The sequence below is a fragment of the Enterobacter sp. Ap-1006 genome (genome assembly GCF_011752835.1).
Lineage (GTDB): Bacteria > Pseudomonadota > Gammaproteobacteria > Enterobacterales > Enterobacteriaceae > Cedecea.
Window position 1 is genome coordinate 223,273 of record NZ_VWWU01000003.1, and the last position, 56,088, is coordinate 279,360.

A 56,088-nucleotide genomic window follows, 5' to 3' on the forward strand; every position below is an offset into this window, starting at 1 on the left:
TCACCTCGACGCGTTCCGCAATAGCCGTGCTGGTGATCTGCCGCGGCAATACGCCATACAGACCGCCGTAAGAAATATCATCCCCGTCTAACAGGAAACCGCGCACGCGGTAAGACTCGCCAAAGTTACCGTAGCTGCGCACGGGCTGAATAGTCGCGTCGTTACGGATAATGTCACTGAGGGTATTGGCCTGCTTATCCTCAATCATTTTGGAGGTATAGCCGATGACGTTAAACGGCACGTTGCGCGCATCCTGTTCACCGAGCATGCCCAGGCGACCGCCATTGGCCACCTGCCCGTCCAGGTAAGCAGGCACCAGCTCGTTACCGCCTTCGCGGAACTGCGTATCCGGGGTCGCCGTGACGGTAATGGTCTCTTCTTTGACTAAAGCTTTTTGCTGAGGATTTTCCTGTGGCGCAGCGGCAACAGGCATGCAGGCGGCAGCGATCAACGCTGCGATCAGGCGCGGTTTAAACCCGGCCTGGCGAGGTGGTTGGTGAGGCATTGAAATTTCCTGGTAAAATAAAAACAATTAATGAGAACGATTATGATTTTGATCGTGATTATCGTTTCATCATTAGAAATTGCAAGAAAAATGCCCAGAGGGAGGTTGACCAGTAAAAACGCCTGGCCACGTAAATAGAGAGGAACTCAAACAGCAGGCACGCCCGGAACGAGCCTGCTTTTAAGGCCTGTCACGCTTTGCGTAACAGCCAGATAAAGTACGGCGCCCCGCAGAGCGTGGCTAACAATCCTGCCGGGATCTGGAACGGGAAGATAAGGCTTCGGCCCAGCCAGTCGGCCAGCAGCATCAGCCCGGCCCCGATAGCAATAGCCACGATAAGCTGGGGCATCGCGCGGCGGAAGCCGAGCATTCTTGCCATGTGCGGTGCCATCAACCCAACAAAACTTAGTGGCCCCACGCAGAGCGTTGCGGCAGCAACTAATCCGGCTGCCAGCACCAGAATGCTGATGCGCGATTGACTCAGGGCAATGCCCAGTGCCTGAGCCGTCTCACCGCCCAGCGGGAGTATAGCGAGCCAGCGGCGCACCAGAGGCGTAAGCCCAATCAGCGCCAGCGCCATGCCCCCGCTCACCAGCGCCTGCTGCCCGGTTACTTTCCAGGTGGAACCGGACAGCCACGTCAGCACCGACCCGCTGCGCGGATCTCCGCTGGCCAGATAAAGCGTGAGCAGCGTGGCGAAGACGGTACTCAGCGCCACACCGGTCAGTAAAAGCCTTCCCGGAGCCAGCCCGGAGCGGGCTAAAACGAGCATCGCCAGCAGCGTGAGCGCCGCGCCGGCAAAGCCCACCGGCAGTTGCCAGGCGCTGACGTCGCCGGGGACGAGAAATATCAATAACACGATGGCGCAGGCCGCGCCGGAACTCACGCCCAGCACCTCGGGGCTGGCCATCGGATTGCCGGTCATTTTTTGTACCAGCGTACCGGCCGCCGCCAGCATTGCGCCCGCGGCAAGCGCCGACAGCACCCTCGGCCAGCGCCACTGCCACATTTCTTGTATGCCGATAAACCAGCCTGCGCTTTCCCGCCCAACGCCCAGCGCGAGCAAGGCAACCAGCGCCAAAACAGCAATAATCAGCAATACCGTAGCGGGGGAAAGTCGGCGTTCCGCAATCGCGCTGGCATCATCAGAAGCCGCCAGACGCTGGTGGCGCAGGCGTGGCAATAACCACAGCATTAACGGTGCCCCCACCAGCGCCGTCACGGCGCCAGTCGGCAGTTCTTGCCAATAGCGTCCAACCCACAGAACCAGTTGATCGCTCAGTAACAGCAGCAATGCCCCCGTTGCCATCGAAGCCAGGAGTTTAGGCAGCAGACGTCTCACGCCAAACATGCCGGCCAGGACCGGAGCAAACAGGCCAATAAATCCGATCACGCCCACCACGCTGACCAGCATCGAACTCAGCAGCAGCGCCAAAAATAGCCCGCCCACGCGCACTAAAGCCAGCTTCATCCCCAGCCCACGTAATACGGTGTCATCCAGGGCCAGCATACCCAGCGGGCGAATCATCAGTACGATGAGTACCAGCACGGCCAGAAGCCTCGGCCAAAGAAACTCCACGCCAGCCCAGTCGTACTGGTTCAACATCCCGCTGCTCCAGATAAACAGATTTTGCAGGCGTTCATGGTTGAACAATACGAGGAAGCTTTTTACGGCCCCGCAATAAAGTCCCAATACCAGGCCGGCAAGGATTAGCGTAACCGGCGACATTCGTTTACCCCAGGCAGCCCCGAGCACAATACTGCCTACGGCCATTGCGCCAGCCAGCGCCGCAAGCTGTTTGCCGGTTTCCCCTGCCCCCGCCAAAAACAGCGTTGCAAGGGTTAGCCCCAGCTGTGCCCCAGCCGCAACGCCAAGGGTGGCCGGTTCGGCCAGAGGATTACGCAGAATATGCTGAAACAGGCAACCGGCCAGAGCCAGCCCGGCGCCGGTAAGCAGCGCAAGCGCGGTTCGCGGCAGCAGGCTGTAGTGAAACAGCATCTGCGAAACATCGGTCACCTGAGGCAGCGTTATCGCTTGCCACCAGAGCCCGGCAGGCAGCATTTGCTGAAAGTTGTAGCCGGTCAAAAACAGCGTGAAGGCACAGAGTATAAGCAGGATTATGCGCACAGTGCCTCCGGCAGGAGCTGGCAAAAACGCAGCGCCGAGAAGCTGCCGCCGTAAAACCATACCGCTGGCAGCAGGTGTAACTGGCCCTCGCGCACGAAAGGCATAACCTGCCATAGCGCAGATTTCGCCACCGTTTTGACCGGATCGTCATCGCCGTGCATAAAGCAAATTGCCGTGACGTTTTCCAGCCTGACCAGCGTTTCAATGCCCACAATGGCGCTTCCCCAGGCATTGGTTTTCCCGTCCCAGGCGTTACGCATCCCCAGCCGTTCCAGCAGGTCGTTAAACAGGCTGTTTCGGCCAAAGATCATCACCCGGCGGCTATCAAGAAATGAAAACATCACCAGCGGGTTCGCATTACCCGGCAATTTTGCGCGGGTGGCGGCCATCTGCTGGTGAAAATGGGCCAGATGTTCGGTGGCCTGCTGCTCCCGCCCTAAAAACTGCCCGAGCCTCAAAAGATCTTTTTCCAACAGCGCCAGCGGGCGGCCAGAGGCATCATTAAAGGCCGTCGACCAACAGGGAGCGATAGGTGTTAAATCTGACTCAGCCGGCCCGAAGCCTTTGGAAATGAGAAAGAGAGAAGGAGTGAGACGCTGCATCAGCTCGCGGTTAGGCTCGTTTCTCAGCCCAACGTCAACGACGGTTTCAGGCAACGTTGGCTCCCCTACCCAGCGGTGATAATTACGTTTATCGGCAATCGCCATCGGCATAATCCCGAGCGCTAGCAGCATTTCAACCGGTCGCCATTCCAGGGCAATAATACGTGCGACATCAAAGCGGCGGGCATCAGCCTGGCAGGGAAGAATGGCCGCCAGGGGCAGCAGGGAGGCTAGCGCCAGCAGGCGTCGGCGGCTTAAAGAAACGTCCATATAAATAGCAATAGTTATCGTTCTAATTAAGTTTTACACATTATGCCGCTCGCCGCCGCCAACGCAATCAAAAACTCGGCCAGCGAACGAGGCATTATTTAGAAGCTAAGGTGTTTGCGCTCTTCCTGACTAAGTCTGCGGGGTTCAAACTGATGGTGCGTGAACGTTATCTCCGTGGCGTCATCCTCCACGTCATTCAGCTCAATCCGGTCCAGCGATTTCTCGCCGTAAAGCGTAATGGAACGGAACAGGCCGCTGAGCGTTTCCTCATAGGGAATCAACACCAGCCGCCATTTTCCCTCCCCCAGGTCTGAAAATTCGCTGATGAAGTCTTTCTCAAGCACTTTTCGGTCGGGATAAAATAGCGTGCGCAGCAGCTGGTTGAACTGAAACATCTCCGGGTTGCTCTCCGCGGTGATCGCCTGCGGCGGCTGGTGCCCCATCACCTGAACCATCCGATTGTCCCCAACAACAAGTCCCATTGGGAAAGGCTGGCGCTGCTGCCACCAAAGCCCTTTATGCTTCGTCACCACGATCCGCCCGCTGGAATGCAGCGGCTGCGCCATGCCTTTTATCTGGCGTTCCTGCTCAAACTGCGCCCGCATAACCTGCACGGCGGCAAATCGCTTTTGGATGTCATCCAGCGTTATCGCCCCGGTCGCCTGCGCCACCAGCAAAAGAGAAAGGAGCAAACTTTTTTTCACAGCAGTAACCCTATACGTTCAACTGAAATCGATCCGCGTTAGTTTACTCTGCTATGTGAGCCTAAACCAAAAATACGCGGCCCGCTTTATACGGGCCGTAAAGTTATTGATAGGTAACGTGCAGCACCGCTGTTTTGTGCTGTGGGTCGAGGTATTGCACACGGGTTTGTATCGTGCTGTCATTGTGAAGAGTGACACCATCAAGCGAGCTGAGGGCCATGGTCTGAGTGACGGGTTTGCCTTTTTCGGTGCAGGTCATGGCGACACTGGAACTGGCAGACGTCCACTGACAGCCGCCTTCTACTATTTCACCTCGAAAATGGATTATGCCAGAGGATGCAGCCTGAGAAAGCGGTGAAACCACGATGCCCAGCGCCAGACAAAGCAAATACTGCTTAAAACTTGCTTTCACGTTCATTACTCCTCGATTGCTGTCGTCCCTGAGGTTATCGGCAGAAAATCAAAGATAATTAAACAGTGATCCATGTTTTTTGTTCTTGCAATACTTCCGTCACATATATTTGTTTTCGGTCAAGACTTCCCCGGGTTTTGCCACTGTTGCTCAAGGTGAAAGGCCTTTCCGTCGCTCAGAATAACCGTGACCGTCACGCTGTCGCCTGGGTCAATATTCAAACTTAGCTGCGAGAGATCAACCGTTTGATGCGCTTTTATAAACAGCTCGCTGCTTTGGTGGCTGGAACTTTTCCCCGACGGGCCGGTTTTGGTTGCTACCAGCGTCAAGGTGCACTGGCAATCCGCCGCCAGCGTCGCGACAGGCGTTATTGTGTAGATGTTTTCCTGCTGCCGGGTATTAAACGTCAGCTGACTTGAGAGTGCGGCAAGCAATACCAGGGTATGCATACAACCTCCAAAGAAAAACAGGGCCTTTGGCCCTGTTTACGCGATAGCCAGGTCGCTTTAGTACTGAGAAGCCGTGGCGTGGTTACCGTTGCCGAACTGGGTGACCGACACCAGAGAGCTGGATGCCGTCTGATTAACCACTGCTCCGTTGTTGGTCCCGAACTGCTGAACATCAATCTGCGCGTTTTTCCCGTTCCACTGGCTGAGAGTGGCATTGTTACCGTAGCCATCCTGCAGCAATTTAATATCGCTGCTGTCAGAGCCCTGGCCAACTTTTGCACCATTCACCGTGCCCAGCTGTTTAATTTCAGTCTTCGAATAGAACGCATTCGACTGCAGCGCTGTGGCATTATTTCCGTTACCCTGCTGATATATTTTCAAGGTCGAGTGCTGAGCCTGCTGCGGATAGGTCGCCATTGCACCTGCGGAAACAACCAGTGCTGCTAATGCTGCCACTTTGAAAAGATTCATACTAAAACCCCCATCGGATTGATAGTTTCAGCCCAAATATTTTGCTTATCGCTGAATAATGCGAATCGCCATTTGTGACTGGTTTTGCACAACAACTGCTGACTTCTGGGTACCGTACTGGGTAATGTTTGCTTTATTACCAGAACCTCGTTGGATAATAAGTGCCGCATTACCAAATGAATCCTGCTTAATACCCGCCTCGTTGGCGTTACCCTCTTGCGAGATATAAGCCAGGTTATAACTACCTGATTGTTCAATGTTTGCCCGGTTGCCTGCTCCGCTTTGCGTAACCTCAGAAAGTTGCTTCTGCCCCCGCTGAACTACTGCAGCATTATTATTGCTACCAGACTGGCCAATAATGGCCGTTTGATTAAATTGAGGATTACTCAATTCATTGACAGCAAAATTGTACTCAGCAGTGGCGAGATCGTTACTCGCCGCAAAACAATGACTCGCCAGGCCAGCGAACATTATAGAAATAAAATATTTTTTCATTCTGTCACCCTGAACCAGATAATGCCGGAACAATATGACGCGTAACATTCAGGTCAAGCATAACGGACCAACAATAATGTGTTATTGCATCGTTACGCAAATGAGTATGTTACGGCAACAATTAAAAATATCTCATGCCGGGGTGGTATTTTGCATTATGAAATTCACACCAAAGTATTAATACGAAATAAAAACAGACAATCGTCACTATTACAACCACCTGATCCAGGGATCGGATAATCATTAGCACACTTATTTAAAGTCACCTTAACTCTCACTGACTTAGCACAACTTAAGCGATGCTTAGTCAGTTTATGAAAAAACTTCGTCATCATGACAAGTTTTCTTAAGCGAAGCGGATGAGTGCTGGGAACGCAGTTTTTAAAATTATGAACAGGGTGAACAATACAAAAAAATAAAAAATAAAGATTATAAAATACAATTAGTTAAAATTAATAATCAAAATTAATTTTCTATACAGAAAGCAAAAAACGTACAACTTTCTGCTTAAAATTAAATAGCAAACACTATTAATTGAAACATTTTAATATCCACAGAAACATTTAGTTACATAGTTAACACTTGCGTTAAAATATCCAATCGCTAAATTGGAAACAGTTACCACTTCTTTAGTTAATTTTCTTTTGCTGACCGAAATAAAATCATTTCGGCGATTAAAAATATTTAACATACAGCACCGTCGCGGCACTCGTCACGTTATAGAGAATTAATTCTTATTAATTCAAAAGGTAGCGACATAAACCAGGTGGAGTTTCATCATGTATAATGAAGTCCATGCCCTTCAGGGCCCTACGTTATTGTTAATGACAAAACCCTCTCTCCAGGCTTCAGCCTTATTACAGCACCTGCGCGCCTCGTTAGAAATAAATGGCCGTATTCATAATATCCAACGCCCACTGGATGAGTTTCCCGGTAATGTTCTGATTTTATTTGATATGGCGGAAACAGATAAAAAGACCATTCTGTTCTGGCAGGATAAACTAAGTCGTAAAAACAGTCAGATAAAATTGTTGTTACTCAATACGCCGGAGGAGTATCCCTTCCGGGAGATTGAAAACTGGCCGCACATCAATGGCGTTTTTTATCTTGCTGCAGAAGAGCCCAAAGTCATCGAGGGACTACGCGGGGTACTGGCTGGCGAATGTTACTTCTCGCAGAAACTGGCCAGTTATCTGATCAGCCACTCCGGCAACTACCGGTTTAACAACTCCGAGTCATCCCGCCTGACGCAGCGCGAAAAGGAAATACTGAATAAGCTGCGCGTTGGCTCTTCCAATGTTGAAATCGCGCGTTCGCTGTTTATCAGCGAGAACACGGTCAAAACGCACCTGTATAACCTGTTCAGAAAGATAGCCGTCAAGAACCGAACTCAGGCGGTTTCCTGGGCCAACGATAATCTTCGGCGATAGCCTCATGAAACGTTCAGCTGCATTTACGCTGGCAGCTTGCTGCTGCCTGATAAGCAGTGTCCTGGCCGAAGAAGTCGAGATCCCTGGACTGCTGACAGACCATACCGTCACCTCCGTTGGCCACAGCTTTTATCGCGCCTTCAGCGATAAATGGGAAAGCAACTATACCGGTAATTTAACCATCAACGAGCGCCCCAGCGCCCGCTGGGGGAGCTGGATAACGATTACCGCAGGCCAGGATGTTGTTTATCAGGCTTTTCTTTTTCCCACAAAACGCGACTTTGACAAAAACGTTGACGTTGCACTGATCCATACCGATGAGGCGCTTAAACGCAGGCTGATCGATAAGCAACTCTTGAGCACCAGCGATTTAACCCACGATGAATTCTAGGAGACGATGATGCGTATTTATCATGCCGTACTGCCCGTGCTGTTATTTACGCCGCTGGCCTGGGGCGGGAATATGGTTTTCCAGTTTGTGAACCCCAATTTTGGCGGTAACCCTAATAACGGCGCCTATTTGTTAAATTCGGCCCAGGCGCAAAACTCTTATAAAGATCCCAGCTACAGCAGCGATCTAGGCATTCAAATGCCCAGCGCGCTGGATAACTTCACCCAGGCGCTGCAGTCGCAGGTGCTGGGGGGGCTACTGACCAATATTAATACCGGTAAACCAGGGCGCATGGTCACCAATGATTTTATCGTCGATATTGCCAACACTGACGGCCAGCTTCAGCTCAACGTCACCGACCGCAAAACCGGCAAAACGTCAACCATTCAGGTATCCGGCCTGCAGGCAAATTCCACGAATTTTTAGTGGCTTAAGATCATAATACCTCTGAAAGGATCACTATCATGCAGCGCATACTTCTGATTATGGCGGTGTTTTTATTAAGTGGTTGTTTGATGGCGCCGCCGAAAGAAGCTGCCAGGCCAACGTTATTACCGCGCGCGCAAAGCTACCTCGACCTGACGCATTTGCCGGAAGCAAAAGGTAAGCTCTATGTTTCGGTGTATAACATTCAGGACGAAACGGGCCAGTTCAAGCCCTATCCTGCCAGCAACTTTTCTACCGCCGTACCGCAGAGCGCGACGTCTATGTTGGTCACGGCATTGAAGGATTCCCGCTGGTTTATCCCCCTAGAACGCCAGGGGCTGCAAAACCTGCTGAACGAACGCAAAATTATTCGTGCCGCCCAGGAAAATGGCACCGTGGCCGATAATAACCGCGCCCCGCTGCACTCTCTGATGGCGGCCAATGTGATGATTGAAGGCTCGATCATTGGCTACGAGAGTAACGTGAAGTCGGGTGGCGCGGGCGCTCGCTATTTTGGCATTGGGGCCGACACGCAGTACCAGCTTGATCAAATTGCCGTTAATTTAAGGGTGGTGGACGTCAGCACCGGCGAAGTTATGTCGTCCGTCAACACCAGCAAAACGATCCTGTCCTACGAGGTGCAAGCCGGCGTTTTCCGGTTTATTGATTATCAGCGTCTGCTGGAAGGTGAAGTGGGCTATACCAGCAACGAGCCGGTCATGCTGTGCCTGATGTCCGCCATTGAAACGGGGGTCATCTATCTGGTCAACGACGGTATCGACCGGGGACTCTGGGATCTGCAGAATCCGGCCGATGTTAACAATCCGGTGCTGGTGAAGTACAAACAGCTCTCAACGCCGCCCGCTTCCTGAGACTCTCTGCCTCGATAAAAAAACCAGCTTTCGCTGGTTTTTTTATTCGCTTAACAATGAGCTGGCTTTCGGTTTTGGCTTGTCCCGCCGCGCAGCAAGCCACAACCCGCTGTTTTTCATGGCAAAGCCAAACACCAGACCTAAAAGCAACGAAGGTACAACGTTGTGCCACTCACCCTGATTGGCAAAGGTTGCACAGGCGCCGATAAACGTCCCGGGGACAAACGAGAGCAAAATATGGCGCGCCTGAATACACATCAGGAAGGCGACTACGCCGGTCATGATATAGCCCAGGATTTCCGCCTGCGGCGCCAGCGCGCTGCCGTGAATAATCACCAACGCCCACAGCACGCCGCTGCACAGCGTACACAGGGAAATAAAAAGCCCCTTCATACCGCCCTGCGGACAGGCAAAATAAGCGGTACAGCCGAGGAAACCGGCCCAGCCCAGAAGGCCGAGGCTCACCGCCACCCAGCCCCAAAGGCCGGAGAGAATACCGGTGGTGATTGCTAATGGAATAAGTGTCTTCATGGCGCCGTATCATAGCAGAGGCCGGGCTAACCACTACGATCTGGCGCACGTTTTTTGTAAATAAGAAATCAGCGTTACATTTTAATTGTGATTAACATCACAATTACTCATCCTCTGATTCCTGCAGCTCATCGCGCATGGCCTGCAGCGCCTCACGGCTGATTGCCGCCAGCGTGCGGTAGAATGGCGTTGTGGCATGGGCTTCAACTTTGCCCAGGAAAGTCCCGCACCACGGCATCAGGTAGTCATCAAACAGCGTCACCTGCGCTTCAAACTCATCTTCCTGAGACTGGTCTTCAAGCCACGAGGCCGCCAGCAATAGCGTCCCAAAATGATCGGCCGGGGACTCACCCAGCGGCATGCCACGCTGCTTCAGGAACTGGCGCACTTCGCCTTCATCGCTCCCCTCTTCCCAGGCGGAACGGAATGGCGGCACGCTGCATTTTTCGCCGACAAACAAAGCGTTAAAGTCGGCCGCCAGCAGCTGCGGATCGCAGCTATTTTGCAGCCGGCCCAACAGCTCATCCTGCTCCAGTGGCCAGCTTGCCGCCAGCTTCCCTTCACGGATCAGCGTAAAAAGAGGCACCAACAGGGGATCCTGCGGCTGGCGATAAAAAAGCGATCCGAGTACGCGGCAAATAATTGAAAATTCATTCATGACTGGCTCTATCCATTACGGGTGTTAATTACAGTGTGGCAAATTCAGCAATTGGCGCCATGCCACGGGCTTCCAGGAAGCCCAGCAGGCGCTGCGGAGAGACGTTAAGGATCCGCTCTTCCGGGAAATTGATTTCGTCGAGGATTTTACGGCATTCGGTGAAATCCCCCAGCGTAAAGGCAGTGTGAGAGTCAGATCCTAACGCCAGCCAGCCACCTGCATCGCGCACGGCTTCGGCAATAGCGCGGCAGTTTGGGCCGCTGCCAATGCGCGAATGGGTAAACGAAGAATTATTCAGCTCCAGCGCGACGTTATATTTCGCCGCCGCCGCCGCAACAGCTGGGATATCAATCTCAAACTTAGGATTCCCCGGATGGCTGATGATATGTACGTCGCCGTTCGCCATCGTCGCGATCATCGCTTCGGTGTGGGTGGCTTTATCTTTGGGCGGGAACACCGGCTCATGGAAGCCCGCGATAATTAAATCCAGCGCGTCCAGCATCGGGCCGGTGCAGTCTATTTCCCCGGCAGTATTTTTAATGTTCGACTCAATACCGCGCAAAATGCCGACGCCATCGACCAGTCGTGGCCAGATACGCATATTAATAAAGTGCCAGTAATGCGGCGCATCCGCCATATCCGGGCCGTGGTCGGTAATGGCGAACAGCTTGATACCTTTGGCTTTCGCAACGGCAATATAATCGTGGAGGGTACTGTAGGCGTGGGTGCTGGCAACGGTATGCATATGCAGGTCAACGGGATACATGGCTTTCTCCTTTTCTATTTTGAAGTAAGGATACCAGCAATCCATGACAATTTTTAGCCTGCTTCTGGAACGTTATCAGCCCGGCCAGGGCCGGGCTTGATGCTTAATAGCCGTGCTGAAGTGAGACCTCACCGGAAACGGCTTCACCGTTTTCCAGTTGAGTAATCGTTTTTGCTATATAGGCAATCGCCTCATCAGGACGAGTTACCGCTGCAACATGCGGCGTAATTGCCACGCGAGGATGCGCCCATAGCGGATTATTTTCCGGCAGCGGCTCTTTAGAGAAGACGTCCAGCATTGCGCCCTTGAGCTGCCCGGCATCCAGCGCCGCAAGCAGATCGGCCTCGACAAGGTGAACGCCGCGCGCGAGATTTATCACGTAGGACTCTTTAGCCAATTGACTCAACAATTCACGATTGATGATGCCGACGGTTTGCGGCGTATTAGGCAGCAAGTTGATCAACACGCGGGTGCCGCTTAAAAAGGCAGGTAGCGCTTCGCCACCGGCAAAACTTTCTACGCCAGGGAAATCTTTCTTACTGCGGCTCCAGCAGCGAACCGGGAAGCCCCAGGCCACAAGACTTTCAGCGACTTTACCGCCCAGCACGCCTGCACCGAGGATCCCAATGGTGAAATCCTCGCGACGATAATCGTCCAACGGCTGCCATTGCCCCTGCTGTTTTTGCCTTTGGTAATCGTCAAAACGACGGAACCAGTGCAGCACCTGACTGACCGCATACTCCTGCATCTGCAGCCCCATGCCGGTGTCTTCGAGACGGAACAGCGGCACGCCGTCAGGCAGCATGTCAGGATGAGCCTGAAGTTTACTGAGGATAGCGTCAACGCCCGCACCAAGCGCAAATACGCCTTTTAGCCCTTTACGGCCGCTAAGCATTTCCACCGGAGGATGCCAGACAAGGGCATAGTCTGCGGGTTGCTGGTCGCCCTGCTTCCACTGACGAACGCGAGCGCCAGGCAAAGCCAGCTGAAGGCGATTCAGCCAGTACTCGGTGTCAAAAGTGGGGTGATGAAAAATAATGTCCATACTGCCTCCTTTTTTCTTAGGCTTGCGCGAATCGACTCGCCATGCAAGCCCCAAAGTAATAAAAAGCAGCATCTTGTGGTGGTTTAAGAATCAAGTTGGACGAAGTTTGGCTAAACGCACCAAAAACATGAAATTAGCATTGACGGCGAAGCCCATTTTCCCTAAATTAGCGCCCGTTCCAGCAGCGCTGGAGCGACAATATGGTGAGGTGTCCGAGTGGCTGAAGGAGCACGCCTGGAAAGTGTGTATACGGCAACGTATCGAGGGTTCGAATCCCTCCCTCACCGCCATATTCGATAAGAGAGCCTGAACTCACGTTCAGGCTTTTTTATTGCCCGTAACCCCTTGAGGGACGGGTGAGAACCCTCGACAAGGGTTCGACAAAACGGCAGGACAGCCGTTTTGCATTGCCCCCGGCAACCCGCAGGGCGAGCGCCATGGACGGCGCGAGTGATATCCCTCCCTCACCGCCATATTTAAAGAAGAGCTCGCATGCAAATGCGGGCTTTTTTTTCGCATATTGCACCACGAGGGACGGATGAGAACCCTCGACCAGGGTTCGACAAAACGGCAGGATGGCCGTTTTGCATTGCCTCCGGCAACCCGCAGGGCGAGCGCCATGGACGGCGCGAGTGATATCCCTCCCTCACCCCATATACCCTTCACAACTCACCCAATATTTGTACGTCGATCTTGATTTGATTCCGACAAGAAAACCTTAGCAGGTTAAAAACCAGCAGCCTTGAGCTGGCACAGCAGACGATTTCCAATGCGGAAGCCTCGCTGAAGGCAGTGCAAAAACAGCAGCAGATTGGCATCGGCGATTATCTGACAGCCTTAACGACGCAGCGCACGCTATGGAGCGCTCGCCACTCGCTTATTTCACTGCAGCAAATGGCGCTGGAGAACCGCATTACGCTCTGGCAATCGCTGGGAGGTAATGCCAGCTAGCGCGATGATAACCTTCTCACGCCCACAGGAATTAGCCGGGCGGGGCTTTTTTCGACGAATTTGCCTTAAAACCGCCTCAACCGCTCACACCTTAACCGAACGCGGCATAATCCATAAATTAGGCTTGACCGAAGAGGGCTGACTCCCTATAGTAGCGCCCCGTTGCCCACCTAAGGTGTGCAGCAAAAAATATGGTGAGGTGTCCGAGTGGCTGAAGGAGCACGCCTGGAAAGTGTGTATACGGCAACGTATCGAGGGTTCGAATCCCTCCCTCACCGCCATATTCGATAAGAGAGCCTGAACTCACGTTCAGGCTTTTTTATTGCCCGTAACCCCTTGAGGGACGAATGAGAACCCTCGACCAGGGTTCGACAAAACGGCAGGATGGCCGTTTTGCATTGCCTCCGGCAACCCGCAGGGCGAGCGCCATGGACGGCGCGAGTGATATCCTTCCCTCACCGCCATATTTAAAGAAGTGCTCGCATGCAAATGCGGGCTTTTTTTCGCATGTTTCACTATGAGGGATGGGTTCGAATTTAACCTGCAGTTACTTCTTAGCAACTCTTTGCGCCAGGTAGTAGTTTATATAATCCCTGTATTCATCCTTTGTTTCTGCCGGGATCTCGCTTTCCGCAAAGAAGGTGAGCGCCAGACCTTCTGTAGGATCATTAATCATGCGGCCTGACCAGCTTGTCACTTCGAACAGTGCAGTAATGACGTTAATCCTGTCTTTATTCTCGAGCGTAAACGTATAGTCCGAACCCGAAAAAGTGCCGAGTAAAGTCAGGTCGTGAACATCAAGATTCGTCTCTTCTTTCACTTCACGAATAGCCGTTTCTTCAAAACTTTCACCGGGCTCAAGCAAACCGCCGGGCAATCCCCAACCGCCATCGCGCCTCAGCTGCAACAAAATGCGCTGCTGATCATCGGTAATGATGACATTCGCCCCGGCCAGTAATAAAAGCCGGTGGCCTACCAGCGCCCTCATTTCTTCCACGTATCCCATCGCCTAGCCTCCGGGCATAACGCCGCGTTATTGTCAGCGTTTATACACGATTCAGATGAAACCGGCATGACTGACTCCGTCACTCTTTCTTACGCTGGTATTTCTCCGGCAGCGGCGGAACCGGACGGCGATCGTCCATCAAATGAAGCACGGTCAGAACCGGATGGTGAAACAACATTCGGGGACCACTCCAGCGCATCACCTGCTTCATTTCTTCACGTTTTGCGGGCTGATAGCAGTGGATGGGACATTGCTTGCAGGCGGGCTTTTCTTCGCCAAAAGCGCAGCGATCCAACCTTTTGGCAGCGTAGTCGTATAGCCGTGAGTAGTGGTCTGGATCGGGGCTGGCAGCTGGGTTTTTGCGCTCGTACAGGGCGAGCATTTTAGCGATGGTTTGCTTTTCGCGTTGGATGCGTTTTCCGGACATAGCTGCACCTGGTTAACCGGTACAAATGTCCGGTCAATGATTGTCGATAAGATGCAGCAATAATACACCTTATCGACAGCAGGCCGAAGTACGAATAGGGGTCAGAGATCGCGGAACGTGCCCAGACGGTAGCCTCGCTCGGCAATCGCGTACTTCAACGCGGCGGAGGTAAGCACTTCCAGCTCCGCAAGGCGCGGGTAGCAGTAGTTGCTTTTCAGCAGCGTGTTATCCACAAATGACGGGTGGCACATCACTTCCAGCGAGGCTTCCTCTCGCTTAGCCGAAGCATCCACGCACTCCAGAAGCAGGCTTTCAGAAATCGAATCGCCGTAAAACTCGCTGCTAAACCCTTGCGTAGTCCGCACGCCATCCAGGGAAATGTTGTCCCGGGCTGCGGCATCACGATCGACGCGCAGCGGGATCCCTTTCGCGCTGGCAAACGCCGCAACGATGGGGAAAATTTCCGGGATCATATGCACGTGATGGTGGCTATCAAGATGGGTTGGTTCAATACCAAAAATCTCGATAAAGCGCTGATACTGGCTTTCCAGTTCGCGTTTGATCTCGTCCAGGTCCAACTGCCCCTGCTCGGCCATCTCCCAAATCCATTTACCCAGTACGCCCGTTTCGCGAGTCAGCACCGGCATGTTGGTCAGCGGCTGTCCCAGCGTCAGCACGAAGTGCATGCCGACCCCCAACCCCGGATAGCGTGCGCACAGCCCGGCAGCGTGTTTAATGGCTTCAGCGTTAACCATCGCGGTGGTTGAAGTCACCACACCGTGGTGAAACGCTTCGATGATGCCGTAGTTTTGCGCCTTACTCAGGCCAAAGTCATCGGCGTTGATAATCAGTAAGCGGTCCATAGCATCCCTCTTGAGTGGCCCTCCCCGTCCGGGGAGGGCAAGGCATTAAGCCAGTTTTTCGATAGCTTTCGCAAAGTTTGGCAGATGGGCTTTATGGGCAAGCAGCATCTCTTTGGCAATCACTTCTGCATCCTTGTCAGAGTGGATAAGCGGGCTCAGGTTCAGCGCCAGCAGCACATCGTTGAATTCACCGCTCAGCGCCGCCTGGCTCGCCGCCACTTCGAAGCCTTTGATGGTATGAATCAGGCCCATCACTTTTTCGTCGAAGTGAGTCACGCGCGGGTGCGGTCTTGCACCATCACGGCCAATGATACTGGTCGTTTCGATAGCCCAGTCCGCCGGGATATTGTCCACGTGCCCATGGTGCGGGATGTTCACGTAGTGCTCGGTCTGCTTATCATTGTAGATAGCGCTGATCACTTCGCATGCGGCGTCAGAGTAGTAAGCCCCGCCGCGCAGCTCCAGCTCTTTCGGTTTCACATCCAGGTTAGGATCTTTATACAGTTCGAACAGCTGTTTCTCGACCTTCTGCACCACGGAAGCGCGCGCGCCACCTTTGTAGAACTCGCCCATTTCGATGGCCAGCATCTCTTTCTGCTTGAAGTAGTACAACAGGTAAGAGCACGGCAGCAGGTTCAGAGAACGGATCAGCCCTTCGCTAAACGGCATATCGAAGATGTTTTTCACCGAGTTAGCGCTCAGTTTACCGCTGGCTACGCCGTCCAGCAGTTCAGCAAAGCGGGATTCGCCGTTCACCAGCACATCTTTAATGAACACCATGTGATTCAGGCCGAAGAGATCGATCCCCAGGTCATCTTCCGGGGTCAACTTCAGCACGTCGGTAATAAACATCTTCATGCCAACAGGAATGTTGCACACGCCGATGAATTTTTTGAAGTTAGTGTGGCGGAATACCGCCTCAGTCACCATCCCGGCCGGGTTAGTGAAGTTGATAACCCACGCATCCGGGCAGATTTCCTGCACGTCTTTGATGATGTCGAAAATCACTGGAATGGTGCGCAGACCTTTGAACAGGCCACCCGCGCCGTTGGTTTCCTGGCCAAGATAACCGTGGCTCAGCGGAATACGCTCATCCAGCTCGCGCGCTTTCAGCTGGCCCACGCGCAGCTGGGTGGTCACGAAGTCCGCGTCTTTCAGCGCTTCACGGCGGTCGAGGCTCTTGTGTACCGTCATCGGCACACCGGCGTGCTCAATCATGCGCTGGCAAAGATTGAAAATAATATCCTGCTTTTCTTTACCGGCTTCGACATCCACCAGCCAAAGTTCAGTAATCGGTAATTCATGATAGCGCTTAATAAAACCTTCAAGTAATTCTGGGGTATAGCTGCTGCCGCCACCGATAGTAACAACTTTTAATTTCTTAGTCATACAGGCTCCCGTACAGCGCCACGCGCCGTATTTAGAAAATTGAATAAGTTAATAAAAACGCAATATTGACCGTGGTAATTAACCAGCACCTTAATTAATGCTGTACAATTTCTTCCGATAACTATTTGGCGTAAAAGAGGTGACCTTTTTAAAGTTCTTAATAAACATACTGGGACTGCTGTAGCCGGACTCAAAGGCAATATCGGTCACCGACGAGTTAGTAATCTCCAGCTGCTTCTTGGCAAAATTAATGCGGATTTCGTTAATAATCTGCATCGGCGTCTTGCCATAATAGCGCTGAGTGGCGCGCGTTAAATATTCCTGCGACTTACCCGAAAGCGCGACCATGTTTAATAAGGCTTTGTCACCAAAACGCATTTTGTCGTGCATCCCTTCAACGGTGGATTTTAACCACAATGGAATATCATCCTGATTTTCCGACTCCCGATAATGGCGCAGTCGATTGACGACATAAAAACTCACCATTTCGAGGAACTCGTTAAATTCCCCTTCGCGGAAATTAAACGAGGCAATCACCGATTCCATAAACGCCAGGAATTCATCCTTAATCTGGTAAACCTGTGAGGCCACCAAATGGGACGGCAGCAGCGGCATATAATGCTGTTCAAAGAACTGCTGACTGATCCCCACGTTAAATAACCGGGTCGCACCAAACTCGTAGAAACTCTGATGATGGGAACCGACCGGAATAAAGACAAAATCGCCTCGCTCCATCAGTACGCGCTTACCGTTAATTTCCTGGTAGTAGCGCCCGGTCAACACGATAGTGAATTCGTAGTAGTCATGCTGGTGCAGCCCGCTCACGCTCTCTTCTTTGGTGTAGATAAACGCATGGAAACACTTGCCGTTAAACAGCTGGCTTTCACGAACAATGTTAATTTCCATATTGTCTATCTCTGGCTGCATATGCTGACCTTCTACTTGTCCATTTTCTCGTGCAATTCAATCAACTCGGTGACCAGCTCACGCGCCAGCATCGAAGTCATCAGGTGGTCCTGCGCGTGTACCAGCACCAGGCTCACTTTGGTTTTGCCTTCGCCCTGGTCGCCTTCAATCAGCTTAGTCTGCACCAGGTGCGCTTCGTTCAGAGCAGTGCGGGACTGGTCCATCATCTCTTTGGCCCCGGCGAAGTCACCCTGCTTGGCCTTTTTGAGCGCGCCGTAGGCCAGGCTGCGGGCCTGGCCTGAATTGATGATTAAGCCCATCACCACTTCTTCGAGATCGTCCACTTCTACTTCAGTTTCAATAACATTATCTAAATCAAACATAAGCGTGCTCCCCGGATTCTGAAAACGGGGGAGGCATGCCCTCCCCCGGCTGAACTTAGAATTTCAGTGCGTTAGCGATATCTTCTTCGCTTTCTTCTTCTTCAATAACCGCCTGTGCCTTGTTGGACAGGATAACGAACGGCATGTACACCAGCGTTGCAACACCCAGGTTGAACAGCGCCACCAGCAGCGCAGCGACGCTGCCGTTACTGTTAAAGAAGGCGCCCAGGCCGGTAGGCATGGTCCACGGTGCCAGGTTGGTGACCGGCGGGATAATGCCCATGGAGTACGCAATCAGGGTGATCGCGGCCAGAATCGGCTGTACCGCCACGAACGGGATGAACATGACCGGGTTCATGATGATCGGCAGACCAAACAGAATCGGTTCGTTAATCTGGAAGATGCCTGACGGCAGGGCCAGCTTAGCCACCTGACGGTGATCGGCGCGGCGAGAGGCGATGAAGATGGCGATAATCAGACCCAGCGTCGCACCGGAACCACCCAGCAGGATGTAGGAGTCGAGCATTGGTTTGGCCCAGAAGTGGAACTGTTTGCCCGCTTCGATAGCGGCTTCAACAGAACCGTACTGCTGGTACAGCGCCACGTTTTCCAGCGCCCATGGGGTCATGATGCCGTTATCCAGAGCGGTAAGCGCCAGGGAACCGTGAACACCGAAGAACCACAGCAGGGAGTTGAAAATCACGTATGCCCAGCCAACCACGCTACCCATTGACGCCAGCGGAGTCGAAATGGAGTCCATGATGATCTGGTGGAAGTTGCTGCCATAGTGAGACAGCGCCCAGGAGATGATCCCGAAGATAGACAGAATCAGGAAACCTGGGATTAACGCCGAGAACGAGCGGGATACTGAAGCCGGTACGCTGTCCGGCAGGGTAATTACCCAGTTCCGGCGCACAACAAAGGTAAACAGCTCCGCGACAACCAGACCGATAATCATACCGGAAATAATATTCTGGCCGCCTAACCAGTTAGCGCCCACGGCATAGGCTTCGCCTACGCTATATGGCGTAACGGTCATAAAGGCCGCGACGGATAATAAGCCCGCTGCCAAAGGATCGACCTTTCTTTCTTCAGCTAATGCCATGCCAATGAAAAAAGGCGCCATCAGCGACATTATGCCCAACGTACCGTTGTACACATTGCCGCCGATAGCTTTAAACCCATTCAGGGTTTCAATGGTCTCGGGGTCTAAACGGATGCCTAACGAGTAGAAGAATGACCCTGCGCCGAAGCTCAGGAATACGTTGTTGATCAGAACAAACATTGCACCCGTTAGGGTTAATGGCATTAATTTAATAAAACCATTTTTAATGGCATTAACGTGAGGCTGCTTTCCTATTTTTACAGCAAAAGGCAGGAGAACCTTCTCAAGTGAATCAATGACTTTACTCATATTATAAATATCCTTGAAAGCCGTAATTACTTACGGCTGTAGGTGTAAGTCGCTCTTTGACGGAAAATTAAACAAAACAAGAATAAAAAATTAACTCTCGGCCGCTGCTTTCTTAATTGCTGCCACAGCCGCTTTCAACACACCCAGCCCATCGACTTTACCGTACAGAGCAGAATCGATAACTTCTACAGGCTTGGTGGGCAACAATTTCTTGATATCTGCCTGCATGTAGGCAATTTGTGGCCCGAGTAATACCAGGTCCGCATGTTTCCCTTTCTCGCTGGCCAAAGACTCAGAGAAAGCTTCAATTTCTACCGGCACTTCATACTTTTCGGCCTGCGCTCGCATTTTGGTCACTAACAGCGAGGTTGACATCCCAGCGGAGCAGAACAGGTAAATTTTTTTCTTTTGCATAAGTTGTTCCTCAAGTCTCAATACGCTGTAACGGACTTCCGGGGCGTATTGTTGCTGTTCCAAAGCGGGTTTGTGGAGAGAGACTATTGTCTCTGCTTGAGGAAAGTATACGGCATGCATTCTGAAGAGAGATAATTCTCATGCCTCATAAATTGTCTCTCCTTGACCTGGCGTTATGACCCCCTTCACAGTTTGGCCAAATAATTCGCGCAAATAAAAAAGCCCAAACCGAAGTTTGGGCTTTTGTCTAAATCGTTGAAGACCGTCAGTCGTAGGCGTTCAGCGTGCGCTGGCAGAGGGCCGAGCGCACACAATCCTGCTTACCAAAGCGAACAACGCCGACCATGTCATCCTCTTCAAAACGGTTCAGCGCATCGCTTAAACCGGACGGTACGCCCGCAGGTAAATCGCACTGCGTGATATCGCCATTGACGATAACCGTCACGTTTTCCCCGAGGCGGGTGAGGAACATCTTCATTTGCGCTGCTGTGACATTCTGCGCCTCATCCAGAATAACCACGGCATTTTCAAAAGTGCGTCCGCGCATATAGGCGAACGGCGCAATCTCAACCTTACCAATTTCAGGCCGCAGGCAATACTGCATAAAAGACGACCCTAAACGTCGCACCAGGATGTCATACACCGGGCGGAAATACGGGGCGAACTTTTCTGAGATATCACCGGGGAGGAAGCCGAGATCTTCATCGGCCTGCAGCACCGGACGGGTAACAATAATCCTGTCGACATCCTTATGTATCAGGGCCTCAGCGGCTTTTGCCGCGCTGATGAACGTCTTGCCACAGCCGGCTTCGCCGGTAGCAAATATCAGCTGCTTTTTCTCGATGGCATTAAGATAGTGCGCCTGAGCTTCATTCCGCGCTTCGATAGGTGAATGGTCGCGGCTGTCGCGCGCCATGCCTATAGATTCTACGCCGCTCATCTGCACAAGCGTGGTGACCGATTCCTCTTCACGCTGCCGGTGGCTACGCGAATCCCGTCTCAGCACACGTTTTGCTTCGCGACGAGCTTTGATCACAGCTTTCTGTCTTCCCATGGATGGCACCTTACAGTTGGTTTCATTTCCCGCGCCGTCTGGACAGGCGCGATTATGGCCACTAACGGATGAGGTTTGGCTTCCTTGTAAGCCATTAACTGCCGGTTGAGAGGGTGCGTTAAGCGAACGCGAAACGTTGCCTGACGCACCGTTAGGACGCTGATTTGACTCTGAATGGGGAAATTTAGCGGTGAAGATAGCGAAGCCGGAGGAGAGGCCTCCGCGCTGGGTAGTGCGGGTAAAGTGTTTAAGTAACCGTCCAGTACAGGACCCAACCATTCGCGATCTCCGTAGTGATTAAACGTCACAGCAGGGAACTACCGCTCATGCTTTAAGTACAACAAACATCACCCAAAATGCAACATAAATTTCACTTTTAAGTAACGTTTAATCGCAATCCGCTGCTGTGTACCGTTTTCGCACATCAATATTACAGAAATATATCAGCGGGATAGTCATAGGGAATTGCAATGAATAATAGGGGCAGCGAATTGTTAGCAAATGAAAAATGGGTGGTCTCAATGTGGGGCGTTCTCCTCGCATTTGGACATACCTGCTTAAATCTTCTCTGAGGGAGCGGCTAAGGTTCCGTTCACTTCCAGCCCCGTTTTATATGCAGCCACTGCACCGGTGAACGTCTTAGGGGAGCCACCGTCACTCCCCTAAGAACCCGGACTCCCGGCCAAATAAATCGACCGCGTGAGCGGCAGACCTCCGTTTTATCTCCCAGTCCTGGGTCGGCTGAGATGCGTTCCCGACGCTCTCAGCCTCCGGCCGTTCCCGACGTCCGGACACTGGCCAGTCGGAGAGAAAACGGAGGCGATTTAAGCCGGAACCGTGCCTCGCTGTTCGACCAGCGTTTCATTCAGCCACAGCGTTGCTTCTGTTTCTTTACCATCACCCTGGAAGAGAGAGGGAATAAACCGTGTTCTCTGTAACTTGTTTTCTCCCTCGCCCCCTTGGGGAGAGAGCCGGGGTGAGGGGGATCGCCGACGGTTTTACCGATTCAGCGGCGATAAGCTCGCCGGGCGCCAGACTTGTCAGGGAGATGGCGCGATCTCCCTGACACGTTCATCGGGCTGGAAACTTATAGGGAAAACAGATTTACGGGTGAAAGGAACAATTAAGAAGCAACACTACGCCTCAATCATCCCCTGCCCCAGATAATGCTGTTTATCCGGCACGCCCGGCAGCGCGAAGAAATACCCACCGCCGATCGGCTTGATGTACTCTTCCAGCGCCTCGCCGTTCAGCCTGCCCTGCACCGTCAGGAAACCTTTTTCAAGGTCATGCTGGTAGCAGACGAACAGCAGCCCCATGTCGAGCTGGCCAGATTTGGTGGCGCCCAGCGAATAGCTGTAGCCCCGCCGCATCATCAGCCCCGACTGCGTCTCTTTGGTCCTTGGATTTGCAAGGCGGATATGGGCATCCAGCGCAATCACATCGCCGTCAGGATCGGCGGCGTAGTCCGGCACATCATGCTCATTTGTCATACCCAGCGGCGCACCGCTGTGTTTCTCTCGCCCGAAGATAGTCTGCTGCTCTTTCAGCGGCGTACGGTCCCAGGACTCAACGTGGAACTGAATAATGCGCACGGCCTGATAGCTCCCGCCGGTGGCCCAGGCTGGCTCCGGCTGTTGCTTCGTTACCCACACCACGTCGTCCATCAGTGGCTTATCATGGCTGTCAGGGTTGGCCGTGCCGTCTTTGAAGCCTAACAGGTTGATGGGCGTCTCTTTCCCTCGGCTGCGCGCCGCATGGTTGGAGATGAACCCTTCCCGCTTCCAGCGCACGCTGAGGAGATCTGGCGTGTGCTTGATAATATCGCGCAACGCGTGGATCACAGTGTCGTTGGTGTTGGCACAAATCTGCAGCAGCAAATCGCCGTGACACAGGCTGGCATCCAGCGAATCATTCGGGAAACTGGTCATTGGCTGTAGCTTTTTCGGCATCTGCTTTTGCAGGCCAAAACGCTCGTCAAACAGCGAGCTGCCGGCAGACACCGTGATCGTCAGGTTATCCGGGTAAATTTCCGCCCCAAGAATGCCAGAGTCCATCGGCGGTAACCGTGGATTTGGCGTTGCCGGTGCCGGGCCGCCGCTGGTCAGAAAGTCAAAGCGGGCGGTCAGCAGACGGAAAAGACGTTCGAGGTCGGCTTTGTCGCTGGCCAGCACGTCAAACGCCACGAGCATCATGGCGGCCTGCTGGGGTGTCAGAATCCCGGCCTGGTGTTCGCCATACAGCGGTTGGCTTTCAAGGCGACCATCCGGCGGCAGCGTGCCCGGCGAAGAGGCCGGATTCGCCGCATGGGCCGCCATCGGGCACCCGCCGCCCACGGCAAAAGCGCCCCCAAGGGCGCCCAGTGTTTTCAGCAGCTGGCGGCGCGCCGGTTGGTGCGCGCCGGTGTTATCTTTATTGCTCATGATGCTTAGTCCAGGCCCATCACGCCACGCAGCTGAGACAGGTCTTCCGCCAGCGTCGTGATTGGCCCTTTCAGCGCTTTACGATCGTTATCCGTCAGCTTGTCGTAGGTTTCAAACCCGTCTTTGGTGCGGTACTTCGCCAGAATGGCGTCAACTTTCTTGAAGTTGGCATCCACTTTCGCCAGCAGCGCCGGGTTCTCTTTGGTCAGTTGAGGACGCAGCAGGTTAACGATTTTCTGCGCGCCGTCGACGTTCGCCTGGAAGTCCCACAGGTCAGTGTGGCTGTAGCGGTCTTCTTCCCCGCTGATTTTGGTCGCAGCGACTTCTTCAATCAGGCCAGCTGCACCGCCAACTACTTTGCTCGGCGGGAAGGCCAGCTCGGAAACACGAGTCTGCAGATCCAGCACGTCGGCGTTCAGCTTATCGGCAAACTGCGCGGCGTCTTTGGTGGTGTTGTCGCCAAAGAGAATTTTCTCCAGACGGTGGAAACCGGTGAATTTCGGGTCATCCGCTTTTTTCTCGAAATCGTCTTCACGGGCATCAATGCTGCTGTCGAGGTCTGAGAACAGCTCGGCAATCGGCTCAATACGCTCGTAATGCTGACGAGTTGGCGCATACAGGGCTTTGGCTTTCTCTAAATCGCCGGCTTTCACCGCGTCGGTAAAGGCTTTGGTGCCTTTCACCAGTTCCGCCACTTCAGCGGTCACATAGGCTTTGTATTCGGTGATTGGGCCGGTCAGCGCCAGCAGATCGGATTTAGGTGCTTCCTGTTTGCCGGTCGCTTTCACCACCAGCTTGCCTTTCGGGTTGGTCAGCAGACCGCAGGTCATGTCGTATTCACCGGGCTGCAGGTTAGCGGTCAGCTTCTGGGAGAAGCCCGGCGCGATGTTTTCACGCTCTTCCACTACCATCACCCCTTTCAGGATCTCCCACTCCAGCGCTTTCTGGCTGTTATTCTGGATAATGAACTGGGTTTTCCCGGCGTTCACGGTCACATTCATCGGCTCACATTGTTTATCCGTGACGGTGACTTTTACCTGGGGAATGTCCGCCGCCTGCGCGGCAAACGTGGAAGAGACAAGCGCGAGCAGCGCAACGTGCAGTGCCTTCAGACGAAAATGTTTGGTCATGACCTATCCCTATTAAGCAATGAGTAGTTATCACTGAACGGCAAGTCGCCCCGCCGGAAATCAATTAACGAGCCGTATTGGTCGCCTGGTTGTTCACGCGCGGCGGCATAAAGAACAACACCAGCGCCGGAATCAGATAAATGAAGTACATCGCCACTTCGCTCACGGTTGGGGTTTCCTGATAACCAAAAATCCCCTCCAGCAAGGTGCCGGTCAGCGAATGGGTGGAGAGCGTGTTGCTCATATCAAACGCGATATCCTGGAAGTGGTTCCACAGCCCGGCTTCGTGGAATGCGCGCACGGCACCGGCTGCAAGGCCTGCGGCCACCAGCAGAATAAACAGACTGGTCCATTTAAAGAACGCGCCCAAATTGAGACGAATCCCGCCCCAGTAAATAAGGAAGCCTAAAACGATGGCGGTGGCCAGGCCCAGCATAGCCCCCAGCGGAGGCCAAATGCCCACGTCCTGTTGGAAGGCCGCCAGCAGGAAGAACACCGACTCCAGACCTTCGCGCGCGACGGCGAAAAAGACCATCATGATCAGCGCCCAGCCGTGGTTGCCTTTGCTGTGCAGCGCGTTATCCACCGCCTGCTCCAGCTGCACCTTGACGTTACGGGACACTTTACGCATCCAGAACACCATCCAGGTCAGAATAAACACGGCAATAACCGCCACGATTCCCTCAAACAGCTCCTGCTCTTTTTGCGGGAACTCACCGGTGGTTTCATTGATGAAGATACCGAGGCCCAGGCAAAGTGCAGCGGCGGCAAAAACGCCTATCCACATCACGGCTATCCACTGGCCGCGCTGGGTACGCTTCAGATAGCTGGCAATCAGGCTAACGATGAGCGCTGCCTCCAGCCCTTCGCGTAACATGATGAGAAACGGAACAAACATGCCTGACACCTCAGATGTGAATACAAGTCAATTGACGTAAAGAAAAGTAAACCATAACGATTGTGATTATCATTAGCGCTGAAAAGAAAAACAAGAGACGGGGATTACATATTTATGACCAGATGTAAAAAGGGCCGGATTAACCGACCCTTCAGACTGATGACAACCTTCTGACGAGAGAAAAAATATCAGACGGCTCGTTAAAAAAAACAGGAAAATCAATTCATTGATTTTCGGCTGATAATCACAAAGAGGGAAAAACCACGCTTTTTTCCTCTTTGTCAGCAACCTATAAAGGGCCGGATTAACCGGCCCTTCAGACTGATGACAACCCTCTGACGAGAGAAGAAATATCAGACAGCTCGTTAAAAAAAACAGGAAAATCAATTCATTGATTTTCGGCTGATAATCACAAAGAGGGAAAAACCACGCTTTTTTCCTCTTTGTCAGCAACCTATAAAGGGCCGGATTAACCGGCCCTTCAGACTGATGACAAACCTCTGGCGAGAGAAAAAATATCAGACGGCTCGTTAAAAAAAACAGGAAAATCAATTCATTGATTTTCGGCTGCTCACCACAAAGAGGGAAAAACCACGCTTTTTTCCTCTTTGTCAGCAACCTATAAAGGGCCGGATTAACCGGCCCCTGTAAAAGATCGCCTGTTACTCAGGCTGCAGCTTGCTCGGCGGCGCGGTGTGATAAACCGCATCGGCTTCGGCGAAACGCTTCTGCATGGACGTTGAAGGTGCTTTACCCAGCAGGCTCACCGCCACAATCGCCAGGCTGGCGAAAGCGAAGCCAGGGATAATTTCGTACAGTCCCAGCCAGCCAAACTGCTTCCAGACCAGCACGGTTGCCGCCCCGACAATCATCCCTACCAGCGCCCCGTTGCGGGTCATGCGTGACCACATCACCGAGAACAGCACCACCGGGCCAAACGCCGCGCCAAAACCGGCCCAGGCGTAGCTGACCAGGCCCAGTACGCGGTTTTCCGGGTTAGCGGCCAGGGCAATCGCCACCAGTGCGACGACCAGCACCATCATGCGCCCTACCCACACCAGCTCTTTCTGGCTCGCGCCTTTGCGCAGGAAAGCTTTGTACAGATCTTCGGTAATCGCGCTGGAACACACCAGCAGCTGGCAGCTCAGCGTGGACATCACCGCCGCCAGAATCGCGGAGAGCAACACCCCGGCAATCCACGGGTTGAACAGGATTTGCGCCAGCTCGATAAACACCCGTTCGCCGTTTTGCGTCACCGCCCCGGCCTGCTCAGGGTTGTTGTTAAAGTAGGCAATCCCGAAGAAGCCCACCGCGCAGGCACCCGCCAGGCAGAGGATCATCCAGGTCATACTGATGCGCCGTGCGTTCACGATGGTGTGGTGTGAATCCGCCGCCATAAAGCGCGCCAGAATATGTGGCTGGCCAAAGTAGCCCAGGCCCCAGCCCATCAGCGAAACGATAGCGACAAAGTTCAGCCCTTTCAGCATATCGACGTTTTCGATGCTCTTTTGCTTAATCACCATCAGGGAATCATCGAGGCCGCCAACGGCAATGATCACCATCACCGGCGTCAGAATCAGCGCAAAGATCATCAGGCTGGCCTGTACGGTATCCGTCCAGCTCACCGCCAGGAACCCGCCCACAAAGGTATAGAGGATGGTAGCGGCCGCCCCGGCCCACAGCGCCGTTTCGTAGCTCATGCCAAAGGTGCTTTCAAACAGGCGCGCCCCGGCCACGATGCCGGAAGCACAATAAATGGTGAAGAACAGCAGGATCACCAGCGCCGAGATAATCCGCAGCAGGCGACTGGAGTCTTCAAAACGCCCGGTAAAGTAATCCGGCAACGTCAGCGCATTGTTGTTCAATTCCGTGTGAACGCGCAGGCGCCCCGCCACTAATTTCCAGTTGATCCATGCCCCTAAGGTCAGGCCGATGGCGATCCAGCTTTCTGAAATCCCGGAGATAAAGATCGCGCCCGGCAACCCCATTAACAGCCAGCCGCTCATATCCGAGGCACCTGCCGACAGCGCGGTCACCACGCTCCCGAGGCTGCGGCCGCCAAGAATATAGTCGTCAAAGCTGCGGGTTGAACGCCAGGCGATAAAGCCGATGAGAATCATGCCAAAGATATAAACGAGGAAGGTCACCAGCATCGGTGTGCTAATTGTCATTCAGACTTCTCCATAGCTATTACGCCTGCTCTCTCTGACCAGGCTGCTTCGCGCCGGAACGAGGCGCTGTGTTGTTATCGTGATGTAATGGGGAATGCATCCTGCCGGAACCCTTTATTTTTCACAAACGATTTAACACGGCATTTACATCGTTTGCATCTGCCTTAGGTAAGCATTTTTCACCAGGTTGCACTCACTCACACTTTTAGCGGTTGCACCGTTAAAAAGTGTTAACTTCATCAATAAATCTAGCGTTCCGCTTCCCGCTCCGTCAGACGAATTTCTTATCTTACTGGTAACAATTCCTCTTTTTTGCGGGCCCTTTATCGGCTTCGATTTAACAAGGTTGCACAAAGTTGCAACTTCATAGATATTGCTGGCTAACAAAGCACAACCCCGAATCATCATTAACCTGGAGACTGTCGTATGGGCACCACCACGATGGGCGTAAAACTGGATGAAGCGACGCGCGACCGCATTAAAGAAGCCGCCTCACGCATTGACCGCACCCCACACTGGCTGATTAAGCAGGCGATTTTTAATTATCTCGAGCGCCTGGAAAGCAGCGATGAGCTGCCTGAGCTGCCAGCCCTGCTGGCCGGGGCGGCCAATGAGAACGAAGAATCTCCAGTGCAGCCTGAAGAAGTGGCGCAGCCGTTCCTCGACTTTGCCGAGCAGATCCTGCCGCAGTCCGTCAGCCGGGCCGCAATTACCGCCGCGTGGCGTCGCCCTGAAACCGACGCAGTCCCGATGATCCTTGAGCAGGCTCGCCTGGCCCCGGCCATCGCCGAACAGACGCAAAAGCTGGCTTACCAGCTGGCCGACAAGCTGCGCAACCAGAAAACGGCGTCCGGCCGCGCGGGCATGGTTCAGAGCCTGCTGCAGGAGTTCTCCCTGTCTTCCCAGGAAGGCGTGGCGCTGATGTGCCTCGCGGAAGCGCTGCTGCGTATCCCGGATAAAGCCACTCGCGACGCGCTGATCCGCGACAAAATCAGCAACGGGAACTGGCACTCGCACATTGGCCGCAGCCCGTCGCTGTTCGTGAACGCGGCAACCTGGGGTCTGCTGTTTACCGGCCGCCTGGTGTCCACCCATAACGAAGCCAGCCTTTCCCGCTCCCTGAACCGCATCATCAGCAAAAGCGGTGAGCCGCTGGTGCGTAAAGGCGTGGACATGGCGATGCGCCTGATGGGCGAGCAGTTCGTGACCGGCGAAACCATCGCCGAAGCGCTGGCTAACGCCCGCAAGCTGGAAGAGAAAGGTTTCCGCTACTCCTACGACATGCTGGGCGAAGCTGCGCTGACCGCCGCCGACGCGCAGGCCTATATGGTTTCCTACCAGCAGGCGATTCACGCCATCGGTAAAGCGTCCAACGGCCGCGGGATTTATGAAGGCCCGGGTATCTCCATCAAGCTTTCCGCTCTGCACCCTCGCTACAGCCGCGCGCAGTATGACCGCGTGATGGAAGAGCTTTACCCGCGCCTGAAGTCCCTCACGCTGCTGGCTCGCCAGTATGACGTTGGCATTAACATTGACGCCGAAGAGGCGGATCGCCTGGAGATCTCCCTCGATCTGCTGGAAAAACTCTGCTTTGAACCTGAGCTGGCGGGCTGGAACGGCATCGGCTTTGTTATTCAGGCCTACCAAAAGCGCTGCCCGTTTGTGATTGATTACCTGGTTGATCTGGCCACCCGCAGCCGTCGCCGCCTGATGATTCGCCTGGTCAAAGGCGCCTACTGGGACAGTGAAATCAAACGCGCCCAGGTCGACGGTCTGGAAGGATACCCGGTCTATACCCGCAAGGTGTACACCGACATCTCCTACCTCGCCTGCGCCAAGAAACTGCTGGCCGTGCCGAACCTGATCTATCCGCAGTTTGCAACCCATAACGCCCACACGCTGGCTGCTATCTATAATCTGGCCGGGCAGAACTACTACCCAGGCCAGTACGAGTTCCAGTGCCTGCACGGCATGGGTGAGCCGCTGTATGAGCAGGTGGTGGGGAAAGTCGCAGACGGCAAACTGAACCGCCCTTGCCGCATTTACGCCCCGGTGGGTACGCACGAAACGCTGCTGGCTTACCTGGTACGTCGCCTGCTGGAAAACGGCGCCAACACCTCTTTCGTCAACCGGATTGCCGACGCCACCCTGCCGCTGGACGAGCTGGTTGCCGACCCGGTGAGCGCGGTGGAAGCCATGGCCGCCAAAGAAGGCCAGCCAGGGTTGCCGCATCCTAAAATCGCCCTGCCGAAAGCGCTTTACGGGGCGGAACGCGCCAACTCCAGCGGCCTTGATTTAGCCAATGAACACCGTCTGGCTTCGCTTTCCTCCGCCCTGCTGAACAGCGCCGCACAGAAATGGCAGGCCTCGCCTGTGCTGGAGCAGCCGGTTATTGAAGGCGAATTAACGCCGGTGAAAAACCCGGCTGAGCCAACTGACGTGGTGGGCTACACCCGTGAAGCCACGAGCGAAGAGGTTTCCCTCGCGCTTGAGAATGCCGTCAACCACGCGCCAATCTGGTTTGCCACCCCGCCGCAGGAGCGCGCCGCTATTCTCGAACGCGCCGCCGTGATGATGGAAAGCCGCATGCAGCAGCTGATCGGCATCCTTGTGCGTGAAGCCGGGAAAACCTTCAGCAACGCCATTGCCGAAGTGCGTGAGGCCGTGGACTTCCTGCACTATTACGCAGGCCAGGTGCGTGACGATTTCGACAATGAAACGCATCGTCCTCTTGGCCCGGTGGTCTGTATCAGCCCGTGGAACTTCCCGCTGGCTATCTTTACCGGCCAGATTGCCGCCGCGCTTGCCGCCGGGAACAGCGTGCTGGCCAAGCCTGCGGAACAAACTCCACTGATCGCCGCCCAGGGCGTTGCGATCCTGCTTGAAGCAGGCGTACCTGCGGGCGTACTCCAGTTGTTGCCCGGCCGCGGTGAAACCGTCGGGGCACAGCTCACAGGCGACTCTCGCGTACGCGGTGTGATGTTCACCGGCTCAACTGAAGTCGCGTCTCTGCTGCAGCGCAATATCGCCGACCGCCTCGATCCTCAGGGCCGCCCAACGCCGCTGATTGCGGAAACCGGCGGCCTTAACGCGATGATCGTGGATTCCTCCGCGCTAACCGAACAGGTTGTGGTGGACGTGGTTTCCTCCGCCTTCGACAGCGCCGGGCAGCGCTGCTCCGCCCTGCGCGTACTCTGCCTGCAGGAAGACGTGGCTGACCACACGCTGCAAATGCTTCGCGGCGCCATGGCGGAATGCCGTATGGGTAACCCAGGCCGCCTGACCACCGACATTGGGCCAGTGATTGACGCCGAAGCGCAGCAGAATATTGAGAAGCACATCCAGGCGATGCGCGCCAAAGGCCGCACCGTGTTCCAGGCCGTGCGTGAAAACAGCGTGGACGCACGCGAATGGCAGTCCGGCACCTTTGTAGCGCCAACCCTTATCGAGCTGGAAAGCTTCGACGAGATGAAGAAAGAAGTGTTCGGCCCGGTGTTGCACGTGGTGCGCTACAGCCGCAACAATCTTGAATCGCTGATTAAGCAGATCAATGCCGCTGGCTATGGTCTGACGCTCGGCGTGCATACCCGAATCGACGAGACGATTGCCCAGGTCACCGGCTCCGCCCACGTCGGCAACATGTACGTTAACCGCAACATGGTCGGCGCCGTGGTTGGCGTTCAGCCGTTCGGCGGCGAAGGCCTGTCCGGTACCGGCCCTAAAGCCGGTGGTCCGCTATACCTGTACCGCCTGCTGGCGAATCGCCCTGAAAATGCGCTGCAAACCACTTTCAACCGCCACGATGCCCAAACCCCGGTGGATGCCTCCCTGAAGAGCGATCTGCAGGTTGCCCATCAGGCATTGAGCGAGTGGGCGACCAACCGCGAAGAGCTGAAAGCCGTTTGCCAGCAGTTTGGCAAGCTGGCACAAAGCGGAACGCTGCGCGTGCTGCCTGGCCCAACTGGAGAGCGCAATACCTACGCCCTGCTTCCGCGTGAACGCATTCTCTGCGTCGCGGACGATGAGCGCGATGCGCTAGTACAGCTGGCGGCGGTCACCAGCGTGGGCGGCCGCGTGCTGTGGGCGGATGACAGCCTGCATCGCGACCTGGCGAAGCAGTTGCCTAAAGCCGTGCAGCAGCAGATTGATTTTGCCAAGCCGGAAGATCTGCTGAAGCAGCCGTTTGAGGCGGTGATTTACCACGGCGACTCCGACCAGCTGCGCAAACTTTGCGAAGCCGTCGCGGCTCGCACCGGGGCGATTGTTTCCGTTCAGGGTTTCGCGCGCGGGGAAAGTAACATTCTGCTTGAGCGTCTCTACGTGGAGCGTTCTCTGAGCGTGAACACCGCTGCCGCCGGTGGCAACGCCAGCCTGATGACAATCGGTTAACAGTCTGTCAGGATACAAAGGCTCTCGTCATGAGAGCCTTTTTTTTGATGAGGACACCAGAATGAAACGCGTGTGTTTACTTGTTGGCGGGCTGCTGCTGAGCGGGGTCGCCCTGGCCGATGGCTGTGATTCCGCCGCCACCCAGGCCGATATGAACCAGTGCTATGCCGCAGAGTATAAAAAGCAGGACGAGCGGCTGAATAAAACCTATAAAGAAGTGATGTCCCGGGCAACCGACAAGCAAAAAGAACTGCTTAAAAAGGCGCAGAACGCGTGGATTGCCTTCCGCGATGCGGACTGTGATTTTATGAGTTCAGGCGCGGAACAGGGTTCGGTTTATCCGATGGTGCGCGCCAACTGCCTGGCGGATAAAACGCTGGAACGTACCGAGCTGCTGAAAGGCACGCTGGAGTGCGAAGAGGGCGACGTAAGCTGCGTCCTGCCCCCTAAGTAAGCGCGATTAGCGCACCCGAATCCCCTCAATAATCATCCGCTGCACGTTTTCCACCGTGCGGCGGAAAAAGTCTTCATCCTGCAGCGTATTGCCGGTAACGGCCTCAACCTGGCTGGCAAAATCCGCGTAGTGTTGCGTCGTGGCCCAGAGCATAAAAATAAGGTGATGCGGATCTACCGCCGCCAGTTTGCCGCTGGCGACCCAGCCCGCGATAATTGCCGACTTCTCGTCCACCAGGGCTTTCAGGTCGCCCGTCAGCTCGCCTTTCAGCAAAGGTGCCCCCTGCAGCATCTCCAGGCAAAACAGCTTCGACGCCTGCGGATAATCCCTTGAAACCTCAAGCTTGAGGCGAATGTATTCCCCAATCGCCACCAGCGGCTGCAAATCTTCCCGAAAGGCGCGCAGCGGCGCCAGCCAGATATCCAGGATCTGCTTCAGCACTGCGATGTAGAGCGCTTCTTTGGAAGGGTAGTAATAAAGCAGGTTAGTTTTCGACACTTCGGCCCGCTCGGCTACCTGCTCAAGGCTGGTACCGTGGATGCCGTATTGCGAAAAAAACGCCAGCGCAGCGTCAAGAATGGCCTGTTTTTTGGCGGCGACGGCTTTCGATCGGCGTCCAGGGGTTTTGATGTCGGTGGCGGCCATGCGAGTTCTCCTTTTTTTCGCTGGCCTGAAGTATAGCTCAGACGCCCTCGCCTTCGGTATCTTCCTGCCAGCCCGGCTCCGCGTTTGCCGCTTTCTTGCGCTTGAGTTTGAGCTCGCTAACCAGCACCCCGAGGACGATCAACGCCCCACCCACCAGCGCAAGCACCGGGAGGCGCTCGCCCGCCATGCGGCCAAAGATCCCCGCCCAAACCGGCTCGCCGGTATAAATTACCGTGGCGCGGGTCGGCGATACGCTGCGCTGTGCCCAGTTCATCGTCACCTGAATAATGGCGCTGAAAATCCCAAGCCCCAGGGCAATCACCACCAGACCAGGACTGAAATGCGGCACGCTTTCCCCGGCGGGGACCATCGCCGCGAACGACACCAGCGAAGCCGTGGCAAGCTGTACTACAGTCACACGTTTGATATCCACTTTCCCCGCCCAGGCGCTGATCAGAATTATCTCAGCGGCAATCGCCACGGCACCGATAAGCGTAATGATTTCCCCGGCCCCCAGCGAAAGGCTGGTGCCTTCCGGCCCGGCAAGAAAAATCAGGCCAACAAAGGCCAGCACGACGCCAATCCAGGACATCAGCCCCGGCATACGGCCAAGGCAAATCCACTGCAGGAGCGGCACAACGGGCACGTACATCGCGGTAATAAAGGCGGATTTGCTGCTGGGAATCGTCTGGAGTCCCCAGGTCTGCATGCTGTAGCCGATGGCAATCGCCACGCCGATCAGCCCCCCCGCTTTGATTTCTAGCCAGGTTAACCCGCGCAGAGATTTCAGCGACAACAGCCCAACGGCAATGGCGGCGGTGGCGAAGCGCAGACCAACAAAGAAAAACGGGTCGCTCATCGTCATGGCGTACTGCACAGCCAGGAATGTACCGCCCCAGAACATGGTGATGAGGATAAGCAGCGCTTCCTGCGGCTTAACGGAGAATTTATAACGACTTAATGGCGCAGACATGAGGGAGACCGGAAAAATCAGGGTGAAAGTCGATGTGCTATAGTGCTTCCAGTCACATTTTGTTGCAATGGGAAAATAGAAAACCGCCGGCTAACCGGCGGTCGGGGTATTTCGGCGCAAGCGTTAATTCGCCGTGCGCTTCACAAAGTCACGGCTATTTATTTTTGCTGCCGTGGCTGTTTTTACCCCCTTTTTGACCAGCTTCTGAGGCGCGCTGCGGATCGTTTTTAAAGTTACCGCCGCTGTGCTGGCCACCTTTACGACCTGCTTCTGATGCTCTTTCACGGTCTTCAGCGAAATTACCTGAACCACCACGATGGTTTGCCATTTCTAACCTCCGGATTTAGGACATCATATTGCATTCAATAAAAGAGAACGCTTTTGCCACGCGGCCAGGCGGGCCTGCCGCCAACGTTACCGCGTGGGTCTAAGCTTAGTGCACCGGCGCGGTCGGGCTTCTGTTCAGACATATCCAGAAACATGCCGGTGAGCTTATCTTTTTATCCTTCCAGTGCGACGCGATAAGCCCCTCTTCTACATGGTCAAAAAACAGCCAGTAAAATGTTAGCTAATGCTACAGGGTCAAAATTTCATCTGCGCTTGTGATGTATCAAGGAAAGGCCATTCAGGTTTGCACTCTGCGCCACAGGTCATATCTTTAAAGGAGTGCAGTAAAACTGCAGTTCAACTGAGGAGTGAAGCAAGATGGCTAAAGTACTGGTGCTTTATTATTCAATGTATGGACACATCGAAACTATGGCTAAAGCCGTGGCGGAAGGTGCACAGAAAGTCGATGGGGCGGAAGTGACGATAAAGCGCGTGCCCGAAACCATGTCCCCGGAAGCCTTTGCTAAAGCCGGGGGCAAAACCCACACCGCGCCGGTCGCCACGCCGCAGGAGCTGGCCGACTACGACGCTATCATCTTCGGTACCCCTACCCGCTTCGGTAATATGGCCGGCCAGATGCGCACCTTCCTCGATCAAACGGGCGGCCTTTGGGCTTCCGGCGCGCTTTACGGCAAACTGGGCAGCGTATTCAGCTCTACCGGCACCGGCGGCGGCCAGGAGCAGACCATCACCTCCACCTGGACCACGCTCGCCCACCACGGGATGGTGATTGTGCCTATCGGCTATGCGGCACAGGAGCTGTTTGATGTTTCTCAGGTTCGCGGCGGCACGCCTTACGGCGCAACAACCATTGCCGGCGGCGACGGCTCACGCCAGCCAAGTCAGGAAGAACTGGCGATCGCCCGCTATCAGGGAGAGCACGTCGCAGGCCTGGCGGTTAAACTGAAAGGTTAACGGAGGAGTGATGACCACATCTCAGGCAAAAGCCCACCACGTTGGCGAGTGGGCGAGTCTTCGCAACACCTCACCAGAAATTGCAGAAGCCATTTTTGAGCTGGCGAAGTATGACGAAAAGCTGGCCGAAAAAATTTGGGAAGAAGGGAGCGATGAAGTCCTGCCGCTCGCCTTTGCTAAAACCGATAAGGACTCGCTCTTCTGGGGCGAACAGACCATCGAGCGCAAAAACGTTTAATCCTTCCGCTGCCCCCTTTCGGGGGCAGCCTCTTCTTACTTCACGGCTTCATTCAGCACTTCGCTAAACTTATCCCATGAGCAGTAGCCGTTGGTGTCCGTCGGGCAGCCTTCCAGCTCCAGCGTCACACGTTTTGGCGGGTGCTTCAGGGTTAACACATCGCCATTGCGCAGCTGTTCGGCGCTCTGGTAAACGTATTCCACTTTCAGCAGGTCGCGGTTGTTGGTCTTATCATGCCAGCGCTGGAACAGAATATTGCCGCCAATCGGGGTACGCTCATACTGCCCCGGCAGCTGATAAGGCTTGAACTGCAGCGCGGTCAGCAGCGACGCAATGTTCGAATCATGCCCCACCATCAGCGTCACTTTCGGCCCTGAAGCGGCTTCTTTGGACGTTAACGCGTTCTGAATGTATTTCACCAGCGGAGCCGCGACGTTGCGGGCCACTTCCGGGGAAGTAAACAGCGTGTCCTGATAGCTATTTTTGAGCTGGGAAAGCACGCGCCACTGTTCCGCCGTTTTGATTTTCCCCCACGCGACCTGGTCCATCGGGAAACCTTCGTAATATTGCAGCGTGAAGGCATCGACCAGGGCATTGCCCACCTTCAGGGAACCGTTAACGCCCGGCTCCTGAGTCGCATTGGCGCTAAAGACGTCTTTTGGCCCGTTCAGCTCACATAGCTGCTTCTCTTTGCAGGTTGGCGAGTTTTTATAGCCGACGATGTGCTCCAGCAGTTTATAGCTGTCGGCCAGCTTGTATTCAGTGCGCTGTTTTTCCATCGCCTGAACGGCTTTGGCTTTAAACTCCGGCGAGTCGTTGACGATCACCGGGTTGAACACCGGGTCCATGGTGCCCATTTTTTCCTGGTGATGTACCGGCACATCGCAGCCCGGGAAAGCCCCGGTAATGAAGAATTGCGCGGTAGCGACGGTGCGCTGAAGGCTGTTGGCATAGGCATAAACACTCTCTGGTGCCGGGCATTCGCCGCTGGTTACCAGATTCTGGCTCGCCAGCCATTCACGCATGTAATGCCCCATATAGACTTCCAGCACCCCGCCTTTGGTGGTGAGCTGCCCGCCCGGCACATCCCACTCCGGCCATGCCTGCGCGGTAGACTGCTCAAGCACGCTGCCGTTGTTGGCCAGCGGCGCGCGCAGGTTATGACGGCTCATCAGCAAAACCTGCTGCAGCTGGTAGCCGTCCGGCACGGCGTCCGCTTTCGCCAGACCTGGGGCAAGACAGGCGGCGGCCAACAATGAGGCAACAATTTTTTTCTTCATTACTTATTCCTCAGGGAGTGATTAATAAAATGTGAAGAATATATTGTGACAGAAAAATGACAGCCGACCTGCCTGGCGGATCGCAAAAAGCCCTATTATTCCGTTTGTTGCTTCAGCTGCGCTTCAAAGCGCTGGCGAGAGAGATCCACATAGCGTTGTAACCCGTCTCTGTCGATAAAGGCGTTGCTATCTCCGGCGGCAAGCCGGGCCTGTTTCTCCGCCAGACCAAAGCGTTCCCCTTTGTTCGCCACAAAAATGTCCGCTTTTTGTGCCGCGAGCGTGGCAAAACTGTGGCGGATGTCGTTCACCAGCGTCGGGTAATTCTTGTTCGCCACCAGATAATAGTCCGGCGTGGCGAGACTGTCGGCGTAAATAAGCGTGTACCCACCTGGCAGCGCAAACAGCCATGACGTGCTGCCCGGCAGATGTCCCGGTGTCAGCAGCGCTGTCGCGGTTACGCCGCCCAGCTTTAGCGTCTCGTGGTCATGAATGATTTTATCCGTGGTGACCGGTGGAAAGGGCAACGCGTCTCCCAGCGCAAAATCCTCTTTGCCTCCCCGCGCCATTTGGTCAGCATTCTCCCTGCTGGCAACCAGCTTTGCCCCGCTCCACTTTTTCAGTTTGGCAATGCCCCCGGCCTGATCGAGCCGGGCATGGCTGTTGAGGATGAACCGCACGTCGCGAATGTCGAATCCCAAAGAAGCAATATTCTCTTTGATGCCCCTAGCGCTTGCGTCCAGCGCACCGTCGACGAGAATATGTCCCTCAGGCGTGGTAATCAGAATGGACGAGAGATTTTCGGTGCCGACATACCAGACGTTCGCTGCCATACGGAACGGTTTGACCGGTTTGGCCCAGCCTTCAAAAAGCGAATAAGGCGGCGCGGCAGACAGCGGTTGGGTTGGATTTAATGCCGCAGAACTGCCGGCAGAGAAGACTGAAATCATGCAGGTAAATAACAGGCTATAACGGTTCACAGGTGGCTCCTTTTGGTCAGGAGGCGCAGTATACTGCCGGGCAATTTAGTCCGATGCAATTGAGAAATGATGGCGTGAATATCCTGCAATTAGACATGAACCTGCTGAAGGTGCTGTACGTGATGTTAATCACCGGCTCGACCAGCCGAACGGCGCAAAAGCTGGCGCTTAGCCCGTCCGCCGTCAGCCATGCTCTCGCCCGCCTGCGTGATGCCCTGGGCGATCCGCTTTTTCGTCGGGAAGGCAATGCCCAGGTTCCCACATCTTTCGCACTCGGTATTAAAGAACGCCTGATCCCGCTCTTCGTGTCCCTGAATGAAGAATTATTTGGCGAAGAGCACGCGGAGGAGCGCCGATTTCGTCTGGTTCTGCCCCCGGCGCTGAATGTGTTACTCACGCCGGAACTCGCCCGCAAAGGGCATCAGGCCGGGGCCATTATTGAATGCCTGACGTTTGAACGGCGTGCGTGGCGTGATGAGCTGCTGGAGGGACGAATAGATTTGTTGATTGCGATTGGCGATCATCAAAAACGCGTCAGTGCCCTGCATTATGAACGCGTAGGCAGCACGCGCCTGATTGCTGTTTTCGGCGAACCACTGTCCTCCAGACTTAACGGGCGTGAAACCCTGTCCTTTGACGAACTGCCGCAGTTTGATCATTTCTATTGTCACCCCTGGCCACAGGGCATTAACGAGCTCGATCGCCAGCAGGCACGTGCCGGGCTCGAACGCCGCCTGGCCTTTACCTGTAGCGACTACGGCCAGCTCGCTCCCGCCCTGCGCAATGCCCCGCTGATGGCTATCGTGCCAGCCCCATGGTTTGATACCCTGAATAACAAAGCCCAGCTTTTTACGCTGCCGCTGTCCGGCGACCAGGCTATTGGTAGCCTGTTTTTGCAGTACCGGACCTCTACCGTGGAATGGAAACAGCGTCTGATAGACAGCCTGCGCCGTACGCTGGCCGCCTGGTATCATTGAAATTACCGCTCAGCCTCTCATACAAAAAGTTTTATAATAGAACCCGGCAAACCCATCGGAGGAATGATGAAACGTAAGAGCCTTGAAGACAGCGTCTGTTCGGTTGCCCGCACGCTGGACGTGATCGGCGACTGGTGGTCGTTGCTGATCGTGCGCGATGCGCTGAACGGCATGTCTCGCTTCGGTGAGTTCCAAAAAAACCTCGGCATCGCCAAAAATATGCTGACCGTTCGCCTGAAACAGCTCGTCGATAACGGTATTTTTGAGCTCCGCCCGGCGTCGGACGGCAGCGCCTGGCACGAGTACGTGCTGACGGAAAAAGGCCGGGCGCTGCAGACCGTTTTAGCAGCCCTTTCACAGTGGGGCTGCGAAAACCTCTACGCCAAAGATGAGACACGCAGCGTCCTCGTCGACAGCCAGCAGCATCGTCCTATCCGCAAGCTAACCTTACAGGCCGAAGATGGTCGTGAGCTAAAACCGGACGAAATAATCACTCAGGCACGTTCCTCCTCCTGACCAATAAGCATCTGTTATTCGGGTGCTTATTAATATTCCCTTTAACAATTCCTGCGCATAACGAAAAAACAGCCCTCATATTGGTTGCATAATAAAACCAACAAACCTACATTTACCTCAAGGTTTCATTATGAAACCACATCAACGTTACTCTACTTCATGTGAGGTGTTTTATGGCTAACTCTCGTTCTATTGCGGTCATTACCGGCGCATCTTCCGGGATTGGTGCGGTTTATGCCGATCGTTTTGCGGCCCGAGGTTTTGATCTGCTGCTGGTTGCCCGGCGCGAAGATCGCCTGCGCGATCTGGCCGCGAAGCTTGAAGCCCGCCACGGCATAACCGTGACTACGCTAAAAGCCGATCTGGTTAACGACCAGGACATTGCCGCCGTTGAGGAGGCCCTGAAAGATCCGCGCATCAGCGTGCTGGTTAACAACGCGGGCACCGCCCACAGCGCAGCGTTTACCGCCGCCAGCGTGGAACAACATCAGGCGCTTATCACGCTGAACATCACGGCATTAACTCGCCTGAGCCATGCCGCCCTGCTTAATTTCCAGCAAAAGAACAGCGGCACGCTGATCAATATCTCGTCGATTCTGGCAGTACAGAGCTGGGTGGGCAGCGCGGTATACAGCGGCACAAAGGGCTATGTATTGAACCTGACGAAAGTTCTGCAGGCCGAAGCTGCCGGCACCGGCATTCGTATTCAGGCGGTGCTGCCCGCGGCTACGGCAACCGAAATTTGGGATCGTGCGGGCGTGTCGGTCGACTCATTGCCGGAAGGTGCGGTCATGAAAGTGGATGATTTGGTGGATTCCGCCCTGGCCGGACTGGACAGCGGGGAAGCTGTCACCATCCCGCCATTGCACGATCTCAGCCTGTGGGAAACCTACGCCACTACGGCGCAGGCGATGTTTGATGCGGCAGGCACAGCGCAGCCAGCGCCTCGCTACGCCCGCTAATTTTCCCGGGCAGATGTCGGCGGTATCTGCCCATCATTTACTGACAGGCCGCCATGTCTCGCTATAATGAGGCAAATTCCTGCCAATATGATGCTGTGATGAAACTGTTTTACTATTCAGCCGCAGGCATGGTTGCTGCGCTGATTGTGCTCTGGGGAGCGCTGATTGTGGACAGCGCCAATATCCTGCAACAAATGTCCGAGCTGATGCACTACATCGAAGATTTGTTCAACCCTCGCGAACGCTAGCGGTTAAACGCCAGCGCCTGGCCGTAAATCCCCCCGGCAACTGACTCGCCGTCCCAGACGAGGTGCCCGTTCACCAGCGTGCTTTCAACCACGCCGCCCTGCAAGGTGTGCCCTTCGAAGGGTGACCAGCCGCATTTGTAGGCAATATTACTTCCCTCAATGCTGGCGCGTTTCCAGGGGTTGATCACCGCCAGATCGGCCCAGTAACCTTCCCGGATATAGCCGCGATCCTTAATCTGAAAACGTTCGGCTACCGCGTGGCTGGTTTTTCTGACGATAAGTTCAGGCGTGAAAATCCCTCTGGCACACATATCCAGCAGCGCAGGCAGCGCGTGCTGCACCAGCGGCAATCCCGACGGAGCCGAGAAATAATCATTCCGCTTTTCCGCCAGCAAGTGCGGCGCATGGTCGGTCGCAATAATATCAATCACGCCCGTCTTAACGGCCTGCCATAGCGCCCGCTGGTGTTCCTGGCCCTTCACCGACGGGTTGCACTTCAGCCGGTGCCCCAGCGCCGCGTAATCATCCTGATTAAAATAGAGGTGATGGATACAGGCTTCCGCCGTGATCGTTTTTCTGCGTAAGGCTTCAAGCGTGGGCGCGGGCTCAAACAACGCCAGCTCATCGGCCGTGGTGATATGCAGCACATGCAGCCGCGTGCCGTGCTTTTTCGCCAGCGCGACCGCCCGGGAAGATGAAAGCAGGCAGGCCTCAACCGAGCGAATAGCTGCGTGTTCTGCGGCCGGGATCTGCTCCCCATATCGCTCTCGCCACAGCGCCTCATTACGTTTGATAGTCGGCGTATCTTCGCAATGCGTGGCCACCAGCCCCGGCGCATGCTGGAAAATAGCCTCCAGAATGCGTTCGTCATCCACCAGCATGTTGCCGGTGGAGGCACCCATAAACACTTTTACGCCGCAGGCGGCATCGGCTGGCAGCGCCTTAAGTTCTTCCAGATTGTCGTTGGTGGCACCGAAATAGAAACTGTAATTGGCCAGTGAACCTTCGGCGGCCCGCTGAAATTTACCTTCCAGCGCCTGTCTGCTGGTGGTCGGCGGCGAAACGTTGGGCATTTCCATATAGCTGGTGATCCCGCCCATCACCGCCGCGCGTGACTCGCTGGCAATCGTGCCCTTATGCATCAACCCCGGTTCACGAAAATGTACCTGATCGTCGATCATGCCCGGCAGCAGCCACTTCCCGGCAAGATCGCGCACATTCCACGTGGCGCGAGCCGGGATCGCAGCGGCTATTTTTTCAATTCGCCCGTCCACAATGAGCAGATCGCCCTGGTAACGCCGCCCCTCATTCATCATCAGCGCGTTGGTCAGTAACAGAGATTTCATCAGTCGTTTTCTCCGGCTTAAAAAGGCTGCGCTAGCGTCGGGCAACCATCACAACAATAAACAGCCCGCCAATTCCGGCGGTAATAATGCCTATGGGCAGCTCCTGCGGCGCAACCAGCACCCGGCTGACCAGATCGCCGCCGCACAGCAAACAGGCCCCGACAAGGGCACACAAAGGCAGCAGCCTGGCGTGCTTAATGGCGGAAAAATGGCGGCAAAGATGCGGCACCATCAGCCCGACAAAGCCAATCACGCCGGTCAGCGATACAAAAATGGCGGTCGAAAAAGCGCAGCACAGAAAAATTTCGGTACGCAGACGGGTCACGTTAATGCCCAGCGAAAATGCGGTGCGATCCCCCGCGAGCAATCCATCCAGCGATCGCCATCTCAACAGGCAAAATGCGGCCAGCAGCAGCAAACCGCCCAGCGCAAATCCCAGGTTATCCCATCGCGCCAGCCCCAGGCCGCCGAGCGACCAGAATAAAACCGAGCTGGCCGTACGCTGGTCACCGGCGAATATCAGGTAGCTGGTTAATGCCCCGAACAAGAAAGAGATCGCCAGCCCGCAAATAATCAGCGTTTCGGCACCCCGATCGCGTTTGAGCTGGAATAAAGACAGCACCGCAACCGAAGAAAGCAGCCCGCCGCCAAAAGCCGCCGCCGGTAGCGTCCAGACGCCGAAGAAGTCGCCGAAGCGGGTAAAAACCAGCACCGCTCCGGCAGACGCGCCCGAAGAAAGCCCGAACAAAAAAGGGTCCGCCAGCTCATTGCGCGTGGCCGTTTGCAGCAGCGCGCCCACCACCGCCAGCCCCGCGCCGGTCATCAGGGCGAGAAGCGTTCTGGGCAGCCGGATGTCCAGCACGATCCCGCGAATCATCGGTGAAATGTCCGCTGCCGTGGGTTGCAGCGCGTTTACCACCTGATTCAGGCTGAGCCGGACCGAGCCTTCCGTTAAGCTAAGCACCGCAAACAATATGACGAGAAACCCCGCCAGGCATGCGGCCCGGCGGTAACGCCAGGCTAAAACCATCACTGTGCCGCGAACAGAACGCGAGCGAGCTTCTCAACCGCGGCGATATTTGCCGGGCCGGGCGTCAACTCGGCGTACTGCAGCTTAAGATAGCGGTGCTGTTTCACCGCCGGGGTGAGCTTCATCAGCGGGTGGTGCTCAAGGAACTGGCGGAGCGAATCAGCGCCCCCGCCGGTCTGGTAATCCAGCAGAATGATGACATCCGGCTCGGCCGCCGCAACATTTTCCCAGGAGGTTGTCCCCCAGCTGGTGTCCAGCCCTTCCATGGCGTTTTTACCGCCAGCGGCCTCTATAATGGCCTGCGGCATGGCGTATTTTCCGCTGGTAAACGGTTTGTCTTCCCCGGAGTCATACACAAAGACTTTCAGTGGCCTTGCGCCCGGTAGTGCTTTTGGGAGGGCCGCCAGCCGCGCTTTCCAGCCGTCAACCAGCTTCTGAGCAACCTCCGCCTTACCAAAAATTTTGCCAAGCGTAAGCTCATCGTTATAGAGCAGATCCAGGGTCGCCTTGGTTTTGCTTTCCCCGGAAATCGCGCAGCTTTCGCTGAGCACAAAGGTTTTGATGCCGTATTTGGCAAGACTTTGGGGTGTAACGTCGCCCCCTACTTTCATGCCGTAATTCCAGCCCGCGAAAAAGAAATCTGGCTCGGCGGCCAGCAGCGTTTCAAGCGAGGGGTATTTGGGCGCAAGTTCGGGGATCGTCCCCATTTGTCGCTTAAATTCGGGCGTCATTTTATACCAGCCGGAGATGCCGGTCAGACCCACAATCTGCGGCTGTAAATCCAGAGCAAAAGCCATCTCCGACATGTTCAGGTCGTTGATTACCGCCCGCTTTGGTGCTGCGGTAAAGACAATGGGTTTACCGCAGCTCTCAATAGTCACCGGGAAGCCGGAGGCAAAGGCAGTAAAGGAGGTAAAGGCCAGCCAGAAGCCGGTAGCGATTTTTAACATCATAGCGATCCCTGAAAATTTACCGTGGGCGTGAAGGTTCAAAAAAACGGACTCGTCTGCCTTGCTGGCCTGGATGGTCAACGGTAAAGCTGTCGAGGCCGAAAATGGGGCGAAGTGTTTCGGTATTCAGCGCGGCGTCGGGCACGTTAAAAGCCTGCTGTTGCCCCGCCGACAAAATAAGGACCTTGTCAGCAAACCCTTCGATTAAGTTGAGATCGTGCAGGACGGCGATAACCGTTGTGCCGCGAGCTTTCACCAGCGCTAACAGTTCTTCCCGTGCCGCCAGGTCCAGATGATTAGTCGGCTCATCCAGCAACAGCAACCGGGAGGTTTGCGCCAGCGTTCGCGCCAGAATTGCCCGCTGCCTTTCCCCGCCGGACAGACAGGCCAGCGATTTATGCCGCATCCCGAGCACACCAACCTCTTTCATCGCCCCACACACAATGCAGCGGTGTTCTGGCTCTGGCATATCACGGGCAAACGGGAGCCTGCCTAACGCGACATAATCCTCAATGGAGAGACGCAAATCGGGGAGATCGTTTTGCGACATGACCGCCACGAGCTTCGCCCGCAGCTGCGGGTTGAGCTTATTTAAAGGGCTGCCCGCCAGCGTTATTTCCCCCTCGGCCTTTAGTTCCTGGCTCAGCGCCCGCAGCAGCGACGTTTTGCCGCTGCCGTTTGGCCCAATCACGCTGAGCCGCTCACCTTTTCGCAGGTGAAAATTAATCGCCACCGGCCAGGCCGCGCCCTGCGGACGGGCAATCGCCCTCAGGGAAACGCTTAGCTCGGCTGCTTGTTCTCCGGGGGAAAAAGGCATGCTCAGAACTCGTTGCGCAGCAGTTGGTAACCTTCCACCAGCCTGACGTTGGTGTTGGCCACCTCTTCAGAAAACTGCACCGAAGCGGGGTCAACCCGTGAATATTGGCTTAAATCAGAGTCGGGCCCCACGCGCTCGGTGGACGGAATATACGTTTGCTTCGGCAGTGTCACCCCATCAACCACCGCGTTGTAGCGAATGACGCAGCCGGGTTGTACGTGGCAGTTAAAAAGTACGCTGTTAAAGCCGATAAACACCCGCTCGTCGACCCGGCAAGGGCCGTGCACAATCGCCCGGTGCGCAATCGACGTACCGCTGCCAATGGTCACCGGCGCCCCGCTTTTCGAGTGAATAACCACGCCATCCTGAATATTCGAATGGGAATGGATCACGATAGGATCCATGTCGCCTTCGGCGTTCAGCTCATCGGCGCGGATCACCGCGTAAGGCCCGACATAAACATAGTCATGAATAATGACCCGGCCACAAATCACCGCTGTGGGATCGATGTACGCTTTGGGAGAGACCTGTGGCAGATGGCCTGAAGGGTTTTTACGCAGCATGGTGATTTCCTGTCCAGTGAATACGGGCCACCGCGTTGTGCGCATGGAGGCTTTCCTGATGCTCAACGCGGAGGGTAAAAGCGGTGCTAAAAGGCGCGTCCTGCATCGCCTTGTTCAGGCGGCGAGCGGCGTCTTCGCAAAACATCAAATTTTGGCCATTGGCCAGGGCGAAGGCCTGCTCGTCGCTACGCTTAACCACCGTTTGCACCGCCGTGCCAAGCGCGGCCTCGCAGCGGTCGATAAGCTCCTCGAAAGGCAACGTAGCAACATCCGGCTTCAGCTGGCAGCTAACCCACGCCCAGCTTCTCTGGCTGTGGGGCGTGCCCGGCATGCCCTTCTCGCCCAGCCAGGCCAGCATTTCTTCGACGGACACACCCTCCTTTCGCGAGCCAAAGTCCCGCTGAAACTGCTGCTGCGCGAGATTGCGACTCAGCGCCGCCGAGGCCGGACAGGTAGATGAATACGGGATCCCCACCCGAAGCGTGACGGCAAAACCTTCCCCGCGCTCCGCCAGGATGCGGATGGGGTAAGCCTTCCAGCCAAAGTGGTTTGAGGTTAAAGATTTGCGGGACAGCAGCAGTTCGCCGGTGATTTCCACGCTGGCGCGGTCGCTGCTGCGCTGGTGCGAAACCAAAAATTCGCCCAGTAAACGGCGCAGTACCGCCGGCGTAATTTCGCCCTGGGTTAGCTCGTCCAGCAGCAGATAGATCCGGGACATATGAATGCCCTTTTCCGCTTCCGGGGAACGGAGAAGATTGATCCCGGCGTTGACTTTCGCCGTCAGCGGGCGCCCCGCCACCTCCACCGGAAGGTCGATTTGTTCCATGCCAACCCAGGACAGGGCCATGTCGAAATCGTGGCTTCTGAGTGACTGAATATCAGGCAGCATTTTGGGGCATAACATTGGAGTGACCGTCATATTGCAAATCGTCCTGCTGTAATTTTGTTACGTTATAACATAACAAAACTCATTTGTGCAAAGCGACGTTTTGCCGTAAAGCGAAACCGCCCGATCACAGGAGAAAATTCGGTGTAAAACCGCTGATTGGCTCGATATATCTTATAACCCGGCAAGTGTTGCTCGAGTGTTCACACAATGATAGCATCATGTAAACAGCCATTTAGACGGCTAGACAGTTAAACTAAAAAGCATTGAGGAATACCGTATGTGGCAAGAAAGGCTCGCGCAGTTGGTCAGCACCTGTCATTGGATTGGCGCTAAAGGCTGGGCTCCGGCGACCGGCGGCAATATGTCCATTCGCCAGGATGCCGAGTGGTGCTGGCTGAGCGAATCCGGGCGCGACAAAGGCAGCCTGACCAGCGAGGATTTCCTGCAGGTAGACATTGCCACGAATCAGGCGCCGTCGGGGCGTAAACCCTCAGCCGAAACCGGACTGCACACGCTGGTTTATCGCCTTTTCCCGGAAGCAAACGTCGTGCTGCACGTCCACACCGTGAATGCCACCGTGCTTTCTCGGATTGAAAAAGGCCCGGCGTTGAACATCAGCGGCTATGAAATGCAAAAAACCCTGACCGGCCAGCAGACGCATCTCGACACGGTGCCAATTGCTATCTTCGATAACGATCAGGACATCGATGCGCTGGCAAAACGCATTGAACGGCATGCCGAACAGACTCCCCTGAAATACGGTTTCCTGCTGCGTGGCCACGGCCTGACCTGCTGGGGCAAAGACGTCGCCGAAGCACGTCGTCAGCTTGAAGGGCTTGAATTCCTGTTCGAATGCGAAATGCAGCGCCGCCTGTACGAGCGCGATTAATCGTTATCTTCCTGTGTCTGTTCGCTAGCGTGAGGCTTAAGGTATGGAATATTTCCTGGGTATTGATATCGGCACGTCGCGGGTCAAAGCCGTGCTGTTTGACAGCAATTTCCATGCCGTCACCAGCGCTGCGGAAAACACTTCTCCCACGCTTTCCCCACAGGGCTACGCCGAACAGGATATGGAGCAGCTCTGGCAGTCCGTCGTGCGCACGCTGCGGCAAGTGGCCGACAGCCCGGCATTACAGCAGGGCAAACTCAAGGCCATCGGCCTGGCGGGCCAGGGGGAAGGCGTCTGGCTGAGCGACAAAAACGGCGATCCCGTGGGCCCGGGTATTCTCTGGAGCGACACCCGCAGCCGGGCGCTGATGGACGAACTTCTGCAGTCGCCCGGCCTCGACAAAGCACTGTTCGATGAAACCGGCTCTCAGCTGCAGCCCTGTAACACCAGCCTGCAGCTCTGCTGGCTCAAGCGAAATCAGCCGGAACGCCTGGCCGCCGCCGACTATATCTTCTTTGCTAAAGACTGGATTCGCTTTCGGCTTACACAGGTCGCCGCCCTTGAATTAACCGACACCAGCGCTTCGCTGCTGAACCAGTTGACCGGGGAGATTTCCGATTTCGCCCTTCAGGCTCTGGGCATCGACGATCTGAAAACACGTTTTCCGCCCCTGCTTCACCCCGACGCCCAGGCTGGTAGCTTGAGTGAAGCCGCCGCCCTGCTTTGCGGCCTGCCGCCAGCGACGCCAGTTGCTGCAGGCGCACTCGATGTGTGCAGCGCGGCGCTAGGCTGCGGGGCTATTCACGCCGGGGATATTTATACCATTCTCGGCACCACCTGCTGCACCGGCGTGGTGTGCCACGGGCGCGAGACCGTCAGCAGCGGCACCCGCTTTGTCACCCATACCGAACAGGGCAGTTTTATTAACCTGTTCCCAATGCAGGCCGGGACGCCAAATATCGACTGGCTGCAACAGCACATTTCGCTGACGCCGGACCTGGTAGCGCTGGAAAAAGAGATTACCGCTATTCCGCCGGGCAGCGGGGGCGTTTTCTGGCAGCCTTATCTGAACGGCGAGCGCGCGCCGTTTTACAGCCCCACCGCCCGGGCTGGGTTCTTTGGCGTCGACCAGCACACGTCCCGCGCGGCGCTTCAGCGTGCCGTTTTTGAAGGACTGGCGTATGCGATTGTGGATTCACTCACGGGCTATGCCAGTGAGGGCAGTCTTTACCTCACCGGCGGCGGCGCGGCTTCTGCCACCTGGCTGCAAATTATCGCCGACTGTACCGGACGCACCGTCATTGCCAGCCACTTTAATGAACTCAGCGCCCGAGGCGCGGCGCTGCTGGCCGCCCGCAGCGTAGGCGCGCTGGAACACTATCCGGCTATCGAACAAACCCGCTATCAGCCTCAACCCGAGGCCCATGCCGCCTACCGGGCGCTTTTCCCGGTGTTCCGCCTGCTGCGTGAACAGCTCCAGCCGGTGTGGCAGGCCAGGCACCAGGCTTTACAACGTCTTTCTCAGGATAATGCACAATGAAAATCGTCTTTACCGCCGAGTATGCGGGCAGCCTTGAACCGTTTAGCCAACTGGGCGAGCTGGTTGTCGAAGGCTGGGCCATCGGTAAACCTAAACTTCAGGCCTCACAGATTATCGACCTCGCCCACGATGCCGAGGTGATTGTCACCAGTTATGACGACATCACCGCAGAGGTGATCCACAGCTGTCCTAAGCTGAAAGTGATTGCCTGTACTCGCGCCAACCCGGTGAATATTGATGTTCAGGCGGCTCGGGCCCGCAATATCACCGTGCTTTACACGCCAGGACGCAACGCCGATGCCGCCGCCGAACTCACGCTGGGCCTGATGCTCGGCCTGATGCGCCATATTCCACAGTCCCATGCCGCCCTGAAGCGCGGCGCATTTACCCGCGAAAACCAAAGCGAGCAGCAAACCCAGTCCGGCCTGCGCAAAGATGTGGTCTGGGACGTCAGCCCGGAAAGCCCTTATGAAGTGTTCAAGGGCGGCGAGCTGCGCAACAAAACGCTGGGTTTGATTGGCTACGGCAATATTGGCCGCCGCGTGGCGCGCATTGCCCGCGCTTTCGGGATGAATATTTTGGTAGTGGATCCGTTTGTCGCCGCCGAGGATATCGACGAGCCGGGGCTGCATAAAACCACGCTCGACGCGCTGTTCCGCGAGTCAGATATTGTCAGCCTGCATTTGAGCAGCGGGCCACACAGCGATGGTCTGGTCAACGCGTCCCTGCTGCAAAGCATGAAACCGGGCGCGAAGCTGATCAATACGTCCCGCGCCTCCGTGGTGGTGGAGGCCGATCTCATCGAAGCCTTGCGCCACGGGCCGCTCGGTGGCGCGGCGCTCGATGTCTACCACCAGGAGCCGCTGTGGCGTGACCATCCGTTTATCAGCGAGCTGGATAACGTCATCATTACGCCGCACATCGCCGGGGCAACCCGAGAAAGTATCCAGAAACACACCGCGATGATTGCCGCCGATCTTCAGCGGTTTGTGGCTGGTGAGCCGCTGCTGTACGCCTGGCACTAAGAGAAAAAACGGCCCTTCGGGGCCGTTTTTTTATGCCAGCAACGGCGTCGTCGCCATAAAATCCTGCAAGTGTTCCCAGTTCACCACGCCCGCATCAGAGCCTAATCCTGTCGCCACAAGCGCGGCAGTGGCAGACGCGACCCGGCAGGCTTCCTCCTCTGAAAGTCCCCTGGCCAGGGCGGCGATAAACCCGCCGCAATAGCTGTCTCCGCAGCCGGTTGTGTCGCTGGCAATCACATTATAGGCCGGGAAATGATGGGTTTTCTCGCGGCTGAATAGCCAGGAGCCCCGCACGCTGTCTTTAAAAATGCAGCATTTCGCACCCAGCGCGAGGAAGAAATCGGCAATCTCTGCGGGCGCCTGTCGCCCGGAGATAAATGCGGCTTCTTCGAGAGCAGGCATAAAATAGTCCACATGAGGCAACAGCGGACGTAAGAGCGCCAGCGTATTGCTATCAGGTGCGATTAAATCAAAGCTGGTGATGACGCCCCGCGCTTTCGCCGCGGCCAGTAAACGAGCGCTCTGGCCGCTATCCATGGCCGCAAGCAGCCCGGTGCCGCCGTGGTGCAGATAGAGCGTATTCAGTACCCGACCGAAATCAGCCTCAGCGACGAACAACTCATCGGATGCGCCCCGGCAGTGCAGTGCAGGTCGCTCACCGTTTGGGCGAATGGGCAAAATCGTCGCCGATGTCTCTTTTTGCAACGTCCGCTGGATCAGCGAACAGTCAATCCCCAGCCGGTGGTAGCTGCCCAGAATAAACTCGGCTTTTTCGTCTTCGCCCAGGCAGGCCACGGTCGACGTGCGAATACCCAGTTTGGCGGCATTCACCAGCGCCCCGGCGGCGGTTCCCGCCGGGTTGAGGCGGATTTGCTCGATAAACTGTACGCCACCGCCGGAGGGGATGCCCACTACCGGGCGCCCCGCAATATCCAGGATCGTCAGCCCCACAAAAACGGCGTCAAATTTGCTCATAACGTCCTCACCGGTGCTGCTGGCGCAGACGCGCCTGCCAGAATGAAACGGCCAGCGCCACCACCAGGATCACGCCCACCAGCGCCTCTTTCACCAGGTAGTTCAGCCCCATCAGGTTAAGCCCATTATCAATAATCGCGAGGAACAGCACGCCGCCCAGGGTACCGCCCATGCTCACCCGCCCCTGCCGCTGGAATGCGGTGCCGATAAACACGGCGGCAATGGCATCCATCAGGTAAGACTGCCCGGCAAGCGGCGTAAACTGGCGCAGGTTGGCAGACAGAATAATGCCGCCCACGGCACACATTGCCGAAGCGGCAATCAGCACCCAGAACAGGGTTCGCTTATCGGCTATCCCGGCTATACGCGCCGCTTCACTGTTTTGCCCAATCGCACGCACCCGCTTACCAAACAGCGTCCGTTCAGTCAGCAGCCAGGCCACCAGCCAGACCACGAGCACGATAAGCACCGGCGTGGGGATCCCGCCAACATTGCCTACCGCTAAATCGTGATATTCCGGGGCCATGCGTCGCCAGGAAATCGCCCCGCCACCGTCGGTGTAAATACGCTCGGCGCTGCTGGCAATAAACCAGGTACCTAGCGTCGCCAGAAACGGCTTAATGCGGCAGGCGAGGATAAGAAAAGCGTTGACCAGGCCTATCACCACGCCGCCCAACAGGGCGCACAGCACAGCCACCTGCCAGGGAAGCTGCCAGGTTTTGAGCGCAATTAAAGCCAGCATGGCGCCAAAGTCGATAGCCACGCCGACGGAGAGATCGATCGCCCCTGCGCTGACAATCAGCGTCATCGCCAGCGCCACAATCAGCAGAATGGCGCTGCCCTGAAGCAAATTGCTCCAGTTATCCAGCGTCAGGAAAACGGGGTTTGACCAGCTAAACAGGACAATGAAAAACAGCGTAACCAGCGCAAAGCCCGCACGTGACAGCCAGGCCAGCGGTTTTCTCCCGGACTCACCGGCCGGACGCGTTGCCGCCAGAGCAGAAAAAACTTTCATTATTTATTGCCCCCTTTCTGCTGCAGGGCAGAAGCCGCCAGCACCACGAGAATCAGTCCGCCTTTAATGGCACCGACCCAGAAGATATTAACCCCCAGTAATCCAAGACCGTTAGACAAGGCGTTGACCAGGATAGCCCCCAGCAGCGCCCCCCAAACGGTAACCACGCGGCGACGGGAGAAGGCTGCGCCCAGGAAGGTCGCCAGCACCGTCTCCATCAGTAAAGGCGTAGCGGTTCCGCTGGAACTGCCCGACCCCTGCGCCAGCAGCGGGAAGACCGCCAGCCCGGCCGCAACGGCGGCAATAAGCCAGGACGCGAGGATAAGACGGCGCACGTTAAGCCCGGACATCTGCGCCATGTCTTTGCTGCCCCCCGTCGCCTGCAAATGCTGGCCAAAGCGGGTGTGATGCAGCAAAAGCTGGAAGCCTACAAAAACCAACAGCAGATAAACCAGCGCATAAGGAATGCCCAGCACGCTGCCGTCGCGAAACGCCACCATCAGCGGATCGCTGACGCTAATCCGGCGCTGCCCGGTCAGCAGATCGGTCAGGCCGGTAAAGGCCACCGAGGTTGAGAGCGTTGCCAACAGAGGTGGCAGTCCGGCAACCAGTACCAACAGCGCGTTGATGCCCCCGCACAGCAGACTCAGCGCCGCCACCAGCAGTAAGAGCAGCGGCCACGGCGTCAGCCATTCGCTCATGCCCAGGCTTAACAGCGCCACGCCGAACACGGCGATGGCCGGGAGCGAAAGATCGATCCCGCCGGAAACGACGTCATCTCCCCCGGCAGCAATCACGCAGACAAGGCCAAAACTCAGGATCGCCAGCGGCACGCTTTGCACCAACATCAGGCTGATGTTCTGCCAGCTAAGGAACCACGGCGATTGAATGCTTAGCCAGACAAACAGGCCAACAAACAGCAGCAGCGGAAATTTTTCAAACAACGCAACGGAGCGACCTGCCCCAAAACGGCGAATTTCAATCATCATGCTGCATGCTCCTGCCCACCGTTAATCGTTGCCAGTAGCGTGTCGAGGGTCAGTCCCTGAGTGGGCAAGTTCGCCACCATTTCCCCGCGCCACATCACCAGAATGCGGTCACACAGGCCCAGCAGTTCGGTCGCGTCGCTGGAAGAAACCAGCACCGAACGCCCCTGCTCGGCAAGCTGTCGGGTGCGCTGATAGATATCGCTGCGTGCGCCGATATCGACGCCGAGCGTGGGCTCATCAAGAATAAACAAGCGGGCGTCAGTCCCCAGCCAGCGGGCAAGAATCACCTTTTGCTGATTTCCACCACTCATAAAGCGTACAGGCAGCGCCGGGAGTGCAGGACGAATACTCAGCCGCGCAATCCAGTCCTGGGCTTTTTGCAGCGCCCGGGAACGGTGTTCCCAGCCAAACGTTGCCGTGTCCGGCAGCGACGCAAGGTTGATGTTATCGGTGGCCGAAAACGGCAGGATCATCCCCTGATGACGGCGATCGCGAGGTACAAGCGCCATACCGGCCCGGATAGCCTGCCGCGGGGAGCGAATACGGCGGGAGCGCCCTTCTATGACGATCTCGCCCTTTTTCGCCGTGTTCAGTCCGTAAAGTGTATCCACCAGCACGTCCCTCCCCGCGCCCAGCAGCCCTGCCAGGCCGACAATTTCACCTTTGCGGATTTCAAAGCTGATGTCCTGTAGCTGCTGCCCGTCAGACAGCGAACGCACGGCAAGCAACGGTGTTTCTCCAGCCGTGGCATCAGCCTCGTGCTGACGAGGGGTATAAAGTCGGTCAATTTCTCTGCCGACCATCATATGAATGACGGCATCGGTATTCTGCAGCACTTCGCGATCCGGGTAGCCCACCACTTCCCCGTTGCGCAGCACGGTGCCCGCATCGCACAGCGCGGCAATTTCGTTGAGGTAATGGGAGATGTACAGAATCGCGATGCCCTGCTCCTTGAGACGCAGGATAGCGTCAGACACCAGGCTCGCTTCGTGAGCTTCAAGCGGCGCCGTAGGTTCGTCGAAGACCACCAGCTTTGCCGCGCCGTCAATCAGCGCCCTGGCGATTTGCACCAGCTTGCGTTCGGCCAGACTCAGTTGCCGGATCAGGCGGTCGGGGTTGATATCCAGTTGCCAGGTACGGTGGAAAAAATCTCTCGTCGCCTGTCGCATACGCCTGCTGTCCAACAGCCCACCGGCACGGCGATATTCCTGTCCCAGAAACACCGACTCGGCAACGGTAAAATGTGGGATTAGATTAAGTTCCTGATGAATAACGCGTATTCCCTGGGCCTCAATCGCCGCGGGCTTACCCAGCGGAAGCGGGATGCCGTCGAGCGTGGCCGCGCCGCCATCGGCCTGGTAAACCCCGGCAAGAATTTTAATTAAGGTGGATTTGCCCGCGCCGTTTTCACCGATAAGCCCGTGAATTTCACCGGGGCCTATCGTCAGCGTGACCGCGTTTAACGCGGTCACATTGGCAAATCGTTTACTGATGCGGTCCATCACCAGGCCGCGCTGCGTTTTTGCCGCGTCCACTACTTCAGCTCACCGTAACCCAGTTTTTTGTACACGGCTTTAGCTTCATCCGGGCCTTTCACCGGGATAACCGGAATAAAGGTCTGAATTGGTAGCTTCTGGCCTGCGAAGTAGCGAGCCACGTTTTCGGCAGACGTCTGACCAATCAGGTGAGGCTGCTGAGCAACGTTGGCCACCAGCGGGCTGTCTTTTTCCGCCATGATTTCCAGCGTTTCCGGGCCGGCGTCGATGGCGGTGACCTTCACATCTTTATCACGGCCGGTCTCTTCCAGCGCCTGCACGATACCGATAGCCGGCTGGTCCCAGCAGGCTACATGGATAGCATCCAGCTTGCCTTTCGGATACTGGCTAAGTAACTCGAGGGTTTTCTTACGAGCATCCTCCGGCGAGTTAGCAAATTGTTCTGCCAGCTCCGGTTGAATAATTTTAATATCCGGGTAGTCCTTCAGGACATATTTCCATTGGTCATAACGTATGCCGCAAATGCGTAATGAATTAGAGAATGCGTTAAATACCGCAACATTACCTTTGCCGCCAAGCGCATCCGCCATATAGCGGCCAATGGTTGAGCCCAAAGTGTAGTTGTCAGACGTCGTGTTATTCACGGAATACTGAGAAACATGGTCAACGGTAAAGACCGGAATACCAGCATCGCGCAATGCTTTAAATTTAGGCTCAACGGCACTGTCGCCCAAAATACTGATTACGGCATCTACCTTCCGGGACAGCAGAATATCGTGGTTATTGGCATGAACCTGGTTGTCTCTGCCACCATCAACGCCGATAACCTTGCCGCCCAGCTTTTCCACTTCTTCGGTCGCGCCCTTATAGGCTTCGCGATCCCAAAAGTGCTGGGTTCCTACGACGGCAACCCCGATTGTTTTCCCCTGTAATGAGAGCGTGTCTGCGGCGAAAGCAGCACCTGATGCCAGCGACACCAGGCCTACGGCGGCAGACAGAAGTCTTTTTTTACCCTTCATTGCTATAGCTATCCTGTAGTTATTATTCACACTTACGCCTGATGATCCGGGTTTCAGCCTGGCAGCAAGGGCTTATTCCGCTACACTTATTTGAGGCAATAAATGACGCGAGCACCCTGGCCTCCGGCAAAAAAAGACCATTAAGCGACAGCATGACAACAAGCATTATCAAGCCAAAATAAAAAATAGATATATCTTATACTTTCACAGCCATGTCATTAAGTCACTTTAGAATGAGGTAAATAAACATGAAAAAAACACATGTAAAACAGACAACAAGAAAATAATTCAACAACACTAAATACATGGGTTAATTATTTTCAGAGAGAAGACAAAACCCCTTAAAATAAAATTAAACGACGATATATTCTTGCCAGTTAATTATAAATCCTGTCGACTTATATAAATGAAACAGTATTCGCTAAAGTTCGGCCGATTTGCCTGATTTTTCATCGCCGGATGAATTTCCTCTTTGCGCCCACCTCCCCGTATGATGCCGCATTAGCCCTATTGAAAACGCATGGTATAAGCATGAAAGCGGAACATCAGCTGGCGGTAATGCACTGGGGAACCTACCAGGTCACCACCGAGGGCGATCGTATCGCCGCCGTTTCTCCCGTCTCGTGGGACAAAAACCCCTCCCGCATCGGCCAGTCTCTGGCGGATGCCGTCACCGGGAATACCCGGATTCGTCGCCCGGCAGTTCGCCTCGGCTACCTGCAAAACGGCCCGGCCTCACGCGAAGGCAGAGGGAAAGAGCCTTTTGTCGAGGTGAGCTGGGAGCAGGCGTTGGATCTGCTGGCACACGATCTCCGCTCGGTGCAGGAACGCTGCGGCAACGAAGCGATTTTTGGCGGTTCTTACGGCTGGGCCAGCGCCGGGCGTTTTCACCATGCCCAAAGCCAGCTGCACCGTTTTCTTAAAGGCTTTGGCGGCTACACCGCCAGTACCAATACATACAGCAGCGCGGCCGGAGAACGGATCCTGCCGCATATTCTTG

At 55.4% G+C, this 56,088-nt stretch carries 57 protein-coding genes, 2 tRNA genes and 1 pseudogene (2 of these 60 cut by a window edge); 19 read left to right on the plus strand and 41 right to left on the minus strand.

The window, feature by feature from the left end; genetic code table 11:
* The 8 genes from F3J28_RS09285 to csgB all read right to left on the minus strand — a co-directional run.
* A protein-coding gene (locus F3J28_RS09285; protein ID WP_166875224.1) for a TonB-dependent receptor crosses the window boundary here: on the minus strand, positions 1–505 show its 5' end (the start). Its footprint begins 1,712 nt before the window's first position; the window shows 505 of its 2,217 coding nt (coding positions 1–505); the start codon lies at positions 503–505; the stop codon falls past the left edge of the window.
* A 190-nt stretch (positions 506–695) separates the two neighbouring features.
* Entirely contained in the window at positions 696–2,693 is a 1,998-nt protein-coding gene (gene fhuB, locus F3J28_RS09290; RefSeq protein WP_166875227.1) for a Fe(3+)-hydroxamate ABC transporter permease FhuB, read from the minus strand.
* Positions 2,624–3,505: a Fe(3+)-hydroxamate ABC transporter substrate-binding protein FhuD gene (gene fhuD / locus F3J28_RS09295; protein ID WP_166875230.1), complete on the minus strand. Its 882-nt coding sequence runs from the start codon at positions 3,503–3,505 to the stop codon at positions 2,624–2,626. Before fhuD ends, fhuB begins: the two co-directional genes overlap by 70 nt.
* Positions 3,506–3,603: 98 nt before the next feature.
* A complete protein-coding gene (locus F3J28_RS09300; protein WP_166875233.1) occupies positions 3,604–4,209 on the minus strand; it encodes an outer membrane lipoprotein carrier protein LolA in 606 nt (201 codons plus the stop codon).
* A 103-nt stretch (positions 4,210–4,312) separates the two neighbouring features.
* Positions 4,313–4,621, minus strand: coding sequence for a YmdA family protein (locus F3J28_RS09305; protein ID WP_166875236.1), 309 nt, complete (start codon positions 4,619–4,621; stop codon positions 4,313–4,315).
* A gap of 119 nt (positions 4,622–4,740) precedes the next feature.
* Positions 4,741–5,070 (minus strand): curli assembly chaperone CsgC, encoded by a 330-nt coding sequence (gene csgC / locus F3J28_RS09310; protein ID WP_166875239.1) that lies wholly within the window; start codon positions 5,068–5,070, stop codon positions 4,741–4,743.
* Between the two features lie 57 nt (positions 5,071–5,127).
* Entirely contained in the window at positions 5,128–5,541 is a 414-nt protein-coding gene (gene csgA, locus F3J28_RS09315; protein ID WP_039291764.1) for a curli major subunit CsgA, read from the minus strand.
* A gap of 45 nt (positions 5,542–5,586) precedes the next feature.
* Positions 5,587–6,036: a curli minor subunit CsgB gene (gene csgB / locus F3J28_RS09320; protein WP_008453558.1), complete on the minus strand. Its 450-nt coding sequence runs from the start codon at positions 6,034–6,036 to the stop codon at positions 5,587–5,589.
* A 779-nt stretch (positions 6,037–6,815) separates the two neighbouring features.
* Between csgB and csgD the strand changes: the two genes are divergently transcribed.
* Genes csgD through csgG form a run of 4 tightly spaced genes read left to right on the plus strand, consistent with a single transcriptional unit; the run spans position 6,816 to position 9,155 of the window.
* A complete protein-coding gene (gene csgD / locus F3J28_RS09325; RefSeq protein WP_166875241.1) occupies positions 6,816–7,466 on the plus strand; it encodes a biofilm master transcriptional regulator CsgD in 651 nt (216 codons plus the stop codon).
* Positions 7,467–7,470: 4 nt separating this feature from the next.
* Positions 7,471–7,857, plus strand: coding sequence for a curli production assembly/transport protein CsgE (csgE, locus tag F3J28_RS09330; RefSeq protein ID WP_166875244.1), 387 nt, complete (start codon positions 7,471–7,473; stop codon positions 7,855–7,857).
* A gap of 9 nt (positions 7,858–7,866) precedes the next feature.
* Positions 7,867–8,283, plus strand: a complete 417-nt coding sequence (gene csgF / locus F3J28_RS09335) for a curli production assembly/transport protein CsgF (protein ID WP_008453564.1) — start codon at positions 7,867–7,869, stop codon at positions 8,281–8,283.
* 38 nt (positions 8,284–8,321) lie between these two features.
* A complete protein-coding gene (gene csgG, locus F3J28_RS09340; RefSeq protein WP_166875247.1) occupies positions 8,322–9,155 on the plus strand; it encodes a curli production assembly/transport protein CsgG in 834 nt (277 codons plus the stop codon).
* 42 nt (positions 9,156–9,197) lie between these two features.
* Here csgG and F3J28_RS09345 read toward each other — a convergent pair whose 3' ends face one another.
* The 4 genes from F3J28_RS09345 to ghrA form a co-directional block, all read right to left on the minus strand.
* Positions 9,198–9,686, minus strand: a complete 489-nt coding sequence (locus F3J28_RS09345; protein WP_166875249.1) for a DUF1097 domain-containing protein — start codon at positions 9,684–9,686, stop codon at positions 9,198–9,200.
* 103 nt (positions 9,687–9,789) lie between these two features.
* Positions 9,790–10,344: a TorD/DmsD family molecular chaperone gene (locus F3J28_RS09350; protein WP_166875251.1), complete on the minus strand. Its 555-nt coding sequence runs from the start codon at positions 10,342–10,344 to the stop codon at positions 9,790–9,792.
* 28 nt (positions 10,345–10,372) lie between these two features.
* Complete coding sequence (locus tag F3J28_RS09355) at positions 10,373–11,110, minus strand: phosphatase (protein ID WP_008453572.1); 738 nt, start codon at positions 11,108–11,110, stop codon at positions 10,373–10,375.
* A 103-nt stretch (positions 11,111–11,213) separates the two neighbouring features.
* A complete protein-coding gene (gene ghrA / locus F3J28_RS09360) occupies positions 11,214–12,155 on the minus strand; it encodes a glyoxylate/hydroxypyruvate reductase GhrA (RefSeq protein WP_166875252.1) in 942 nt (313 codons plus the stop codon).
* Positions 12,156–12,357: 202 nt separating this feature from the next.
* On the opposite strand from ghrA, the gene F3J28_RS09365 reads away from it, so the two are divergent.
* The 3 genes and pseudogenes from F3J28_RS09365 (at position 12,358) to F3J28_RS09375 (ending at position 13,387) form a co-directional block, all read left to right on the plus strand.
* Positions 12,358–12,445, plus strand: a tRNA-Ser gene (locus tag F3J28_RS09365).
* Between the two features lie 454 nt (positions 12,446–12,899).
* A pseudogene (locus F3J28_RS09370) lies at positions 12,900–13,106 on the plus strand (TolC family protein); the annotation flags it as partial.
* 193 nt (positions 13,107–13,299) lie between these two features.
* Positions 13,300–13,387, plus strand: a tRNA-Ser gene (locus F3J28_RS09375).
* Between the two features lie 266 nt (positions 13,388–13,653).
* Here F3J28_RS09375 and F3J28_RS09380 read toward each other — a convergent pair.
* The 13 genes from F3J28_RS09380 to putP form a co-directional block, all read right to left on the minus strand.
* Positions 13,654–14,112, minus strand: coding sequence for an NUDIX hydrolase (locus F3J28_RS09380; RefSeq protein WP_166875254.1), 459 nt, complete (start codon positions 14,110–14,112; stop codon positions 13,654–13,656).
* Between the two features lie 79 nt (positions 14,113–14,191).
* Positions 14,192–14,539: a nitrous oxide-stimulated promoter family protein gene (locus F3J28_RS09385; protein ID WP_166875256.1), complete on the minus strand. Its 348-nt coding sequence runs from the start codon at positions 14,537–14,539 to the stop codon at positions 14,192–14,194.
* 101 nt (positions 14,540–14,640) lie between these two features.
* Positions 14,641–15,402 carry a chitin disaccharide deacetylase gene (gene chbG / locus F3J28_RS09390; RefSeq protein WP_166875258.1) on the minus strand — a complete coding sequence of 254 codons (762 nt, stop codon included), beginning with the start codon at positions 15,400–15,402 and terminating at the stop codon, positions 14,641–14,643.
* A gap of 45 nt (positions 15,403–15,447) precedes the next feature.
* Entirely contained in the window at positions 15,448–16,791 is a 1,344-nt protein-coding gene (locus F3J28_RS09395) for a 6-phospho-beta-glucosidase (RefSeq protein ID WP_039291727.1), read from the minus strand.
* 90 nt (positions 16,792–16,881) lie between these two features.
* On the minus strand, positions 16,882–17,718 hold the full coding sequence (gene chbR / locus F3J28_RS09400; protein WP_034808027.1) for a transcriptional regulator ChbR: 837 nt from the start codon (positions 17,716–17,718) through the stop codon (positions 16,882–16,884).
* Between the two features lie 11 nt (positions 17,719–17,729).
* The gene (gene chbA, locus F3J28_RS09405; protein ID WP_166875260.1) at positions 17,730–18,080 is read right to left on the minus strand and encodes a PTS N,N'-diacetylchitobiose transporter subunit IIA; all 351 of its coding nucleotides are present in this window, start codon (positions 18,078–18,080) and stop codon (positions 17,730–17,732) included.
* A 55-nt stretch (positions 18,081–18,135) separates the two neighbouring features.
* Entirely contained in the window at positions 18,136–19,494 is a 1,359-nt protein-coding gene (gene chbC, locus F3J28_RS09410) for a PTS N,N'-diacetylchitobiose transporter subunit IIC (protein ID WP_008455639.1), read from the minus strand.
* 90 nt (positions 19,495–19,584) lie between these two features.
* Positions 19,585–19,908, minus strand: a complete 324-nt coding sequence (locus tag F3J28_RS09415) for a PTS sugar transporter subunit IIB (RefSeq protein WP_008455640.1) — start codon at positions 19,906–19,908, stop codon at positions 19,585–19,587.
* Between the two features lie 265 nt (positions 19,909–20,173).
* Positions 20,174–20,962 carry a phosphate starvation-inducible protein PhoH gene (gene phoH / locus F3J28_RS09420; protein WP_008455641.1) on the minus strand — a complete coding sequence of 263 codons (789 nt, stop codon included), beginning with the start codon at positions 20,960–20,962 and terminating at the stop codon, positions 20,174–20,176.
* A 1,136-nt stretch (positions 20,963–22,098) separates the two neighbouring features.
* Positions 22,099–23,385, minus strand: coding sequence for an iron uptake transporter deferrochelatase/peroxidase subunit (efeB, locus tag F3J28_RS09425; protein ID WP_166875263.1), 1,287 nt, complete (start codon positions 23,383–23,385; stop codon positions 22,099–22,101).
* Between the two features lie 5 nt (positions 23,386–23,390).
* Positions 23,391–24,515: an iron uptake system protein EfeO gene (gene efeO / locus F3J28_RS09430; RefSeq protein ID WP_166875266.1), complete on the minus strand. Its 1,125-nt coding sequence runs from the start codon at positions 24,513–24,515 to the stop codon at positions 23,391–23,393.
* A gap of 64 nt (positions 24,516–24,579) precedes the next feature.
* Positions 24,580–25,413, minus strand: coding sequence for an iron uptake transporter permease EfeU (gene efeU / locus F3J28_RS09435; RefSeq protein WP_008455644.1), 834 nt, complete (start codon positions 25,411–25,413; stop codon positions 24,580–24,582).
* Positions 25,414–26,075: 662 nt separating this feature from the next.
* On the minus strand, positions 26,076–27,584 hold the full coding sequence (gene putP / locus F3J28_RS09440; RefSeq protein ID WP_166875269.1) for a sodium/proline symporter PutP: 1,509 nt from the start codon (positions 27,582–27,584) through the stop codon (positions 26,076–26,078).
* Between the two features lie 426 nt (positions 27,585–28,010).
* Between putP and putA the strand changes: the two genes are divergently transcribed.
* Both putA and F3J28_RS09450 read left to right on the plus strand, forming a co-directional pair.
* Positions 28,011–31,973 carry a trifunctional transcriptional regulator/proline dehydrogenase/L-glutamate gamma-semialdehyde dehydrogenase gene (gene putA / locus F3J28_RS09445; RefSeq protein WP_166875272.1) on the plus strand — a complete coding sequence of 1,321 codons (3,963 nt, stop codon included), beginning with the start codon at positions 28,011–28,013 and terminating at the stop codon, positions 31,971–31,973.
* Between the two features lie 61 nt (positions 31,974–32,034).
* Complete coding sequence (locus F3J28_RS09450) at positions 32,035–32,427, plus strand: lysozyme inhibitor LprI family protein (protein ID WP_166875275.1); 393 nt, start codon at positions 32,035–32,037, stop codon at positions 32,425–32,427.
* Positions 32,428–32,433: 6 nt separating this feature from the next.
* Here F3J28_RS09450 and rutR read toward each other — a convergent pair whose 3' ends face one another.
* From rutR to F3J28_RS09465, 3 genes are all read right to left on the minus strand, one after another.
* Positions 32,434–33,072 (minus strand): HTH-type transcriptional regulator RutR, encoded by a 639-nt coding sequence (gene rutR / locus F3J28_RS09455; protein WP_166875278.1) that lies wholly within the window; start codon positions 33,070–33,072, stop codon positions 32,434–32,436.
* Positions 33,073–33,109: 37 nt separating this feature from the next.
* Positions 33,110–34,045: a DMT family transporter gene (locus F3J28_RS09460; protein WP_166875282.1), complete on the minus strand. Its 936-nt coding sequence runs from the start codon at positions 34,043–34,045 to the stop codon at positions 33,110–33,112.
* 154 nt (positions 34,046–34,199) lie between these two features.
* Complete coding sequence (locus tag F3J28_RS09465; RefSeq protein ID WP_008455651.1) at positions 34,200–34,373, minus strand: con-10 family general stress protein; 174 nt, start codon at positions 34,371–34,373, stop codon at positions 34,200–34,202.
* A 377-nt stretch (positions 34,374–34,750) separates the two neighbouring features.
* Between F3J28_RS09465 and wrbA the strand changes: the two genes are divergently transcribed.
* Both wrbA and F3J28_RS09475 read left to right on the plus strand, forming a co-directional pair.
* The gene (gene wrbA, locus F3J28_RS09470; protein WP_166875285.1) at positions 34,751–35,347 is read left to right on the plus strand and encodes an NAD(P)H:quinone oxidoreductase; all 597 of its coding nucleotides are present in this window, start codon (positions 34,751–34,753) and stop codon (positions 35,345–35,347) included.
* A 10-nt stretch (positions 35,348–35,357) separates the two neighbouring features.
* Entirely contained in the window at positions 35,358–35,585 is a 228-nt protein-coding gene (locus F3J28_RS09475; protein WP_008455653.1) for a YccJ family protein, read from the plus strand.
* A 35-nt stretch (positions 35,586–35,620) separates the two neighbouring features.
* On the opposite strand, the gene agp is transcribed toward F3J28_RS09475, so the two are convergent.
* Positions 35,621–36,865 carry a bifunctional glucose-1-phosphatase/inositol phosphatase gene (agp, locus tag F3J28_RS09480; protein ID WP_166875288.1) on the minus strand — a complete coding sequence of 415 codons (1,245 nt, stop codon included), beginning with the start codon at positions 36,863–36,865 and terminating at the stop codon, positions 35,621–35,623.
* A gap of 95 nt (positions 36,866–36,960) precedes the next feature.
* Entirely contained in the window at positions 36,961–37,842 is an 882-nt protein-coding gene (locus F3J28_RS09485; RefSeq protein WP_008455657.1) for an HARLDQ motif MBL-fold protein, read from the minus strand.
* Between the two features lie 74 nt (positions 37,843–37,916).
* Here F3J28_RS09485 and F3J28_RS09490 point away from each other — a divergent pair, with 74 nt between their 5' ends.
* The 4 genes from F3J28_RS09490 to F3J28_RS09505 all read left to right on the plus strand — a co-directional run bounded on the left by F3J28_RS09490 (position 37,917) and on the right by F3J28_RS09505 (position 40,545).
* Positions 37,917–38,819, plus strand: a complete 903-nt coding sequence (locus F3J28_RS09490) for a LysR family transcriptional regulator (protein ID WP_166876543.1) — start codon at positions 37,917–37,919, stop codon at positions 38,817–38,819.
* A 66-nt stretch (positions 38,820–38,885) separates the two neighbouring features.
* The gene (locus F3J28_RS09495; RefSeq protein ID WP_008455662.1) at positions 38,886–39,335 is read left to right on the plus strand and encodes a winged helix-turn-helix transcriptional regulator; all 450 of its coding nucleotides are present in this window, start codon (positions 38,886–38,888) and stop codon (positions 39,333–39,335) included.
* A gap of 173 nt (positions 39,336–39,508) precedes the next feature.
* Positions 39,509–40,297, plus strand: coding sequence for an SDR family NAD(P)-dependent oxidoreductase (locus F3J28_RS09500; protein ID WP_166875291.1), 789 nt, complete (start codon positions 39,509–39,511; stop codon positions 40,295–40,297).
* 98 nt (positions 40,298–40,395) lie between these two features.
* On the plus strand, positions 40,396–40,545 hold the full coding sequence (locus F3J28_RS09505; RefSeq protein ID WP_156479839.1) for a hypothetical protein: 150 nt from the start codon (positions 40,396–40,398) through the stop codon (positions 40,543–40,545).
* Here the strand turns inward: F3J28_RS09505 and F3J28_RS09510 are convergent.
* From F3J28_RS09510 to folE2, 6 genes are read right to left on the minus strand one after another with little or no spacing between them, the layout of a single operon-like run.
* The gene (locus F3J28_RS09510) at positions 40,542–41,891 is read right to left on the minus strand and encodes a dihydroorotase (protein ID WP_166875294.1); all 1,350 of its coding nucleotides are present in this window, start codon (positions 41,889–41,891) and stop codon (positions 40,542–40,544) included. The genes F3J28_RS09505 and F3J28_RS09510 overlap by 4 nt on opposite strands.
* A gap of 31 nt (positions 41,892–41,922) precedes the next feature.
* Positions 41,923–42,921 (minus strand): FecCD family ABC transporter permease, encoded by a 999-nt coding sequence (locus tag F3J28_RS09515; RefSeq protein WP_166875297.1) that lies wholly within the window; start codon positions 42,919–42,921, stop codon positions 41,923–41,925.
* Positions 42,921–43,871 carry an ABC transporter substrate-binding protein gene (locus F3J28_RS09520; protein ID WP_166876546.1) on the minus strand — a complete coding sequence of 317 codons (951 nt, stop codon included), beginning with the start codon at positions 43,869–43,871 and terminating at the stop codon, positions 42,921–42,923. Before F3J28_RS09520 ends, F3J28_RS09515 begins: the two co-directional genes overlap by 1 nt.
* Positions 43,872–43,890: 19 nt before the next feature.
* Positions 43,891–44,688, minus strand: coding sequence for an ABC transporter ATP-binding protein (locus tag F3J28_RS09525; RefSeq protein WP_166875300.1), 798 nt, complete (start codon positions 44,686–44,688; stop codon positions 43,891–43,893).
* Positions 44,689–44,690: 2 nt separating this feature from the next.
* A complete protein-coding gene (locus F3J28_RS09530; RefSeq protein ID WP_166875304.1) occupies positions 44,691–45,251 on the minus strand; it encodes an LbetaH domain-containing protein in 561 nt (186 codons plus the stop codon).
* Complete coding sequence (gene folE2, locus F3J28_RS09535) at positions 45,241–46,170, minus strand: GTP cyclohydrolase FolE2 (protein WP_008455676.1); 930 nt, start codon at positions 46,168–46,170, stop codon at positions 45,241–45,243. The genes F3J28_RS09530 and folE2 overlap by 11 nt, the downstream gene beginning before the upstream one ends.
* A 247-nt stretch (positions 46,171–46,417) precedes the next feature.
* Here folE2 and F3J28_RS09540 point away from each other — a divergent pair, with 247 nt between their 5' ends.
* From F3J28_RS09540 to F3J28_RS09550, 3 genes are read left to right on the plus strand one after another with little or no spacing between them, the layout of a single operon-like run.
* On the plus strand, positions 46,418–47,029 hold the full coding sequence (locus F3J28_RS09540; protein WP_166875307.1) for a methylthioribulose 1-phosphate dehydratase: 612 nt from the start codon (positions 46,418–46,420) through the stop codon (positions 47,027–47,029).
* 43 nt (positions 47,030–47,072) lie between these two features.
* A complete protein-coding gene (locus F3J28_RS09545; protein ID WP_166875310.1) occupies positions 47,073–48,569 on the plus strand; it encodes an FGGY-family carbohydrate kinase in 1,497 nt (498 codons plus the stop codon).
* Positions 48,566–49,594 carry a 2-hydroxyacid dehydrogenase gene (locus F3J28_RS09550; protein WP_166875313.1) on the plus strand — a complete coding sequence of 343 codons (1,029 nt, stop codon included), beginning with the start codon at positions 48,566–48,568 and terminating at the stop codon, positions 49,592–49,594. The genes F3J28_RS09545 and F3J28_RS09550 overlap by 4 nt, the downstream gene beginning before the upstream one ends.
* Positions 49,595–49,624: 30 nt before the next feature.
* Here F3J28_RS09550 and F3J28_RS09555 read toward each other — a convergent pair whose 3' ends face one another.
* Genes F3J28_RS09555 through F3J28_RS09575 form a run of 5 tightly spaced genes read right to left on the minus strand, consistent with a single transcriptional unit; the run spans position 49,625 to position 55,088 of the window.
* Positions 49,625–50,569 (minus strand): carbohydrate kinase family protein, encoded by a 945-nt coding sequence (locus F3J28_RS09555; RefSeq protein ID WP_166875316.1) that lies wholly within the window; start codon positions 50,567–50,569, stop codon positions 49,625–49,627.
* A 7-nt stretch (positions 50,570–50,576) separates the two neighbouring features.
* Complete coding sequence (locus tag F3J28_RS09560; RefSeq protein ID WP_166875319.1) at positions 50,577–51,584, minus strand: ABC transporter permease; 1,008 nt, start codon at positions 51,582–51,584, stop codon at positions 50,577–50,579.
* Positions 51,584–52,573, minus strand: a complete 990-nt coding sequence (locus F3J28_RS09565; protein ID WP_166875322.1) for an ABC transporter permease — start codon at positions 52,571–52,573, stop codon at positions 51,584–51,586. The genes F3J28_RS09560 and F3J28_RS09565 overlap by 1 nt, the downstream gene beginning before the upstream one ends.
* Positions 52,570–54,075 (minus strand): sugar ABC transporter ATP-binding protein, encoded by a 1,506-nt coding sequence (locus F3J28_RS09570; protein WP_166876549.1) that lies wholly within the window; start codon positions 54,073–54,075, stop codon positions 52,570–52,572. Before F3J28_RS09570 ends, F3J28_RS09565 begins: the two co-directional genes overlap by 4 nt.
* Positions 54,076–54,107: 32 nt before the next feature.
* On the minus strand, positions 54,108–55,088 hold the full coding sequence (locus tag F3J28_RS09575; protein WP_039291649.1) for a sugar ABC transporter substrate-binding protein: 981 nt from the start codon (positions 55,086–55,088) through the stop codon (positions 54,108–54,110).
* Between the two features lie 531 nt (positions 55,089–55,619).
* Here F3J28_RS09575 and F3J28_RS09580 point away from each other — a divergent pair.
* Positions 55,620–56,088, plus strand: partial view of a molybdopterin-dependent oxidoreductase gene (locus F3J28_RS09580; RefSeq protein ID WP_166875325.1) — the beginning only. The gene runs 1,838 nt beyond the window's last position; 469 of the gene's 2,307 nt are visible here — the first part of the coding sequence; it begins with the start codon at positions 55,620–55,622; its stop codon lies beyond the right edge, outside the window.

Excerpts from the sequence above, each read along its gene's own strand:
- fhuB (WP_166875227.1), bottom strand. The coding sequence starts at position 2,693 with ATGGTTTTACGGCGGCAGCTTCTCGGCGCTGCGTTTTTGCCAGCTCCT.
- fhuD (WP_166875230.1), bottom strand. The coding sequence starts at position 3,505 with ATGGACGTTTCTTTAAGCCGCCGACGCCTGCTGGCGCTAGCCTCCCTG.
- csgC (WP_166875239.1), bottom strand. The coding sequence starts at position 5,070 with ATGCATACCCTGGTATTGCTTGCCGCACTCTCAAGTCAGCTGACGTTT.
- csgA (WP_039291764.1), bottom strand. The coding sequence starts at position 5,541 with ATGAATCTTTTCAAAGTGGCAGCATTAGCAGCACTGGTTGTTTCCGCA.
- csgB (WP_008453558.1), bottom strand. The coding sequence starts at position 6,036 with ATGAAAAAATATTTTATTTCTATAATGTTCGCTGGCCTGGCGAGTCAT.
- csgD (WP_166875241.1), top strand. The coding sequence starts at position 6,816 with ATGTATAATGAAGTCCATGCCCTTCAGGGCCCTACGTTATTGTTAATG.
- csgE (WP_166875244.1), top strand. The coding sequence starts at position 7,471 with ATGAAACGTTCAGCTGCATTTACGCTGGCAGCTTGCTGCTGCCTGATA.
- csgF (WP_008453564.1), top strand. The coding sequence starts at position 7,867 with ATGCGTATTTATCATGCCGTACTGCCCGTGCTGTTATTTACGCCGCTG.
- csgG (WP_166875247.1), top strand. The coding sequence starts at position 8,322 with ATGCAGCGCATACTTCTGATTATGGCGGTGTTTTTATTAAGTGGTTGT.
- F3J28_RS09345 (WP_166875249.1), bottom strand. The coding sequence starts at position 9,686 with ATGAAGACACTTATTCCATTAGCAATCACCACCGGTATTCTCTCCGGC.
- F3J28_RS09350 (WP_166875251.1), bottom strand. The coding sequence starts at position 10,344 with ATGAATGAATTTTCAATTATTTGCCGCGTACTCGGATCGCTTTTTTAT.
- F3J28_RS09355 (WP_008453572.1), bottom strand. The coding sequence starts at position 11,110 with ATGTATCCCGTTGACCTGCATATGCATACCGTTGCCAGCACCCACGCC.
- ghrA (WP_166875252.1), bottom strand. The coding sequence starts at position 12,155 with ATGGACATTATTTTTCATCACCCCACTTTTGACACCGAGTACTGGCTG.
- F3J28_RS09380 (WP_166875254.1), bottom strand. The coding sequence starts at position 14,112 with ATGGGATACGTGGAAGAAATGAGGGCGCTGGTAGGCCACCGGCTTTTA.
- F3J28_RS09385 (WP_166875256.1), bottom strand. The coding sequence starts at position 14,539 with ATGTCCGGAAAACGCATCCAACGCGAAAAGCAAACCATCGCTAAAATG.
- chbG (WP_166875258.1), bottom strand. The coding sequence starts at position 15,402 with ATGGACCGCTTACTGATTATCAACGCCGATGACTTTGGCCTGAGTAAG.
- F3J28_RS09395 (WP_039291727.1), bottom strand. The coding sequence starts at position 16,791 with ATGACTAAGAAATTAAAAGTTGTTACTATCGGTGGCGGCAGCAGCTAT.
- chbR (WP_034808027.1), bottom strand. The coding sequence starts at position 17,718 with ATGCAGCCAGAGATAGACAATATGGAAATTAACATTGTTCGTGAAAGC.
- chbA (WP_166875260.1), bottom strand. The coding sequence starts at position 18,080 with ATGTTTGATTTAGATAATGTTATTGAAACTGAAGTAGAAGTGGACGAT.
- chbC (WP_008455639.1), bottom strand. The coding sequence starts at position 19,494 with ATGAGTAAAGTCATTGATTCACTTGAGAAGGTTCTCCTGCCTTTTGCT.
- F3J28_RS09415 (WP_008455640.1), bottom strand. The coding sequence starts at position 19,908 with ATGCAAAAGAAAAAAATTTACCTGTTCTGCTCCGCTGGGATGTCAACC.
- phoH (WP_008455641.1), bottom strand. The coding sequence starts at position 20,962 with ATGGGAAGACAGAAAGCTGTGATCAAAGCTCGTCGCGAAGCAAAACGT.
- efeB (WP_166875263.1), bottom strand. The coding sequence starts at position 23,385 with ATGAGCAATAAAGATAACACCGGCGCGCACCAACCGGCGCGCCGCCAG.
- efeO (WP_166875266.1), bottom strand. The coding sequence starts at position 24,515 with ATGACCAAACATTTTCGTCTGAAGGCACTGCACGTTGCGCTGCTCGCG.
- efeU (WP_008455644.1), bottom strand. The coding sequence starts at position 25,413 with ATGTTTGTTCCGTTTCTCATCATGTTACGCGAAGGGCTGGAGGCAGCG.
- putP (WP_166875269.1), bottom strand. The coding sequence starts at position 27,584 with ATGACAATTAGCACACCGATGCTGGTGACCTTCCTCGTTTATATCTTT.
- putA (WP_166875272.1), top strand. The coding sequence starts at position 28,011 with ATGGGCACCACCACGATGGGCGTAAAACTGGATGAAGCGACGCGCGAC.
- F3J28_RS09450 (WP_166875275.1), top strand. The coding sequence starts at position 32,035 with ATGAAACGCGTGTGTTTACTTGTTGGCGGGCTGCTGCTGAGCGGGGTC.
- rutR (WP_166875278.1), bottom strand. The coding sequence starts at position 33,072 with ATGGCCGCCACCGACATCAAAACCCCTGGACGCCGATCGAAAGCCGTC.
- F3J28_RS09460 (WP_166875282.1), bottom strand. The coding sequence starts at position 34,045 with ATGTCTGCGCCATTAAGTCGTTATAAATTCTCCGTTAAGCCGCAGGAA.
- F3J28_RS09465 (WP_008455651.1), bottom strand. The coding sequence starts at position 34,373 with ATGGCAAACCATCGTGGTGGTTCAGGTAATTTCGCTGAAGACCGTGAA.
- wrbA (WP_166875285.1), top strand. The coding sequence starts at position 34,751 with ATGGCTAAAGTACTGGTGCTTTATTATTCAATGTATGGACACATCGAA.
- F3J28_RS09475 (WP_008455653.1), top strand. The coding sequence starts at position 35,358 with ATGACCACATCTCAGGCAAAAGCCCACCACGTTGGCGAGTGGGCGAGT.
- agp (WP_166875288.1), bottom strand. The coding sequence starts at position 36,865 with ATGAAGAAAAAAATTGTTGCCTCATTGTTGGCCGCCGCCTGTCTTGCC.
- F3J28_RS09495 (WP_008455662.1), top strand. The coding sequence starts at position 38,886 with ATGAAACGTAAGAGCCTTGAAGACAGCGTCTGTTCGGTTGCCCGCACG.
- F3J28_RS09500 (WP_166875291.1), top strand. The coding sequence starts at position 39,509 with ATGGCTAACTCTCGTTCTATTGCGGTCATTACCGGCGCATCTTCCGGG.
- F3J28_RS09505 (WP_156479839.1), top strand. The coding sequence starts at position 40,396 with ATGAAACTGTTTTACTATTCAGCCGCAGGCATGGTTGCTGCGCTGATT.
- F3J28_RS09510 (WP_166875294.1), bottom strand. The coding sequence starts at position 41,891 with ATGAAATCTCTGTTACTGACCAACGCGCTGATGATGAATGAGGGGCGG.
- F3J28_RS09515 (WP_166875297.1), bottom strand. The coding sequence starts at position 42,921 with ATGGTTTTAGCCTGGCGTTACCGCCGGGCCGCATGCCTGGCGGGGTTT.
- F3J28_RS09520 (WP_166876546.1), bottom strand. The coding sequence starts at position 43,871 with ATGTTAAAAATCGCTACCGGCTTCTGGCTGGCCTTTACCTCCTTTACT.
- F3J28_RS09525 (WP_166875300.1), bottom strand. The coding sequence starts at position 44,688 with ATGCCTTTTTCCCCCGGAGAACAAGCAGCCGAGCTAAGCGTTTCCCTG.
- F3J28_RS09530 (WP_166875304.1), bottom strand. The coding sequence starts at position 45,251 with ATGCTGCGTAAAAACCCTTCAGGCCATCTGCCACAGGTCTCTCCCAAA.
- folE2 (WP_008455676.1), bottom strand. The coding sequence starts at position 46,170 with ATGACGGTCACTCCAATGTTATGCCCCAAAATGCTGCCTGATATTCAG.
- F3J28_RS09540 (WP_166875307.1), top strand. The coding sequence starts at position 46,418 with ATGTGGCAAGAAAGGCTCGCGCAGTTGGTCAGCACCTGTCATTGGATT.
- F3J28_RS09545 (WP_166875310.1), top strand. The coding sequence starts at position 47,073 with ATGGAATATTTCCTGGGTATTGATATCGGCACGTCGCGGGTCAAAGCC.
- F3J28_RS09550 (WP_166875313.1), top strand. The coding sequence starts at position 48,566 with ATGAAAATCGTCTTTACCGCCGAGTATGCGGGCAGCCTTGAACCGTTT.
- F3J28_RS09555 (WP_166875316.1), bottom strand. The coding sequence starts at position 50,569 with ATGAGCAAATTTGACGCCGTTTTTGTGGGGCTGACGATCCTGGATATT.
- F3J28_RS09560 (WP_166875319.1), bottom strand. The coding sequence starts at position 51,584 with ATGAAAGTTTTTTCTGCTCTGGCGGCAACGCGTCCGGCCGGTGAGTCC.
- F3J28_RS09565 (WP_166875322.1), bottom strand. The coding sequence starts at position 52,573 with ATGATGATTGAAATTCGCCGTTTTGGGGCAGGTCGCTCCGTTGCGTTG.
- F3J28_RS09570 (WP_166876549.1), bottom strand. The coding sequence starts at position 54,075 with ATGGACCGCATCAGTAAACGATTTGCCAATGTGACCGCGTTAAACGCG.
- F3J28_RS09575 (WP_039291649.1), bottom strand. The coding sequence starts at position 55,088 with ATGAAGGGTAAAAAAAGACTTCTGTCTGCCGCCGTAGGCCTGGTGTCG.